Below are 57,671 nucleotides of genomic sequence, written 5' to 3' on the forward strand. Positions count from 1 at the left end.
CCATCTTCCTAGCCTTTACCGCTTACCCAGCAATGAAAAATTCGCCTCGGGATAGAATTCCTGCGGTCGACTGGATATTAGCGCTGGTTGGTAGCTTTTCAGCTTCGTATATCTATATTTTCTATACTCAACTCGCTGAACGTTCAGGCGCACCAACAACATTCGATATTGTTGCTGCTGTATTTGGTATGGTTCTACTGCTTGAAGCAACACGACGCGCTTTAGGTCCACCTCTTATGGTTGTGGCTGCAGTATTCCTACTTTACACCTTTGGCGGCCCTCACATGCCGGACGTTATCGCCCATAAAGGTGCAAGCCTGAACAAGGCAATGTCGCATCTGTGGCTAACAACTGAAGGTGTATTCGGTGTTGCTCTTGGCGTCTCTACGTCATTCGTATTCTTGTTTGTACTGTTTGGTGCAATGCTAGAACGCGCGGGCGCAGGTGCTTACTTCATCAAGGTTGCGTTCTCTTTACTTGGCCACATGAAAGGCGGCCCAGCGAAAGCAGCCGTTGTTGCATCTGGCTTATCCGGTCTTGTGTCTGGTTCATCTATCGCTAACGTGGTAACCACGGGTACTTTTACGATCCCTCTCATGAAAAGAGTCGGATTCTCAGGTGAAAAAGCCGGTGCTGTAGAAGTTGCCGCTTCAACCAATGGTCAATTAACTCCACCAATCATGGGTGCTGCTGCATTCTTGATGGTTGAATATGTGGGTATCTCGTATGTAGAAGTGATTAAAGCGGCGCTATTGCCTGCTCTTATCTCTTACATCGCCCTGATTTACATTGTTCACTTAGAAGCATGTAAAGCTGGTATGACTGGCCTACCTCGTCGCCACACACCAACTATCGTACAAAGCCTACTGTCTTTCACTGGTACCATTCTTGGGCTATGTGTCATAAGTGCTGCGGTTTACTACGGTGTCGGCTGGACGAAAGATGTCTTTGGCGATGCAGCAACCCCTATTGTTACCGTTGCTCTATTGATCTCTTATGTAGCCTTGGTTCGAGTTTCAGCAAAGTATGCCGCTGAAGGTGGCATGGACATTGATGCCGAGCTAACAGAAGTACCCGATCCAGGCCCAACTATTAAATCTGGCCTGCACTTCCTACTGCCTATCGTAGTTCTTGTTTGGTGCCTGACTGTAGAGCGATTCTCTCCAGGTCTGTCTGCATTCTGGGCAACGGTATTCATGATCTTCATTTTGATCACACAGCGTCCTTTGATGACTCTGATGAACAAATCGGACGATCTTGCAGAGCAAACTAAAGCCGGTTTCGTTGACTTACTAGAGAGCTTGGTTTCAGGCGCACGTAACATGATCGGTATCGGCGTAGCGACAGCGGCTGCAGGTACGGTTGTAGGCGTGGTGACTCTGACGGGGATCGGCTTGGTAATGACGGACTTCGTTGAGTTTATCTCAGGCGGTAGCATCATTCTTATGTTGCTATTCACTGCAGTAATCAGCTTGATCCTAGGTATGGGCTTACCAACAACGGCAAACTACATCGTTGTATCAACGTTGATGGCTCCGGTAATTGTTACCTTAGGCGCGGCGCATGGCTTGATCATTCCACTGATTGCGGTTCACTTGTTCGTGTTCTACTTCGGTATCTTAGCCGATGATACGCCTCCAGTTGGTTTAGCAGCCTTTGCGGCCGCCGCGATTGCAAAATCAGACCCGATCCGTACTGGTATTCAAGGCTTTACCTATGATATCCGGACCGCGATCTTGCCATTCATGTTCATCTTCAATACCCAACTACTGTTGATGGGCATTGATTCTTGGTGGCATCTATTCCTCACTATCTTCTCTTCTGTGACGGCGGTACTTATCTTTGCCGCTGCAACGCAAGGTTGGTGGTTCACCAAGAACAAATGGTGGGAAACGATCCTATTATTGGTTCTAACTTTCTCTTTCTTCCGCCCTGGCTTCTGGTGGGACATGATTTATCCAGAGAAAGTTCTTTCACCTGGAGTTGAGATCGCTCAAATCACAGAAGGTCTATCTGTGGGACAATCTCTTGAGTTAAGAGTGGGTGGCGAAAACTTAGAAGGTGACTATTCTGAGAAGACGGTTCGCCTTCCATTTGAAGATTCTGCGACAACAAGTGAAGACCGCATTGCTTCAATGGGCTTAATGCTGACGAAATCTGAAGGCAAGATGATTGTCGACATGGTTGAATTCGGTAGCCCAGCAGAAGCGGCTGGCATTGACTTTGATTGGGAAATTAAATCAGTTATCCAAGACGCAGAAAGACCAATGAAAGAGTGGGTATTCTTACCATCCCTACTCATTTTGATTGGCTTAGCGATGAACCAAAGAAGGCGTGCTCGTAAGGATGAGATTAGCGCGTAATGGATAGAGCCAAGTAGCGCTCAACTCTATTTGGCTTTATTACATGGAAAGGATAATCACAGCGCTTGGTCAATACTAAGCGCTGATAAAAAAGAGAAAAACACATGTATAAACAAATCCTTGTTCCTGTTGATCTTAACGACAAAGGCTTTTCTGACAAAGCTGTTGAATTAGCGGTATGGCACGCAAAGCACAGTAACGCTGAAATCCATATCTTGAACGTATTGCCGGGCATTCACATGTCGATGGTGGCGTCTTACTTCCCGAAAGATGCAGCAAACCAAATGAAGCTCGATGTGAAAAATCAGCTGAAAGAGTTTGCAGACAAGTACATCGACGATGAAGTGGTTTATAAGGTTCACGTTGCCGAAGGTAAAACCTACACAACGATTCTAGATTACGCAGAAAAGCTTGGGGCAGACCTGATTGTGATGCCTAGTCATAAGCGCTCGAAAATCGACAAAGTGGTACTGGGTTCAGTGGCGAGTAAAGTCGTACAGAATTCACCAATCAATGTATTGGTCATCAAACCTCAAGGCTAATCGCTTCTGGCTTCTGGCTTCTGGCTTCTGGCAAACTACAGACAAAACATCTAAAAAGGTTGGCTCAAAGCCAACCTTTTTTATGTCTGAAGCTGAGCGTATAACCGCTTACTGTGAATTAACTGACAAGATTCTGCGGCTTACCTGAAGCAAAGGCATCAATGTTATCGATTAAGATATCAGACAGCTTTTGAATTGAGCTATCACTGCCCCACGCTACATGTGGCGTTAATAGTAAATTTGGTAAATGACTATTAGCCAGTAATGGATTCGAGTTGTCAGCCGGTTCTTGTGTGAACACATCCATACCCGCGCCCGCAATCTCTTGATTTTTCAAAGCTTCAACTAAGGCTTGTTCATCCACGAGTCCACCGCGGCCAGCATTAACTAACACCGCATTTGGTTTCATCATTACTAGCTCTCGCTCTGAAATCAGGTCTCGAGTCGCTTCGGTCAACGGGCAATGTAAGCTGATCGCATCTGCTTGTTGTAACACAGTATCAAAAGGTAGATACCCTTCTCGACAAGAATCTGCCCCTTTACGCTCAGCAAAGATGACCTTCATACCAATCGCTTTAGCCAAAATCGCGGTTGCTTGCCCTAAACTACCACTGCCCATTAAACCTAATGTGCTGCCTGCTACATCTTGAATCGGATGAGTAAAGAAGCAGAATTGTTTGTCCTTTTGCCACTCGCCCGCCTCGATATCTTGATGGTAACTAACGAGATTACGCTTTAACGTAAACAGCATTGCAATCACATGCTCTGGCACCGATTGAGCCGCGTAGCCCTGTACGTTAGCCACCGCAATATTATTGCTCTTGCAATATTCGACATCGACATTGTTCACACCTGTCGCAGAAACTGCGATCAGCTTAAGTTGTTGTGCTAGAGCTAAATTATCAGCGTTGAGCACCACCTTATTGGTAATAACCACATCAGCGCCTTCAATTCGTTCAGACACTTGCTCCGGCGAAGTAAAATCATACTCAACCCACTGATGTTCAAAGTTGAGAGGTTTTAAATGGATTTGAGATGGGATGGTGGCTCTGTCGAGAAAGACCACTTTCAACTTCGGCATTGTACGTCCTTGCATTGGTATTGATTTAACCATTCTAAGCTTTTAGCTTACTGTAGTCTGGAAGCTCTGGCGCAATTTCAAAGTGCTGTTCGATTTGTGGTGAAGCTTGAGGATAAAAATCACATGGCACGAAAGCTTTGAAAAACTGATTATTAGCCGGATGATAAAAACTCAGTTCACACGCGTGCAGAGCTAACCTGTCACTATAGTTAAACGCATCTGGCGTTGCATAAAACTCGTCGCCAACGATTGGATTCCCTAGTTCCATGCAGTGAACACGTAACTGATGAGAGCGGCCAGTGATCGGCAGCAACTTCAACAATGCCGTTTGAGCCTCTGGTTGCTCCACCACATAGCGAGTCTGTGATGGCTTGCCATCCTCGAAGCACACCTTTTGTCTTGGTCGATTTGGCCAATCACAAATGAGCGGCAGATCAATCAAACCTTCTGCTTCTTCTACTGAACCCCATACTCGGGCGTAATAGAGTTTGTGTGTCAGTCGATATTGAAATTGCTTCTTCAAATGACGCTCAGCTTGTTTGTGTTTAGCGAGCAGCATCAACCCCGATGTCGACATGTCCAGTCGATGCACCACCTGAATCTCCGCAAATTCGACAACCAACCGACTCCACATACTGTCGTAATGCTCTGGCAATCTCCCCGGAACTGAAAGTAGGCCTGCAGGCTTGTTCACCACTAGAATATCGTCATCTTGATAAACAATATCAATCCACGGTTCACGCGGTGGTGTGTACTGTTCTAACGCCATTAAAGCCTCTTAATTACTAGTGAATAAATAATTTACGGTTGATTCGTTTATTAATAAATACAATTTTCAACATTTTTGTACATAAAAGTTGACGACCTTACAAAACATGGTATTGATAGGGTAACGGATAATAAGAAGTCAGCATCAAAGGAAAAATGATGGAAAGTACGGTTAAAACTACCAGCACAAAAACACCAACCTCAGCTCCCCTATCAAGTTTAATTAAGTCTCTTGGCCCAGGCATTATGATGGCCGCAGCAGCTGTAGGTGGCTCTCACTTAGTAGCCTCAACCAAGGCTGGTGCGATTTATGGTTGGCAGCTAGCCGCGCTTATTATCCTCGTAAACATATTTAAGTACCCGTTCTTCAAAGCTGGTATCCAATACACACTAGGAACGGGTCAAAGCTTGGTGGAAGGTTACTCTAACCTAGGCCGCCCATACCTTGTGATCTTTTCGATACTGAGTGCTATTTCCGCAGTCGTGAATACCGCAGCCTTGCTGTTATTCAGTGCGAGCCTACTCAGTTACTTTATTCCTTTCGATTTAGCCACCAGCACCTTGTGCATGATCGTTTTAGCGACCTGTTTGATCATTATTTTTGCGGGCCATTACCGCGCGCTCGACACTCTCTCTAAAGCGATCATGGCGATCCTGACCATCACAACCTTAGCTGCTGTTGCGATTGCTATTGGCTCTCCAGTCGAACCTGATGCCGCTTTTGTGCCACCATCACCTTGGTCATTGGCAGCTATCGGATTTATCGTGGTGACGATGGGTTGGATGCCTGCGCCTATCGAGATCTCAAGCATCACCTCTATGTGGCTAAAAAGCCAAAAAGAGAAACAAGACGTGACCGCTCAATCAGCACTGTTCGATTTCAATGTAGGCTACATTGGTACGGCATTGCTTGCATTGGTATTCGTTGCTTTAGGTGCTCTGGTACTTCACGGCTCGGGAGTTGAATTGTCTCGCTCTGGCGTTGGCTTCACTCATCAGTTGGTCGGTATTTACGCCTCGACAATTGGTGAATGGTCTCGTCCACTGATCGCAATCGTCGCCTTCTTCTGTATTTTTGGCAGTACCATTACCGTTATCGATGGCTACTCACGCGTACTTGCTGAATCACAGCGTCTACTGCTTAAAAAAGAGAGCAGCCCAAGAATGCTACAAGGGTGGATAATCATCGTATCTATCGCTGCGCTAGCAATCGTAATGTTCTTTAGTGCAGCCTTGATGCCAATGCTCGATTTCGCGATGATACTCGCCTTTATCACGACCCCATTCTTCGCATTACTGAATTTCATTTTGGTGAGCAAAGCAGAGCTACCTAAAGCGCTTGCGATTAGCACTAAGCTAAAATGGTTGTCTGTAGCAGGTCTGGTTTACCTATTTGGCTTCTTAGCTCTGTTCGTTTGGTGGAAATGGTTGATGTAATCAGCTCTCCAAATTATTAGCCAAACTGCTAACCGAACTCTGAACTAAACTGTTAACCAAGCTACAGATACAAATAAGGCCTTCGTGATGAAGGCCTTATTTCGTTAAAGCGTCAAGCTAGCGATATTCTAGTTCTGGCTTAGTTGTGAGAAACCACAATCAAGCGTAACGAATCCAGCTGAACTTGAGCTTTGCTGATGTAACCAGTCAGTTCATTGATTTGAGCTTCGATAACTTCTAGCTCTTCATCACGAATGTTAGGGTTCACCGCTTTAAGCGCTTGTAGACGTTCTAGCTCACCGTTCAAGTTGGTTTGCATATCTTTCTGGGCTTGCTGACGAACTTCTTCAACCTTCGGCAGTACATGCGTCTCACCGGCTTCGATTAGCTTGTGAATCTCACCTTGTACCGAGTTCACTAGCTTGCTCGCTAAATGACGGTTTACCGGGCTTAGTTGACGGTTAAAGCTATCGAATTCAACCTGAGCAGATAAATCGTTACCACGACCATCCATCATCAAGCGAATCGGCGTCTTAGGTAAGAACTGGCTGATACCGCTGCGCTTTGGCGCTTGTGCATCAACAAGGTAAACCAGCTCAAGCAGGATAGTACCAACAGGTAACGCTTTGTTTTTCAATAGCGATACCGCAGACGCACCCACACCTTCGCTCAATAGCAGATCAATACCGCCCTGAATCATTGGGTGTTCCCAGCTAATGAAGTTCATGTCTTCACGAGAAAGCGCTGTTTCTCGATCAAACGTGATGGTTGCACCTTCATAAGGTAGGCCTGGGTAGCTTGGAACCATCATGTGCTCAGATGGCGTTACAACTAGCGCATTTTCACCCTTATCGTCTTGGTTCAAACCAATGGTATCGAACAGGCTCAGTGCAAAAGACACTAGATTAGTATCACCGTCAGTCGACGCGATCTTTTCTGCAATCTCATGCGCTTTTTCGCCGCCATTTGAGTGCATTTCTAGTAGGCGATCTCGGCCTTTTTCTAGATCCGATTTCAGGCTTTGGTTTAGCTTCGCTGACTCTTCAATCACTTCATCAAGTTGTTCGGTGTTACCAGAAGCCAACATCTCAATAAGAACATCAGAGTACTTGTCGTAAACTGTGCGACCTGTAGGGCACGTCTCTGCAAATGCGTTCAAACCTTCATCGAACCAACGCGCTAGAATCGCTTGCGATGTGCCTTTTAGGTAAGGAACGTGAATGTCGATATCACGCAGCTGACCGATACGGTCCAAACGACCAATACGTTGCTCAAGCAAGTCTGGGTTGAATGGCAAATCGAACATCACTAACTGGTTAGCAAACTGGAAGTTACGACCTTCAGAGCCGATTTCGCTACAGATAAGAACCTGAGCGCCACCCTCTTCTTGAGCAAAGTAAGCCGCCGCTTTATCACGCTCTAAAATCGACATGCCTTCGTGGAATACAGTTGCACGCACACCTTCACGCTCGCGTAGTGCTTGCTCTAATTGAAGAGCAGTACTCGCACGAGAGGCGATCACTAGGATCTTTTCGCTGCGCTTATCTTGGATCTTTTCAATCAACCAGTTAACGCGTGAATCGAACTGCCACCAGCTTGAGTCTTCACCTTCAAACTCTTGGAAGATCTCTTCTGGGTACAGCATCTTCATCGCACGAGCTTCGGGAGCCATTTTGCCACCGATCATGCCTGATACACGCATAGAGGTTGTGTACTGCGTTGGAATATCCATCGGCAGTAGGTTTACATTACGCTTAGGGAAGCCTTTGATTGCAGCACGTGTGTTTCTGAAAAGAACACGACCTGTACCATGGCGATCCATAAGATTATCAATCAGCTCTTGGCGAGCTAACGCTTGCTCTTCTTCGCTGCTATCGCCCTCGATAACGCGGAATAGAGGCTCAACATCTTGTTCAGATAGAAGCTCAGTGATCTGATTCTTCGCGCTGTTTTCAAGCTTCACGCCAGAGAACAATGCCGTTACTGCATCAGCAACAGGGGCGTATTGGTCTTCTTCTTCCACGAATGCTTCGTAATCGTAGAAGCGATCAGGATCAAGCAGACGCAGACGTGCAAAGTGACTCTCACGACCCAGCTGTTCAGGGGTTGCTGTCAATAGCAGTACGCCAGAAGTATTTTCCGCTAATCCTTCAACCACTTGGTATTCTCGGCTCGGTTTGTCTTGGCTCCACTCAAGGTGGTGCGCTTCATCGACAACCAACAAATCCCACTCACCTTCAAGTGCTTGCTCGTAGCGCTTACGGCTCTTGCGTAGGAAATCCAAAGAACACAGAACGTATTGCTGTGTATCAAATGGGTTATCTGACTCCGCGAAGGCTTCAATACAACGCTCTTCATCAAAGATAGAGAAGTGCAGGTTGAAACGGCGCATCATCTCTACTAACCATTGGTGTTGCAGAGTTTCAGGTACCACAATCAGAATGCGTTCAGCACGGCCAGACAACACCTGTTGGTGAATGATCATGCCTGCTTCTATGGTTTTACCTAGACCCACTTCATCAGCCAGTAAAACGCGTGGTGCGTGACGACGACCTACTTCATGAGCAATGTACAACTGGTGAGGAATCAAACCAGCGCGCATACCACACAAGCCACGCATCGGGCTCTTATGTTGTTGGTATTGATTGCTTAACGCGCGGTAACGCAGCACAAAGTTATCCATACGGTCGATTTGACCTGCGTACAGCTTATCTTGCGGTTTGTTAAAGCGGATCTGGTTGCTTAAGAATATTTCACGCAGAGTCACCTCTGTCTCTTGAGTGTCTTCACGAGTGCCCAAATAAGTCAGTAGCCCTTTATCTTCGATAACTTCTTCGACAGATAGAGACCAACCTTCTTGGCATTCGATGACATCGCCAACATTAAACGTTACTCGGGTTACGGGAGCATCAGTGCGTGCATAGACACGATTCTCTTCTGATGCTGCAAACATTACTGTCACTGTTCGAGCATCCATTGCTACAACGGTACCTAAACCTAAATCGCTCTCCGTATCGCTTATCCAGCGTTGCCCCAAAGCAAATGTCATGAATCGACTACCTCAATCTTATAGTTGGAATTTGGTCATGTTAACTGCAGTTTTAAACAAGAGCGTTATCGCGCTTGAACTAAAAATATAGCTAAAGATGCCTAGTTTGCAGCCACTTTTTAAGTGCGCTCTTAATAATAAATATCTCGAGAAAATGGTGCAGAAAAAGGTCGCTAATCTTACTCGATGCTGTGATTTAGGTCACGCCTAAAGGAGATGATTTCATACTTTTTTTCTGTTTTCGCCAGTGCAATCAAACTGTCAAAAAATCATGGGTAATCTATAGGTAGCAGATTGCTGCTCTCAAACGAATACGCCATATTCATTCACAACGATATGGCGATATTTCTCTAGATGAAGTTTAGGTGAGTAGTTGACTATCACCGGAATGAGATACTAATCTTTATATGAGCTTTATCTACGTTCAATGAGTGCAAGACAAGCCGCATGTCGGCAAGGAGATGCTATGGGCGAGACCAACCGGAAGCTATTTGTTTTAGACACTAATATCCTACTTCACGAACCCTTCGCTATATTTTCTTTCCAAGAGCACGATGTCGTTATCCCCATGACCGTGCTAGAAGAACTCGACAGAATCAAAGACAGTAAAAGAGACGTTGCTCGAGATGCGAGAATTGCGATTCGAACGCTCGAAGACTTGTTCAGGGAAGCCACACCAGACCAAATATCGGAAGGCATTCCTTTTTCTAAAGACATAAACGCATCTGGCAGTATTTCAATACTCGCTGACTACGAACTTCAAGAAAGCATCAAAGCCTTCGCCGATGACAAGGCAGGCGATAACCGAATCCTCAACGCAGTTCTTTATCTTCAAAACAAACGCGCGCCACGCGAAGTGGTTCTTATCACTAAAGACATCAACATGCGCTTACGAGCCAAAGGCGCTGGGGTCCGCTTTGTTGAAGACTATCAAACCGACCAATTGATTGATGACATCCAATACCTCACTAAAGGCTTTCAACAACTCGAAGGCTCATTCTGGGATGGCGTCGATAACGTCGAGAGTAGAAGTTTAGGCGGAAAAACGCTGCACACCCTAGCGAGAGCACCTTTCGATCCAACCTTCCTCAACCAATACGTGATTGACGAAGAAAGTGACTTTGCTGGTCGTGTAGAAGAGATTGAGGCCGAACGCATTACGCTCAGAGATCTCAGTCGAGAAAGGTTAATGAACCGCAAGACATGGGACATTACACCTAAGAATGTCTATCAAGGGATGGCGATCGATGCACTGCTCGACCCTGATATTGATCTGGTGATTCTCACCGGCGCAGCAGGTAGTGGTAAAACACTGTTAGCCATGGCTGCCGCACTTGAACAAACCATAGAGCGCAAACAATTCGATAAGATCATCGTAACCCGAAACACGCCCGATATCGGTGAGTCGATTGGGTTCCTTCCCGGCACTGAGGAAGAAAAAATGCTGCCTTGGTTAGCAGCGGTGACCGATACACTGGAAGCTCTGCACAAGAACGATCACTGCACCGAAGGCTCGATGAAGTACATCTGTGACAAGGCCAATATCCAGTTCAAATCGATTAACTTCATGCGTGGTCGCTCAATCCAAAATGCCTTTGTCCTTTTGGATGAGTGTCAAAACCTCACCGCCTCACAAATCAAAACCATCATCACCCGTTGTGGTGAAGGCACCAAGATCGTCTGTTCAGGAAACCTAGCTCAGATAGATTCTTCCTACTTAACCCCTGTAACTTCAGGCTTAACCTACATGGTCGAGCGTTTTAAAGACTTCGAAGGCAGTGCCAATATTCACCTCAATGGTGTGGTACGAAGTCGACTGGCCGAGTTTGCTGAAGAGAACATGTAACGGTTCTGTTTAGTCAATCGAACTCCAGAAACTGAAAAGCCCAGAGACAGAAAGCCCAGAAACAGAAAAGCGCCTCACATTGGAGGCGCTTTTAACTTTAGCTTTAGCTTTAGCTTTAACTGCAACTGAAACTGAAACTGAAACTGTAATTTCAACTAGCTTGCTATAATAAATCTGCTGAAGTTGGTCTGAATTACTCAGTACCACCAACCGTTAACGAGTCTAGTTTCAATGTTGGTTGACCAACACCGACTGGTACGCTTTGGCCGGCTTTACCACACACACCAACACCACGGTCAAGGCTAAGGTCGTTACCCACCATAGACACTTGCTGCATCGCTTCGATACCCGAACCGATTAGCGTTGCACCTTTCACTGGGTGAGTGATCTTACCGTTTTCAATCATGTACGCTTCAGAAGCGGAGAACACAAACTTACCAGAAGTAATATCCACCTGACCGCCACCAAAGTTCGGCGCGTAGATGCCTCTTTCAACCGTCGAGATAATCTCTTCAGGAGTATGCTCACCTGGCAGCATGTAAGTGTTGGTCATGCGCGGCATAGGAAGGTGTGCATAAGACTCACGACGACCATTACCTGTAGGCGCTACACCCATTAGACGAGCATTAAGCTTATCTTGCATGTAACCTTTTAGGATGCCGTTTTCGATTAGCGTGTTGTACTGACCATTAACGCCTTCATCATCGACGTTCAATGAACCACGTAGATCCGTTAATGTACCGTCATCAACAATCGTACATAGGCTTGATGTGACTTGCTCGCCCACTTTGCCAGAAAATACTGAAGACTCTTTACGGTTGAAGTCACCTTCTAAACCGTGGCCTACCGCTTCATGTAGAAGAACGCCCGGCCAACCCGAACCAAGAACGACAGGCATTGCACCAGCAGGTGCAGCAACTGCTTCAAGGTTAACTAACGCTTGGCGGATTGCTTCATCAGCAAATTGATAAGCAACCTGAGAACCATTAGCATCACTTAAGAAGAAGTCGTAACCAAAACGACCACCGCCACCAGCGCTACCACGTTCACGACGATCGCCTTTCTGTGCCAGTACGCTGATAGATAAACGAACAAGCGGACGAATATCACCAGCGAAAGTACCATCAGTTGCCGCAACAAGCATCTGTTCATGTACACCACTTAGGCTCACCGATACTTCAGTTACCATAGGCTCTTTAGTACGAATGTAAGCATCAAGCGCTTTAAGTAATTCTGTCTTTTGCTGTTTTTCCCAGCTTGCTAGCGGGTTAACTGCATCATAGTAAGCTTGATTAGAGTTACGCTTGAAAGCTTGTACCTTACCGTTTTGGCCTTGCTTAGCGATACCGCGAGCCGCGATTGCACTCTGTTTAAGGCCATCCAATTGGATTTGGTCAGAGTAAGCAAAACCGGTTTTTTCACCAGATACCGCTCGTACACCAAGACCACAATCGATATTGAAAGAGCCGTCTTTAATAATGCTGTCTTCTAGCACTAAAGATTCGTGCCAGCTTGACTGAAAGTAGATATCAGCATAATCAATTTGGCGGGTAGCAATGCTCGCCAATGTATCTGCGATATTTTGCTCCGTCAGCCCTGTTGGGTTCAGTAGCGCTTCTTCAATTTGATTGATGCTCATAAATGGCTCTTATTTGTAATTAAAATTGATTGGTAAATCGAGAATGCTGCGCGATGGGCATATTTTGCCTGATTGATTCGCAACTGGATGTATCTATCTCAACCACCATACTTTTAGGATCTTGGTCTAGCTGTGCGACCACTCTTCCCCATGGATCAACCACCATTGAGTGTCCCCATGTTTCTCTTTGGCAAGGGTGTTTTCCGCCTTGCCCTACCGCGATAATCCACGATTGCGTTTCGATCGCGCGGCATCTTAATAATGCTTCCCAGTGAGCTTGCCCTGTTACTGCGGTAAAAGCTGCCGGTACCACTATGATTTGTGCACCTTGCTTGCGTAACTCTGAATACAAGTGCGGAAAGCGCACATCATAACAAATACTCAAACCTAAGCGACCAAAAGGCGTTTCCGTTGTTACCACTCGGTCACCGGGCGTGAAAATATCCGATTCTCGATAGCACTTATGTGCATCAGCAACATCCACATCAAACATGTGTAGCTTATCGTAATGGGCCACTAAGCAACCAAAATCATCAACCACCAAAGTTGTGGTAGTCACGCCTTTAGCTGTGCTTATCGGCATACTGCCAATAACAATCCAAATTCGGTAAAGCTTTGCTAACTCAGAGACTTTCTTTTGCAGTGGACCATCATTTAGAGGCTCAGCATACTGGTGATAGTCAGCTTTACTGCCAAAGACTAGCGCGTTTTCAGGGCACACAACCCACTTAGCCCCCAACTCTTTGCACTTTGCTACTTCTCGAGCAAGATAATCAAAGTTCAAGTCAGGGACTGGGCCTGATGTCATTTGAATCAACCCAACACAATCCATGTGTATCGCTCTCCATTCATTATGATTCAGAAATCAGCATTGCACCGTATGTTAGCCGACCAGTGTCTTTTAACTGACAAGTATATTTTAACTGACAAGTATCTTAAGGCTTATTCGGCTAATTTTCTGAGTTTTTCTGGTAGCTGGAATTCTCCAGAACTGCGAGAAAGTTCGCTCACTGTTGGTGAATCCAACGGCCCTTTCACCGAATAATTAACTTGGGTAAAGACTTCAACAACCGGTGAAATAACCGTAGTCACCGCTAACACGTATAGCGCCGTTTGAGGCGTTACCGCAAAGGCTGTTAATACTGGAATCCCTGAGGTGATATCTGGGGTAAAGTTCACTTCAGCATCGACCTGGCGCGTGTTGAGGTTGGCGATACCTTTTATTTTCATCTCACCGGCGACCGCGTCCATATTGAGATCATTGGTCAGGAAGATACCATTTTGAATCTCGCCTGTACCTGTGATGCTGTTGAATGCCATGCCATTATCAAATACGTCCGAGAAATCGAGCTGCATCTTCCGGATAATCGAATCTAGGCTAAATAGCCCCAGCAATCGAGCTGCCCCACTCACATCCGAGATTATACCTTTACCAAACTTGGTTTTTACGTTGCCGTCAAGGGTATCCATTTTGATCCCCCAAGGAGAACCATCCCAATTCAATTGACCTTCTAATTCAAAGGGCGCTTTTTGAATCCCGGAAGTAATACCGAAGCGTTCCATTAACTCGCTGTTGTTTTCACCTTCAATATCAAGAGTTAACGATGAGTGACTCTTATCGCCTTGCAACTCCCACCAGCCACTGATATCCGCTTTATTTCCGCCGCTTCGAACTTGGATCTTATTCCACTCAATTCGATCTTCCTTCCTCGTCATTTCAACATCGACCTTGCCAACCTTGTACCCTTGTAGCCAGAAGTCGTTCAGGGTCAGCGTCAAATTCGGCATCGCATCATGGATCTTTCTATCCAACTCAGAGATCAATGGTGCTTCTTGCGCCTTACGTTGTAGGAGTTGCTCTTGGTTTTCCTTGTCACTCCATTCAGGAACAAACAGATGCAGGCGATCCAATGAAACCGTCAAATCATAAGGAGGCAAGTAATTGATATCCCCTTCTAGCTCTTGACTAGAGACTTCCATTTGCCACGCCTTTTTGTTCTTTCGAGCGCTAAAGTCGACATCATTCCAAGAAATACCACCTAAAATCAGTTCCTTACTTTCGAAGGTGATGCGACTTGGGGCTGGGATAGTTGGCGTGTTCATCTGACTAAGGGCAGCATCCGATGGTTGCACAGGCTCCATGACCACTGACAGCCAGTCATCGGCATTGAACTTGTCAGTACGAATCAAGGCATGATGGCCGACCACGGGACTAATTTTGTAACCACCACGACCAAGCACTAAATTGGTCGCCGTTAACTCAGGAACATCACCAGTAATATCAATCTCAGCTTGGTATTTAGTGCTCGGCAATTGCAGACGCGCGGTAATCGATTCTTGATTACCAGAGGCTTGTAGCCTTGCCGAACCACTTTCTAATGACTTTTTGGCTAATGGGTATGGGTAATCACTCGCTAAGTATTTGAGGTCTGACTGTAAGTCGAGTTGGTAAGTAAAACCAATATCATTAAGTTGAATATCGATCTGGCTTTGCCATTGTGCATGACCCGACAAACGGCTTAACCACTGCTCTCCGACATAAGGCTTTAGAGGATTGACGTCCCAATCACCTAACACATCAAGATCCACTGCATAGCCAGGTCCATCATTAAGACCTTTAAAATCAACCGAGATGCCTTGATCAAGTAAATCGGCTGCAAGACCACTTGCTGTCACGACATCATTATCAAATTCAATACGACCAGTCGTGTTTTCTAGCACCATTGGTGGAGCTTCAATCTCTACATGGTTACCACTCAGATCGGCATATCCCCACGCTCTAGGTTCTTGTTCAGAATCAAACGGAATATTAAGCTGGAACTCAGAAGAGACATCACCACTCACTTTAAGCGCGGTTAACGCAGCACCTACAGAATCTACGAGTGGCGAAGCCGTCATGTAATCTCGAACTGCATTACCAGACGCCGTTGCCTTAGCTTCAATTTCGATATGACCGCCTTCCCCTAAATAAGGAATACGACCAGTAATTCGATCGGCCGTCACATCCATCAGTTGAGCTGAGCGAGAGTCTAAATACATCGCATCATCTTCAAACAACAGATCAAGTTGAAGGTCGGTTATCAAGGGCCACGCGGTATCGAAGCTGAACTTAGCATCTTCTAACCGAGCCCAAACTTGGAAAACACCATCATGATTGGTATACGGGTATTGAGCTAATTCACCATGCCACAGTAATTTAACAGTTTCGGCTTTGCCCGCTTGAATCGCCGTAGAAAGGTAATCGGTTAAGTCTTGGCCAAGTGCCAATGTCGGTAAATAGCGCCATGTTTCACCGACGTTGTAAGCGTCTGCTTCGCCATAAAAAGAAAGGTAAGGGCTAGCGTCATTTGGAAAGTCCAAGCGAAATGCGCCTAGTACTTGTAAATCCGGCGTGGCTGCGGTGATTTTATCCGACCAAAGCTTCCAACCGTTTTCATCCTGCTGCCAAACAATGTCAACCTGACCTTGTTTGATATTTAGAGGGGCTTGGAAAACATCGCCATAAGGAAATACATCATCAATAACATGTAAGCTGGCTTTCGCTTCAGATGCAGAACCAAAAACACGGCCTGACACTTGGCTAAAACCTGGAACTAACTCCCATTGCTCGATAGCCATATCAGAAAAACTCGCAGAATAACGCAAGCTTTCGATTCCTGAATCCATGGAGACGCGAATGTCAGAAACCAAACCGCCTGGAGCCAACGAGTTCATCATTTGCGTGGATTGTTCAGAATCTGGTAACAGCTTAATCAACGGAGTAATGGCTGCAATGTCCAACTCAGAAACGTTGAGCTGCCACGGGCCTTTATTCCACTTAAGTGCGACATCGAGTTCTGGCCACGGTGTATCATCGGTTCGCAAATTAAGTGAGTGACCATTTACTTGCCAGCCATTCTCCAACGGAGAAAGCTTAAACACACCCGATTCAATCATCAGATCGTGGTGGCCACCTTCGTTCCAAGTCAGTTCAGAAGGTAACACCTCAACGTAAGCACTAACCGGCTTGCTATTTCGCAGCGTTAGCCAACTATTCAAGCTCACCGTCCCCGTAGCAATACCGGATTCTTCCTGCATATAACGAGTTAACCAAGGCATTACTGAGATGCTATCCGCGCTGACATAAAACTCGCCCGTCATATCAGTTAAAGAACCACCATCAACAAAGTTAGCACTTACTGACAAAGAGTTGAGATTAGCGTCTTTAATACTTACCACACCCTCAGCAAGGTGATGTTTACCTGAGTTTTGCCATTTCAGAGTTTCGATATCAAGCTGACGTTCTTCACCAGAGATAGTGCGATATAGAAGAGAGGAATCTTTAGCAGTCACATCCACCAAAGTTTTTAGCAGTAAATTATCCAGCTCTTGTATCACTCGCTTGGAAGAGCCCGGTTCTTTAGGTTCGTCTTTGCCGTTTTGCCCAGCAAATAGATCAATGGAGCGGATATCTAGGTACATTTGATTCATGACTAAGTCAGCCACAACCGGACGCATCTGGACGACCGATTGAATCAAGTCAAACTCAACCTCAACACGCTCAACCGAGAAAGTCACATCTTCTGCATTGGGAAGGCTAGCTTTAACGCCTTGCAGAGCAATAGAGGGGTGAGTGTTACGCCAAAAACCACCCACGTCTTGAATAGAAAAATCAAAACCGGAATGTTGGTTTACCCAAAGCTCAATTTCAGATTGATACTTATTTAAATTGGGTAAGGCTACACGCAGTGTAGTGACAGCAATGGCTAGTGTTACTAAGAGAGTAACCACTAGCCATAGACATGTACGCAGAATCAGAGTAACGCTTGAACTCACAAAATATCCATTACATCATAACAACATCAAACTGCTCTTGTATGTACAGAGGTTCAGCCTGGATTTTAACTTGCTTACCAATAAAGACTTCAAGCTCAGCAAGCGCATGAGATTCATCACCTTCTAACGCCTCGGCAACGGCAGCCGCCGCATAAACAACAAACTTATCAGCGTCATACGCGCGATTCACTCGTGTGATCTCTCGAAGAATTTCATAACAAACGGTTTCAACTGTCTTCACGCTACCGCGACCTTCACAAGCAGGGCAGCTAGAACACAGAATATGCTCAATACTTTCACGAGTACGTTTACGAGTCATCTCAACTAAGCCAAGCTGTGTGAAGCCATTAATGTTGGTTTTCACTCGGTCTTTGTCTAATGCAGCCTCTAAAGAGGTGAGTACTCGCTTACGATGTTCCTCAGACATCATATCGATGAAGTCGATAATGATAATGCCGCCTAGGTTACGCAGACGCAGCTGGCGAGCAATCGCTTGAGTTGCTTCTACATTAGTATTGAAAATCGTCTCTTCTAGATTACGACGACCAACAAACGCACCAGTATTGATATCAACAGTGGTCATCGCTTCAGTTTGGTCGATAATCAGATACCCACCAGACTTTAATTCAACTTTACGATCCAATGAACGCTGAATTTCGTTCTCGGTATCGTACATATCAAAGATAGGTTTATCACCTTCATACAGCTCAAGCTTGTCTGTCAGCTCTGGTACGTATTCAGAGGTAAACTCTTTTAGGTTTTCATATTCTAGACGAGAATCGACCTGAATCTTGCTCAGCTCAGTACCGACAAAGTCACGTAAGATACGTTGGCTTAAGCACAACTCACCATACAAGCGAGTACGAGCTTTGTGCTTACCACGACGTTCTAACACCTTTAGCCATAATCGCTTCAAGAATGCGGCATCTTGCGCCAACTCATTTGAATCTGCGCCTTCTGCTGCCGTGCGGATGATGAAGCCACCGTGCTCGTCACAGTAACGAGACACGACTTTTTTTAGGCGGTTGCGTTCTGACTCACTATCAATTCTCTGAGAAACACCAACGTGGCTTGCGCCCGGCATGAATACCAGATAACGAGATGGTAAAGTAATATCCGTGGTTAAGCGGGCACCTTTGGTGCCAAGAGGATCTTTGACCACTTGAACGACAATATCTTGCCCTTGGCGAACAAGCTCTGAAATATCACGAACCTGAAATTGCTTCTTTTCATTCTCAGCAACACATTCAGTGTGTGGGACAATATCAGAGGCGTGCAAAAAAGCTGCTTTATCAAGGCCAATATCCACAAATGCCGCCTGCATTCCAGGCAAAACACGGCTTACACGTCCTTTGTAGATATTTCCTACGATCCCGCGTCGAGCATCTCGTTCGACATGGATCTCTTGAAGAGCTCCCCCTTCAATCATGGCCACACGAGTCTCACTCGGGGTCACGTTCAGCAACAATTCAGCACTCATGGTGCACCTCAGATTAGTAATTATAAGAATTCTTGCAGTAGCTGGTCCGTTTCAAATAAAGGTAAGCCGACAACGGCGTAATAACTACCTTCGATTCGGGTAACAAAGCGTCCGCCCAAACCTTGGATCCCATAGCTACCGGCTTTATCGCATGGCTCCCCTGTTTGCCAGTATTGTTCTATTTCTTTTTCACTGAGGGGTTTAAACCATACGTCGGTAATAATAATTTCTGTTTTTTGTTTGTCTTCCGATACCACAGAAACAGCCGTCATCACTTGGTGACGCTCATTCGCTAATTGAGTAAGCATACGCTTAGAGTCAGAAAAATCGGTCGGTTTCTCTAGCACTTGCCCTTGGCTGACCACAACGGTGTCAGAACCAAGAACGACATGCTGCTCTTCAGAAGCATTAACTTGTAGTAAAGAAAGTGCCGCCAATGCTTTATCTAAAGATAGACGCTTAACGTACTCTTCGGCGGTTTCTTGGGCGTGCTTACACTCTTCAACATCGGTAACGAATACAGAAAACTCATAACCAAGTTGAGATAGCAGCTCTTTGCGGCGTGGTGAACCGGATGCCAAAACTAAATGTTTCTTTCCCATCGTCATACTACCTCACATGCCAATGGCGACGCACGCGTCTCATTAATAAAAACATCCAAGGCCAAAGTATACAGTTTATCAATGCGCTCCATAGCGATAACGGATTGAAAACGACATCTTGGATCAAATATTCGCCAAAGAATATCAACACCTCAAACAACACCGTTAATGCAGCAATGATTATCGCTTGCTGCCATAGCGCCATATTTCGAATCACTAGGAAGTTCATCGCAATAATGTACATCACTATGGCCATCATCATGCCTCTAATACCGAGAGTCGAACCGATCAAAAGGTCCCACAATAAGCCAAGAACTAGAGCGCTGCCAACATTAACTCTATACGGTAACGCTAAAACCCAATAGCAGGTAACCAGTAATAACCAAGATGGCCGGAATAGGTCTAAACTGCCCGGCCAAGGGATCGTTTGTAGAATAAGTGCTATCAAAAATGAGCAGCCAATTACTACTTTGCTTCTTAAAACGCTATTGGCCATCTTCACCCTCTAACAATGCTTGTTCGATACTGGATTGTTCGGCTTGCATCTGTTTATTTTCATCAGGCCACACAAGCAACAAGTATCTGAGCTTATCAAACTCAACTACAGGTTCTGCTTTAATAACGGCGAACTCACGCTTCGGATCATAATCAACGGCAGTAACATAAGCGACTGGGTAACCCTCTGGATATACACCACCAAGCCCTGATGTCACCAGCAGATCTTCTTCTTGTATGTCAGTACTGGTTGGAATGTGCTCTAGCTGGATCTCATCAATCATGCCATTGCCAGAAGCAATCACACGGATATCGTTACGAATAACCTGAACAGGAATTGCGTTGTTTGCATCAGTCAGTAGCAAAACACGACTATTGTGAGCAGCAACGAAAGTGACTTGGCCAACAATGCCTTTTTCGTTAATCACAGGCTGACCTTCATACACCCCATCAATCTGACCTTTATCGATCACGACTTGATGTCGGTATGGTGAAGTATCCACCGCCATAACCTCTGTGACGACTTTCTTCTCATCACGGATAAACGGAGAGCCCAATAGCTTACGAAGGCGCTTGTTTTCCTCTTGATATTGCTCAAGTAGAATCAACTCGCTCTTCAGGCGTAAGACTTCTCGTTTAATATTGTGGTTGGATTCAATTAGCCCTTTACGAGTACTAAAACGGTCGTATACGCCATCAAACATGGTGCGAGGTAAATTAGCTGCATACTGAATTGGTGCAACCATGCTGTTCAATAGATAGCGGACATTTGAGAATGCATCTAAACGACTATCAGCCAGCATAAGGCTGGCTGATAATGTTACAGCAAAAAACAGGCGCAATTGTAGAGAGGGACCTCTACCAAAAATTGGCTTCATTCTATATTTGGTCCTAGAGCGACATTTGATCCTATAGACAAGGTCCTAGGCTCTTTACATAAAATTAGATAAGAAAAGAGCCTAACACTAGATACTATTCTTCGCTGAAAAGATCACCGCCGTGCATGTCGATCATCTCTAGAGCTTTACCACCGCCTAGAGCAACACACGTTAATGGCTCTTCCGCCACGACAACAGGGATACCCGTTTCTTCAGTTAGCAGACGATCAAGGTCTTTAAGCAGTGCACCACCACCAGTCAGTACCATACCGTTTTCTGAGATATCAGAAGCAAGCTCTGGCGGACACTGTTCAAGTGCAACCATGACTGCAGATACGATGCCAGATAAAGGCTCTTGAAGCGCTTCAAGGATTTCATTTGAGTTCAGGCTAAAGCTACGAGGAACACCTTCAGCAAGGTTACGACCACGTACTTCAATCTCATCGACTTCATCGCCTGGGTAAGCAGAACCGATTTCGTGTTTGATCTTCTCAGCTGTTGCTTCACCGATCAAGCTGCCGTAGTTACGACGAACGTAGTTGATGATAGCTTCATCAAAACGGTCACCACCGATACGTACAGAAGACGAGTAAACCACGCCGTTTAGTGAGATAACCGCAACTTCAGTCGTACCACCACCGATATCAACAACCATTGAACCTGTTGGCTCAGATACACGTAGGCCTGCACCAATCGCAGCAGCCATTGGCTCATCGATTAGGTAAACTTCACGAGCACCAGCACCCAGTGCTGATTCACGGATTGCACGGCGCTCAACTTGCGTTGAACCACAAGGAACACAAACCAATACGCGAGGGCTTGGTTTAAGCACACTGTTATCATGCACTTGCTTAATGAAGTGCTGAAGCATTTTTTCCGTTACGTAAAAATCAGCAATTACGCCGTCTTTCATTGGACGGATTGCTGAGATATTACCAGGCGTACGGCCAAGCATTTGCTTAGCCGCGTGACCAACCGCAGCGACACTCTTTGCAGAACCCGCACGATCTTGGCGGATTGCTACAACTGAAGGCTCATCAAGAACAATGCCTTGGCCTTTTACATATATAAGGGTATTGGCAGTACCTAAATCAATCGATAGGTCGTTTGAAAACATGCCACGAAGTTTTTTAAACATATTCTTCGCTCATCCTGCAAGAATTAGAAGACAAAAATTGCACTAAATGTACCAATGCCTTGCTGTCACGGCAAGGCATTGAAGTATAAACATGGACTGAAACCCACAATTTCTTACAGATTCCTAACTTAACAGCCAAAAAATCATATTATTACTGACCTATTAAGCCATTTTCACCTCGGTAGATCACACGATCGTTCCCACGATGGATGCCAAAGGTGACGACTGTTGATGGATCTTCTTCACCATCAACCTCTGCTCGATTCGCATCTTGCCAACGATAACGAAGCCAAGGAGCCGCATTTCCACCGCTATTCAGCTCCAACCAAACTTGTGTTTGCTGCCTAACCGCTGGGTCTGCTGGCACTTGACCAACTCGTATAGAGTTAGATGTACCATTAACTACACCACCGCCCCCAGTGAATGTCACATCAGCAGCAGTGGAGCCTGTTTCAACCCAAATATCACGGTTAGCACTTTCAATATTTACACCCGTTAAATTCGTTGAGTTATCACCATCATGAGTGACAAAACTCGCTCCCGTCCAGTGCTCTATGCGGAGCGGTATATTCATGCCATTACCCGTAACGGCACCGACACTATCCATTACTGCTCGGCCAAAGCGAATAGTAGGCTGAACCGTTAGTAACCGAGGAGAACCATTATAGTGATAGCTAATAGGATCGACGTTGCTCCCCACAGCATCAATTGAAATCGTCGAGTCTGTACCTCCCGCAGTATTGAACGGTCCATCCTCATAACCATCTGCTGATGCTGCTTTTGCCCAACACAACTCGCTAGCACAGTTGGTAGAAGGCGAATTTTCATCTAGCGTAAATGTGCCTATACTCTTGCCCAAGATGGAAGCCCAAGACTTAGCCGGAGTCCCCGAATAAAAACGATTTACAAAAGCAGGATTGGCTTCATACAAAGCAAAGCTCGCTGTCATAGTTGAATCAAAATATCCATAGTTTTTCACCGCTTGAGCTTGTTGGTTTAATGCTTCCACATCAAAGGTAACACCTTCAAAAGGCTGATTCATGTATGCATAAGATTGATTACCAGGGTAGTCCCACACGGCACTGTTCACCACTTGGAAATATTTAGGATAAAAACGACCAATGGTTGCTTTATAGCCCGGTACCATCATTCCGTTCAAATAGTTCGGTTTTTCCGTCCAGAGTTTGATGCTACCAACTTCAGACCAAGCCAAGCTCTTATAGGCGTAGCCATTCGACCACATATCAACGGGGATCGGTTGTGGTGACGACTCATCACCACTTAGCTTTCCACTAATATTTAGCACACCATTATGACCATTACTTGGAGTTTCAAGCTCATAATTGACATACACGATCTCATCATCAAAGCCCGAAACAGGAAGGTTCCGACATAAATCCCCCGAGAACGAACTGTCAATAAGACCGTCATTATTACGATCAGCATTTGCATCCCAAGCAATCGCACTAACCGCTAAGGAGGCAGTATCACCTGCGGCGATAAATGAAACGCCTCCGGTTGAACTACCGGAAGGGAATGGACCATTTGGTACACCTGAGTTATCTTGGCAACTCACCAAAGCAAATGGCCTAACATACATGTCAGTAGAACTCTGCAAGCCTTTCCAATTGGGAATAGGTTGATTCGTGGGTTGCCAGTCAGCATCTGCCAAATGAAGCTTTATATGACCAGCAGACCAATACAGAGAAGTCAACTTTGCAACACCGTTTTGAAAGGCAATATTGTTCACTTTTGTTCCATTTAAAGGTGAACTGCCTACCTTGATGCTATACGAGTTAAGAAATAACTGATTATTCCAGCCACTATTGCCTTGAGTTATCTGCTCATAGGAAGCATAAAGCGATTTAGTTCCATCATAATCTGATATTTTCTGACACGCCCTTGGGTTAGCTGATCCTGATGCTACCGCTGTAACTTCAGTCTCAAATGGTCGGAACGAAACCTGACCTTTCCCTACATCAACCCTTTGTTTATCTTCAATTTTAAATCCATAAGGTACAAACTGATAAGGTCCACCAGCTGCACTGATGTTACTTTGTCCTCGAATCGAAGCGGAGATTGAAACTGGAGATAGACCAATACTTGACAGTGATTTGGTGTAAGTCGCCGTCTGCCCTGCTACGAAATTGTGACTCAAGGATGTAGAGCAGCTTCCATCTGAATTTAACCAACACGCATCACCCGAACTGTTGTTTGGAATAGTCACATCAAGTGTCCCTGTATAATTATTGACAGGTTGCTTGGTTATTTTATCGACCAGTTTGAAGGTAATAGGAATTCCCGCACAGGCTAACCCTGAGCTAGAGCCTGGAGTAATAACCAGTTCAGGCTCAGAAAAACATTGGCTTTCCCCGGTAATTTGAGATGTTCCACTCATATGAAGGTCACGAGTAGTAACTGCCCCATAAACATGAGAGCCGTTAGACAGTCGAACCTCCCCCTCACTGTAAATCAAGGCTTTGATTTGTGATTGACTGGATAAATCCATTTTACAACCATACGCAGGGCACGCTTGGCCGGATGAACCTTTAGTTGGGTCATAACCAACGATCACAAGATTATCCGCATTACCTGAATTATTAATCCTTGAACTATTCGATAAATTTAAATATCTGGTATGAATTGTCACTTTCCCTTGAATATTCAAGGAAGAGTGGGTGTTAATATTCAAAGAATTAAAATAGTAGTCGCCAGCAGTCAGTGTCACGGTAGACTGACCAATTGATAAACTTTTTTGAGATAAAGGTGTTAGCGTTTTTGTTGTATTCCAGATATCACTACCTGAATTTGTTATCAGGAAATCATCGAGTTTAGATTGTACGATTTGCTTGGTAGGATCGTTAGTACAGGATATTCCATCACATTTCACAACATTGCCAAACTGAGCAGTTCCAAAACCCACTTTTCTTTGACCAGCTTCCAATAACGCATTGGTTATTTTAGATTGGTTCCACATTTCAATACTACTACCAGAAGCGTTCTTCCAACCTTGAGCTGCAGAGGGGAAAGCCGAGCACAAATTTTTCGAAAATTTAGGCAGATAATTCACTTGAAAAGCAAAATATCCGATTTTTTCGTCTGTATGACTCCTCCATCCCTTTGAGTCTTCCAAAGACAAATCTTCATCAACCACAAATCCTACTTGATAATCATCATCGTCACTGCCATTGCGTTTCACGCTACAAAGCCTCAACCACCCCCCTTGCCCTCCTCTACGAGTGAGCTTACTCGCTACAATTCCTGGTAATGATTTATATTCATTGTCAAGATCGTGCATGTCATTACAAGACTTACGAAGCGGTGTTGAAGATCCACTGTCATCATCAAGGGATATTCGGCCAAATTCATATTTAAGGTCATTAGTTGTGCCTTCATGTTCATCTGAAACTAAAAACGCTATTTTTTCAGACTGAGAGGGACTGTTATTTGTATCCACGCGAGTCAGTTCTAAAAAGAATTTGGCTCTCGTTTGATTTACGTCATCAACACCTACGGTTAACCAGCGGTTTGTCGGGCTATTAACCTGAGCAAACACAGCGGGATCATCATCCTGTATTCGGTGCGAGCTAAATCTTGAATAAGGGACTGACTCCCACTTAGGATCACTTTTCTTTCCATGCGCTTGATATGCTTTGGTGTCGAGGTAACCCGCTATCGCCTTATGCCCATCACTAAATGTTATGGTGCCTGGTTCAACAACAAGATAACTAATCGAAGACATTGGTTTTGAAGCAAGGTTGTAATTCCAGTGTTGAGGAGCTACTTCTTGGTGGAATGTCGCTCGCGTTGAACTGATGCTTTTTATTGAAAGTGTTGCCGGCGCATCGTTATCAGGGTTGACAGGATCAATAGTCGGCATCAAAAAGACCAACGGAGTGGTTCTATAAGTTTGATTAAATGTAATGGTACAGTCGCTCAATTTACAGTCGGCAGAATCTAATCGACCGAACTCAAAGCGAGCATCGTCAAATTTGGTTACCGGGGGAGCCGGCAGCGCTCCGCAAGTGCCACTACTGATACAATACTTGTTTGCGTTAAACTGATTTCCGACCACTTTTAAGTAAATATTAGGACGATTCTTGGTTGCCCCTACAGTATTGGACATCCAAAAATTATGTACTGTACGCTTTAACACTCCATCAACGTAATACTTCAATTTACCTTTAATATTATTACTATTGTTATTTTCAGGAACAAATTGAACGCGATAGGTTTTTTCTACTCCTCGATAACCAGTCTCATAGATAACTTTACTGTAATTCGAAAACCTTGAATCGTCCGTCCACACAGGATAGTAACTTCTGCGACCATTTGAGCTGATAAATTCCATTTTCGCACGGTTTGTGCCATCAGATTTCAATTTAAATACAAAACAAAAACCATTCCGAGAGTTTACTTGAGCACCATCTTGTAAACATTGAGAGGCGAGTGCATTAGATTGAAATACAGAAACAAGCAAAATAGCAAATACCAAAGAAAAAAGATTTACCAGTTTCATTATCTATTCCTCACCCACACATCTTGACTACGCTGCATTACATTTACATCCGTTCCGCACATTGCGACTGCTCTTACTGTATATAACTGAGAATTATCGACAAGTTGACCACCGGTTGGTGAGCACGTTATTTGAACATCTGCACATGTAATTGTCGTTGCGAAGTTCATAGTGGATGCGTCCAAGTTTGTACACTCTGCAGCCACATCAAATGGAACCGTTGTGTTGGCTCTAGGTGGATATATCTGCATTAAGGCTCGCTCTATTGCCGAATGAGCTAAAAGCGCGGCTTGAGTACCAATCACATCTTTTGTATGCGCGTCATGATTAGACCACTCTATGCGATTTAAGGTTGTCGCCAGAAAACCCATCACCACCAAGACAAAGATGACGACAATATACAGGCTTCCGACTTGTCTTTTTTTAAGGAACATTGATCACCTGTATGTCTTGTTGGAAGTTGGTCATTTCATCCCCGACTTGGTTTCTAAATTCAAATTCAAGATGGACGACACCATTACGCTGAACATTTGCAGGTTGATAGTCTAAATCTCCAGTCACTCCCGTATCCGAAATTGGGATTAGCGCACCATTACCTTCTCTTCTCCATACTCGGCCATTCACAATACAATAGCTTACGCGGCCATTAGGATTATAAATATAGTGCCGATTTGAAACTGAATTGCCCACAAGGTTTACAGACTCATTAGCAAGCAAGAAAGTATTATTCGTAGCAGTTACAGTCGCTAAGGGGAAAATATTATTGGTCGGCGCCGCCTCTGTAGGGTTTATCACTAAAGAGAGTCGGGCTAGAACAGCAGCCGTCAGTGCATTATCAGCCGTGACAAATTGAATATCATCGCCCGATATCGCGTAAATTCCGGAAGTCACTATAGGAAAAAAAGAGATACAGCTTGCTCCAGGGACAGCAGCGTTTTGATTGAACATATTCGGTACAGCATGACGCACTTCACGGGTGATTTTTTCTATCACAAACTTTGCTTGAGTTTGTAAACGCTGCCTATCTACGGTGTCCGCATAACCACGTGCACCTAACTCAACAAACCCTGCAATACCTACTACTAAAATACTACCAACAATCATGGTGATAATCATTTCAATAAGAGTGAAACCTTGCCTTCTCATTAGTAATTACCTCGATAGGCATCCAACACGATAGGGGGCTGATTTAAGGCTAAAATAGTTAGGTTGATTCGTTTTAGTTGATCGACAATTTGATACGTCACATCAACCTCTAAGCGGTAGTTGCTGTAGGTTGTTGCGCCATTCTCGCCCAATAATAGATTAAGGTCTTGGCACCCGTTAGTTGCACCAGGCTCCCAACACCCATCATAGTCATCGACATCATTGTATTGAGCAATATCGGCCTCTTCTGGGCCAAAATTAGCCTCAGTAGTGCAATTAACACCGGCAGCTGCCCCTTCACCGCACCTAAGCTCCCCGCCATCAAAGTCACTATTCTCATCGAACCCTCGAGCAAGAATCATAGACATCACACTCTGCCCTAACGCGGCTGAACGGGTTTGATAGTGGGGATCGCCAGAACGGTCAATTTGAGGAGTCAAAAAGTTAATGATGGTCATCATCGCGAGCCCCATAACCACAATCACTATCACACTTTCAATTAGTGTGAAACCACGCTGTTTCGCAGATAACTTATGAGCGGTGTTCATGAACATACCCCAGCTTCGACATAACCTTGCGCGTTAATTCCTACACGGCAGGTATTCACGTTTGAAGTAATTGTAATTGCCACACCGGTGGCGATGTTAACTTCAACCCCGGCAGGTGTTTCACCCGTTATAGGGTTGCCTAATAAATCAAAGTTAACTAGAGATAGAGTAATGGCAGGGGTGGTATTTGATGCAGCCGTTAAGGTGACACCATTGAGCATAACCCAATCACTACGAGCTTGGCTTCGCGCGGTACAACTCACTTCTGAGCCGACACAATTCCCAACGATAGCGAGAATGAAATTACTCTCTCCAACGACCGCCCCTAGATCAACATTGGATTGCATGCGATTGACTTGAACTTGGCGAATAACAGAAACCACTTGCTCTTGAGCGGCAAAAGCAGAAAAACTGTCCCTTCCGGAAAGACGGCTAGCAGCATAGGCAGAGACAATCGCTATCAACAAGATCACAATGATCAACTCGATTAAAGTAAAGCCTTGTTGCTGAGAACCGCGGTTTCTGTATGTTTTATAGAATTGATTCACCGAAATCCAATCCGCTAAATATTTGATAGTTTGAAGATTAAGTGTAACTCAGGGAAAGGAAGTTGTCTTTGTCGCTTACCTGAATTTCAGATAGAAAAAAGACCAGCAATGCTGGCCTAGAAAAGAAAGCATCAATTTATGGCGCAGCTGGCATTCCACAAGCTGTACCAGCTGTACCAGCTTGCAACACAACAGTTGCAGGGGTATCCGCACCCGTAGCAGCAGTATAACGAACACACTGCTCTGTAAAGCCTCTAAAACCTAAGTCGATCCATAAGTTAGTTTGATCTGTAGCAGTCTTTTCCGCTTGTAGGACAACGAATTCACCAGATAAGTCTAAGGCTTGAACGATTCCTCCAAGGTTAGCGGTGTCATTGTTAACTGCCGTTGGGTAACCAAAATGATGAGCGATATTGTCAATTACCGTTCCAGGCGTGTTTGCATCAGTCCAGGCTGTATAAGTCGTACCTTCAATACCACCGATAGCAGCACGCCCATAAGTTATTCCCATTGCGCCCGCAACTGCACCACGCAGCCCTTCTAAAGAAGCGGTACGAGCATCATCTTGTAAGTTTAAAAAACGAGGTGCTGCAGTAACTGCAAGAATACCTAGAATAACAATTACCACCACTAGTTCTATTAGGGTGAAACCGCTTTGTTTTTTCATAGTCTTTTCTCTCTATGTATATTTAAACGCAGGTTTACTGCAGTGTTACGGTCACACGACCAGTTCTAATCTCGTAAACGAATTGATGCTGAGTACCGCCTTCCAATTGAATGTAAGTGCAGTAGTCATTACTATTATCCGCTTGCGCTGAATATTTGTAATTCGAACCATTAGCCACATTGGTTAATGTTCCAACTTTAGGAGGGTTCTGAAGTAGATTTTCCATTAAATCGACACACGAAGCATCAGTCACATCATTAGACGGAGCTGAAGCTGAATTTGTGTTTATAGACCATGGGTAGCCGTCTCTAAAATTAGTGCTTCCATTGCTACTCGTTGATCTGGTTAGCCAAAAATCAACACCATCGTAATTTACAGTATTGTATGTTTCAACACCAATTCTTTCTGATGGACGAGCTTCCGCTTCCCATTGCGCTCTTGCTGAAAGTACGCCTGTCGCAAAACCACCCGCGACACCTTCAATACTGGCTTTCTTAGCTTCGTCTGTCACATCCAAGAAACGGGGTAAAGCTGCAACAGCTAATAAACCCACAACAACAATCACTATGACTAACTCGACTAGGGAGAAACCCTTTTGATTTTTAAGCACTTTCTACCTACTCATCTAATTGCTAATGCGCATTATACATTTGACCATGCATAAAACCATAAAAACAGCGTCAATACGTTCACAAGGCCAATATATTGACTTTGACACTAAATCTTTCTTTTTTAAGTAATATATCTATCTGATACTTGTCACTATAATGATAACGACAATGAAAGTGTATGTTATCACTTTTGTCTTCAATACTTGGAGATCTGAGACCTAAAATACTCCCCTGAGGATATAATTGCTCCAACCAATAACCGCAATTTCGAGTCGAGTCTTGAATTGGCATAACCCATCCCGTTCTGCTATAAGTCTTAGGCGGTTTCGAATCATTTTTTTGCTCAACACCGGATAACAAATACTGCTGTTTGAACAAATTAGCTTGCTCAAGAATTCGCTTACTTGCAACAATCAATGCCGTATTCGTTGCTTCTTCTTCTACTGCTTTCCATACAGAAAGCAGTCCCATAACGAGAAAAAGAATAACCGCAACCCAAATAACAAAACGTGAGCGCTGTAGGCTATTCAGCATCCTCTAACCTTTGATTGCATCCAGCATTCCCCACATTGGTAAGAAAATACCCAGAGCTAAAATCAGCACCATTCCCGCAACGATGGTCAACAGAATAGGTTCAATTCTAGCGGTTAACGTTTTTAGATCGTAATCAACCTCTCGGTCGTAAAAATCCGCAACTTCGAGCAGCAATTCATCAATACGACCCGTTTCTTCACCCACAGAAATCATTTGTATCACGAGTGGTGTAAAAATTTCGCTGTTAATCGCGGTAGAAGAAACGGTACTTCCCGCTTCTATTGCCGATTTCATGCCTTGAACACGAAGTTCTAAAAAACGATTGTCCAGAGCTTCAGCCGATAGCGATAACGATTGGTTAAGTGGTACGCCAGCTTTTAGCATCAAAGCAAAAGTACGTGAGAAGCGCGACAATAGAGCTCGATTGACCACTCCACCAATCACTGGCATTTTTAAGCGCAGCCGATCCCACTTTTCCCACCCTTTATCTGTCTTAACCCATGCTTTAAAAGCAAAAATAAGACCAAAGATTAACCCAAGCATTAACCCCCAGTAATTAACAAAAAACTCAGACATCCCCATTAAAATACGGGTTGGAAGCGGCAAGTCGACCCCAAAACGCGCGAACATGCTCGAAAACTGAGGAATCACGAATATATTCAAGACAAACATAGCGATTGTAATAAAAGTAATAACGAACGTTGGGTAACGCATTGCCGTTTTAATTCGCTTTCGAGTTTCAACCTCTTGTTCGTAGTATCCAGCCAGTTGTAACAATGCCTGATCTAAACGACCGGTATTTTCACCAACACTGATCATCGATACAAACAATGGACTGAAGGCCTTAGGGTGCATTTGCATCGACGCCGCTAATCCACGACCGTTTGTAAGCTCAGCGACCACTTCTTCAAGTGCTACTTTCAGTTGCTTATTTTCACAATGCTGAGTTAACCCTTTCATCGATCTTAATAGCGGAACGCCCGCCTTAGTTAAGCTATACAACTGTCGGCAAAACAAAACCAACACCTCTAAAGGCACATTCGGGGAGAACAGACTGGATACATCCATATCCAAGATTGAACCGCCACTTTTTCCAAGTTGAATCGAAGTTGGAATGATCCCTTTACTCATCAAGCTGTCAGCAGCAAGATCTTCGTTATTCGCATCCAATTGGCCAGTCACTTGACTGCCATCAGAACTGCGACCTACATAACGATAAGTTGGCATATCACTCTACCCCTACAGATAAATTGGATCAGTGGCACCAGAAGCATCGCCTTCGCCAAGGTTCATTACCTCATCGAAGCTCACAACACCCTGCATGGCCAATTCCATCGCAGAAGCTAACAGCGGTTTGTAGTTTTCAGACTGCCTTGCTGTTTGAGCAAAACCAACGGCATCATTGGCTCTAAGCGCATCCATCATAGGTTGATCGAGCTCCAACATTTCAAACACACCAACACGACCGCTGTAGCCTGTCAAATTACAATTTTGACAACCACGCCCTTTCATAAATGGCGTACCTAGCTGGTTTGGGAAACGAACACTCAACCATTGCTTACGCGCTTCATCCAGCTCATCATCAACCTTGCAATCAGTACATACCTTACGGACTAACCGCTGCGCGACCACGGCTCGAACAGCACTTGCTACCAGATAACCCGGAGCCCCCATGTCCATCATACGCAGTGCACTGTCTACTGCATCGTTGGTATGCAGAGTACTTAACACTAAGTGACCAGTAAGTGCCGCTCTCAAACCAATTTCAACGGTTTCGTGATCTCGCATCTCACCAATAAGAATGATATCCGGGTCCTGACGTAGGAAGGTTCTCAAAATTGTTGAGAAATTGAGGTTAATCTTAGGGTTTACCTGAACCTGATTCACACGAGGAAGACGGTATTCTACAGGGTCTTCAGCGGTAATGATCTTTTTACCCGGTTCGTTTAATTCACTTAACGCACCGTATAGAGTAGTTGTTTTACCTGAGCCCGTAGGCCCGGTAACGAGGATCATGCCATGCGGGCGGCGTAATTGATGACGAAGACGAACGAGCAAATCACTTGGAATGCCTGACAACTCCAATTTACGTAGGCCCGCAGATTGATTAAGCAAACGCATAACCACTGACTCACCGTGCTGTACTGGCATAGTCGACATACGAATATCGACCGATTGACCTTTAACGCGAATATTAAAGCGACCATCTTGAGGTAATCGTTTCTCTGAAATGTCGAGGTTAGCCATCAGCTTCAAACGCAAAACCAGTGCAGAAGCAATATTCACTTCATTCAACAACGTTTCATGCAGAACACCATCAATACGCTGACGCAAACGTAATACGTTTGAATCTGGTTCAATATGAATATCAGACGCACCAACTTGAATAGCATCTTCAAACAGCGAGTTTACTAGCTTAACGACCGTAACTTCGTCGCTGTCTTCTTCAGCGATATCAAAATCAAAGGCTTCATTAACTTTATGCTCAGCATGAAGCTGCTCAGCAAATGAGGCAATCTCTTTGGTTCTTCGGTAATAACGGTCGAAACCATCAACTAATTGTCTCTCTTGTGCGACGACAAATTCGAGTGCGTAGCCGCCTAGTTGACTCAGCAAAGATTCTTGGGCAAACAGATCGGCAGGATCACTCATTGCAACACGTAATGTGTCACCTTGACGCCCAATGACCAAAGCACGAAGGCGGCGAGCATGAACCTCAGGTAAAAGCTGCACAGCTTCGACGTCAACATTAGCTCGGCTAATATCAATAAGAGGAATAGCAAGCTGTTGCGACAAGAAACTGAGCATTTGCTGCTCTGATAAAAAGCCAAGCTCGATCAGTGCATCACCAAGCTTGCGGCCTGTCCTTTTTTGAGCGGCCAGAGCTTGTTCAACTTGATCTTCAGTAATGATGCCCTCTTCTACGAGCAAATCACCGAGCCTTTTTCTTAATCTAATTTGCATCGCCACTCTCCTCTAAAGCATTGAGTATTTTTAAACGATCACGTACAAAGCCTTGCGACTGAGATGAGATCCCAACTCTAACCAACGCTCCTTGGTATGATTGCTTTGCAGCCGTGAAATCAAGTTGACGCTCTTGTTGAATCGCTAAACCTAACCACCAGCGAGCATTCTCTGAATCGACCTCAGTCAATTTTTGGTAGCTCTCTAGCGCAATATCTTCTTGCTGAGACTTTTGACTTAATGCAGCGCGCATTGCTAAGTAGTCTTGAGTTGGACTAGGTGGTAAGTGTATTAATGGGCTCAAAGCAGCTTCCGCTTGATTGGCTTTCACAAGTAGCTTCGATAAACCTAGGCGCAGTTTTTCACTGTTGATATTAAGTTTGATGCCCGACTGAAATAACTCATAGGCTTTTCGCGTGTCACCTTTCCCAAAATAGAGGATAGCGAGTTTCTGGCGCACGTCTTCATTTCGAGGAGTATAACGCAAAGCTTCAGTGTAACCTTTCAAAGCACCTGTAAGATCATTGGCATCCAGTGCTTTTTGAGCTCGCCCTTGTGCATTCACTGATAACTGCTCAGGCGTCAATTCCACCTGCTCAATCAACATTCCACTGTTTTCTGAATCGCCAGACGTTTCAGGCTGATTAGATACTGGTGCGCGATCTTTTTTAGCCACGCTAGCAACAAGCATTGGCTTTGCTACTTTTGCTTTCGGTGTGCCTTGAGATTTAGAGTTTACTTGAGGCTTTGTAGCTAAAGGAGTTGATACTATGACTGAATCAGATTTAGCTTGAGCACTTTTTAGTATTGCCGTGTTGTAAGCCGAAAGGTTCGCTGAATCTAGCGTCACTAACTTCTTAGTCGGCGAGGACACTGGTTGAGTAACGGCCGCTTCAGAACTACCCTCTAAATTGCCTTCAGAACTATCAATAACAGAAACTTGTATATCTCGAGTTGATATTGAGTTATCGACAGTTGGGCCTTGAGATATAGCCCAGCCTCCCATGGCCAAGCTAAGCGTAAAACCTGCGACTACCCAAACCAATGGAGAACGCGTTTTAACCTTAGGTACCACCGCAGCTTCAATTGAAGTCGCTGATTTTTTTTTTGCCAATTCAGACAAGGCGCTGTTAATGACGCTCATAATTAATTCCAACCCCACAGTATTGGCGTTTTAAATTTAGGCTTACATACATCGTATGTTTCATGCATAGCTGAAAACAGGTGCTGATTATCGACACTTCTCTTATCTTCACTAAACGAAAGCAAAAGAGCTTTATGACACAGTTGATTTATCAATCTTGGAATGCCTAACGACGAGCGACAAATGGCTTTTTTTTGATTCAAGCTGAACAACTCGGTGTTACCACCTGATTTAACGATCCGATTATCAATATAAGCTACCGTTTCATCGAGAGTAAGCGGTCTCAGTGTCGAACTGAATGTGATTCTTTGACGAAATTGCCTTAGATGATAAGCCTCTAATCGAGCATCCAATTCAGGCTGACCTAATAAAACAATCTGCAGCAGTTTTTTATCTTCAGTTTCAAGGTTACCGAACAACCTTAATGTTTCGAGAGCTTCATCCGACAACGCCTGAGCCTCATCGAGAATCGCCACAACTCTTAAACCTGAGTTATGTAACTCAATGAGTTTATGTTGAATGTTATCAACTAAGGTGGCTTCGTTATCGATAGTCAAACCCAGTTCTTTAGCCACGGCTTGGCGTAAATCCGCGCCGGAGAGCACCGGATTTGGCAAGTAAATAAGGGCGGCACTATCGTTGAGCTGATTGACCAACATCCGGCACACCATGGTTTTCCCAGTGCCTACCTCTCCGGTCACTTTTATCACGCCCTCACCCATTTCTAACGCCGATATTACCGTTTGAATTGCTTCAAAGTGAGGCACTAAACCATAAAAGAAATCGGTATTCGGCGTTAAGGTAAACGGTAACTGTTCAAAACCAAAGTGAGCTTGATACATAAGATGATCCAGCTTAGTCAATGACGACCAATCTACATTGAGACGATGAGCAATTATTCTTCATCAGGGAACCATTGCTGAAGAAGGTCACGAGAACGCTCCAACTCAGTTTGCCAAGTGTTCACACCGACAATCGTTGGTTTCAATAGAATCACTAACTCTGTTTTTTGAGTCAACTGACTGGTATTGCGGAATAAATGACCTAACGCTGGAATATCACCAAGAAATGGAACTTTTGAGGTCATGTCACTGGTATTTGATTTCATCAATCCACCAATAACAACAACATCACCATCCTGTGCTCGAATCACTGAGTCCGACTCACGAATCGAACTTTTTGCCAAAGGCAGCTTCACAACGCCGGTTGTTGAGCCTAGGTTGAGCTCTTTCACTTCCTCTTCCACCTCAATAACGGCAGGGTGAACATGTAAAAACACATTACCTTTATCATCGATCTGCGGCGTCACATCCAACGAAATACCAGAGAAGAATGGGGTTAACTCAACTTCAGGGGCAACATTCGCGTTATCGCCACTACCTACCGAGCTTGATAACTCTGTCACGTAGTATTCATCAGTACCCACTTTAATCACTGCTTTCTGATTATTAGCCGCTGTCACTCTTGGGCTAGATAACACATTCAAGTCACCCTGTGTGTCCATGAAACTCAAGACGGCTTCAAAACTACCACCAGAGACAACCAGATTAGATTGACCACCTAAAGCAGCGCCGATCGGGTCCATGCCTGGCAATGTACCCGGGATAATTGTACCAGCCGCATTTTTAACGATAGAACCCATACCGAGCGTGTAGTTCGTACCGTTCGACGAAAACATCTTGGTCCAGTTAATGCCTTGTTGATAGCCATCACTCAACGTCACTTCCATGATTTTGGCTTCCAAGATAACTTGGCGCTGCAGGCGTTTCTGAGAAATACCAAGAAACTCACGAACCTCTCGGATTTCATCTGGGTAAGCACGTACCGTAATCACACTCGCTTGTGGGGTAACCACAACGCTTTGTCCATCACCAGAACCAATTAAGTGGGAGACTGCCGCTTCAAGCTGCGGCCAAAAATCACTTTCAGAGATCGTTTCAATCTCCGTACCACCGTTAGATGTGGAGCTAGACGAATTAGAGTTCGATGAGTTTGAATTCGAGTTAGACGAATTAGAATTAGAATTAGATGAGTTCGAGTTAGAATCTGAAGTAGAAATTGTTCCAGTAGTAATCGTCGTTAAAGAACGACCAGAGCGCTTTACTTGCAAGTAATCGACAGGAATCGTCACCGTACGCAAACCAGCCGGATAAATTTGAATCACCTTGCCACGTTTTTCAATATCGTAACCATACATATCCTGAGCAACAGCCAGTACTTCATCTAACGTCACGTCTGTTAGATTTAGAGTGAGTTGTCCAGCAACGCTTGGATGAATCGCGGCACTGTACTCTGTACCTTTTACTAGACTTGCAAAAAAGGTTCTCGCTTCAACGTCTTTTGCCTGAATACGAAAGCGCTTAACCGTTTCCATATTCGAAGACATAGAGTCCGAACTTAGCTGAGGCATAAGGTCATCTTGTACCGACGAAGGTAAGTTATGAAGTGCTTTGCTATTCGCTTCATTAATAGATTCGTTTAAAGACTCTTTTATCTCAACAGGGTCTCTATGCCCCATCGAACAGCCGACTAAAGATGACACTAGAATTGCTACTACAAGTTTACGCATGTCTTCACTCTAACCTTAATTATTCTTAACATCTAAAGAGAACATCTCTAATTTCCACTGCTTAGAGCTCCTCTGCAGAGTGACGTACTCTGGATCTATGTTCTTAACTCGGTACCCTCTGATCGTTTCTCCTTGTTCGAGAATCTGACCATTCATAATCGCATAACAAGGTGTATCGCCCTTGCAAACAATGCTCTCTAGGGACGGTAAACGATATTGAACTGACGCCTTTTTAGCTGACGCTGATTTCTGCTGGGGTGAAAGCCAACCTAATGGCGCAGTTGGATCTTGTTCTGCCCATACCACGGAGTTACCAAACAGCAAAGATAACACTAGAGCTCTAACCACCGATAAACTCCTGTCTGGTACCTAGGGTGTAAACCTCGAACACAAGTCGAGCTTTGGGATATTCTTCTACTGAATACTCAAACGTGCGCCAATAATAGCTCACAGGAAGTGACTCAAGTGCTTGAAGATAAATTGAAATATCGAAGTAACTACCCGTCAACTCCATTCTAACAGGATGGAGAAAGTAATTTGAATTATCACTGTTCTCTTGATTGTTCGAAATAGCTGCTGGTTGTAACGATTCTAAAGATTCAAGCTTCAGTCCATTACCTGCATTCAGAACGCTCTCTAATAACTGCGCCATTTGAGAAGGTGTAACCAACCTATCAACGATTTCAGCGAGCTCAAATGATAGCTCTTGGCTCTCAACCAATAGTTTTTTTAACTCAAGATCAATTTCTTTATCTGGGTCTTTGTTCAACTTGGCTTGTAGAACAAGTAATTCACCTTGCTGTTTCTGATTTGACTGCGTAAGGCTCATCGACTTCACATTCTTTTCTTGTACATCAAGATAGGCCGGTTCAATCAATAAGGTAAATAAAAGCATGGATAAGCCCACTAGACCACACACGAAAAGTAGCCATTTCTCTCTCAGGCTTAATGCAAGAAACTTATCGCTAAGTTGATTCCACAGTTGCATTATTCACCCTCCCTATGAGTACTTAACTCAAACGTCACCACATCTTGCTCATTACGACCTATCTTTATCTTTTCAAAGGTACGTCCGACTAAATTAAGTTCATTCTTAAATTGACCAACCCAATTTGGAACTACACTTGCATCACGGGCAAAACCATTAAGCTCTAAGATATCGTGAGTCATGTATATGTGAGAAAGCGAGATGTCATTTCGGCCTAATTGAGCGAAGGAGTTCATGACGCCAGAATACCCGACTTGCTGAGATTCATCGAATTGACTGACCGCCTTCAACGCCTCTTTATTAGCTTGTATCTCACTAGTGAGACGAGCAACTGCAGCTACCTTGTTTGGAGACGGTTTATGTTGAATTAACTGACTGTTTAATTGGTTAACTTGCTTGTTAAGTTGATTTGAGTCTTGTTGTAGGGCTATTAGTTCTTTATCTAGATTAGAAACTTGATACTGCATCGCGAAGTAACCACCAAGCAGCAAAACACAAACTCCCCCCCAACTTGCAACAACATTGGTCAGCGTAAAATATTCTTTCTTAGGCTTGAGATGCTCAGGGTAAAGGTTGACGGTAAAAGTCTCTTTTTCAGCAGAGAGTTTAACCAACAATTTCTCTGCATTTTCACGTTCACCTTCAATAAGCAAAGAAACAGTCGAACTCAATGTGCTATTTAACACACTCTGTAATTCAGCTTCATCTTCCTCATCACAGCATATTTTTAACTGATGAAGTTGGGTGCCTTTAATTTGAGAAGAAAGGTAATCAATCGATCGTTGGAGTTCTAAAGCTAGACCATCCAACTGTAATGCACTTGATGCGGCACCAGTTAAGGGGGGGACAACACTGCGGATTGTTCTTTGGAAGCAAACCGTGTTTTCAACAAATGCACCAAGCTTAAAATGTGAGTTGGGGCTGCGTTGTAAAAGAATGAAATTAGAGAGCTCACCAGCACTGTAGCCCCAAACTTCATCTTCGGGAGCAATACCTTTCAGATCAACTTGTGCTGAATTAGTAATGCTTACAAGTTTGTCCAATAGCTTTTTAGGCAAAACATACACTTGTAGCTTATTCGAGGTCGGTAGCGCTACCGCACTCGCTGTAATATCAGTCACCCTTTCAGAGATCAGATCTTTCAATAGAAAAGGCAATGCAACCGACCATTCACTCTGTGGAATGTCCGGTTTATCAATTTGATAAGTTTGGTAGTAGTTCGCACAGACAATTAGCTGAAGGCTATCACTAGTAAGTGACTCACTGCTCAACAATTTTTTCAGCGCACTTTCCCAGTCACCGTTAACCACAGGAAAACTGGTGATTTGAGGTTCTGACTCAGCCGATGAAATATAAACGGTATCATTGCCCAAAAGGACAACTTGAGAACTACCGTTATTATTCGTTGGCTTTATTTTGTCTAAAATCGCTTTAAAATTCATGCTTAACTATTACTCTTACGCCATCGATTTCTTCGACCGACTTTTACAACGGATTCAGCTTTCACTGTCTTCTCCCCTTGAGTAGGCAAGGGAATTATTTGTTGTTCTTCGTCGAAATATCTCCCTTGATAACCGTTAATGCCTAACTCTATCAAGGTATTCTTTTCTTGCTTTGTCTCAACTCCGACCGCGATCACTTCAGTTGGAGAATCACCGCATGCGCCAATCAGACTTCGAACAAACAGTTGGTTTTCATGCCTTTGATCGATTTTCTTTACCAAACTTCGATGAAGCTTAATATAGTTAACCTTCAAATCCTTTATATAATGAGTGCTAACAATGGTTCGCCCAGCTTGGCCAACCACCATTTTACACCCTAACCCTTTCAACATCTTCGCCACTGGTCGCATATAATCAAGGTGAGTAATTAGATGGCCTTCTGAAAACTCAAAAGCAAGCTGAGAACGATGCTGAGCAGACAGCTGTAACAACTCACTTCTGAACCATTTAAAATGTGATTTATTTGCAAACGGAGTGACACTCAAGTTCACAGAATAATTGACAGGCTGCGTTGATACCTTCAGCGACTTAAACAAAACCTTCAAAACCGATTGATCCATTTGAGCTTGATAACCGACTTGTTCTACCGCAGACATAAAGCGAGATGATTTCAATAAACCTTTGTCTGGATCTTGAATTCTAATAAATATTTCTTTATGCAATTCATTAGCTTGACCTGAATCCGGCATAAGATAACACCGCTGAGCAAAGATTACTAAATTTTCAGGTAGCAGGGCTTTATCAAGTAATGTTCTCCAGCGAACACTGCCTCTGTCTATCTCACTTTTATTTTCTTTTGGGTAACGGCTCCAGTTATTAATGCGCTCTAACTGAGCGCTCTTTAACGCGGTTTCCGTTTCATCCATAATTTGGCTATGGCGTTCACCTTCGGTATACATGGTCACGCCAATATGGCACCAGTTATCTGATTCCAAAGGCTCCGGCGGAGTCAATTTATCTAATTGCCTTAAACATTGAGCAGCCAACGTCGCAATATCCTTTGTTCCTTGATGCGGAATAAACACGGCAAAGTCTGCTTCGTAATAGCGAGAAAAAATGACATCGGGGTAACGCTGAACAATATTCGACAATACTTCACCAACTTCAATAATAAATCCGTCGGTGATCTGCTTGTCATTGGCATCTCGAACTTGCTCCCACTCGTCGATACGTATCAGTAAAACGCCTCCACGAGCGCCACTTTCATGCAGTGCCGATTCAAGTTTGTTATCAAATAGTACTCGGTTGGCTGTACCAGTGAGCTTATCTAGAAAAGTATGGGTGCGAATAAAGGTATCAAAGCGACTTCGTTCTTGGCGTGCATCTTTCAACTCTTCAATCAGTACATCAAGCGCTTCACTTGCCGTATATGGCCATTCTCGCTCGTCCCCTTTTGAATGAGCCTCTACCTGCCCAGCAAGGATCATTCTCCCTCGCTCTTCCAAAATCTCTGATCCCATTAACTGTTCTTTTAACCAACGAACACCACGAGCCAAACAGAAAAGGATCAATGCCACCGCCAAAGTAATCGACCACATAGCTTCAATCGAATAGTTGTAACCAATATAAGGAGGGAGTGCTTTAAATTCGATTTGATAGCCTTCATTTCGGTCTAAAATGAAGCTTCTTTCATAGAGACGGTTTGGATCAATTTGTGGGGAGGTATCTTTAAATCGGTAAACGATACCGGTCTTGTTTGAAAGCTTCATCTCAACGATATTGCTTGCCTGCAACATCTTAGGCATCCAACGTTGCATTGAATACGCAGCATCTGGATCTTCCATCTCTTTATCTACGACGTCGACAATACCAACCAAATAATGGTCTAAATATTCCTGTCCAATACGCTTAAAGGAAAGTGTGCCACCAATAAAAAGGATGAACATCGCACTGATCACTATCACGGTGACAAATGCGACCAATCGAGTGCTCAATTTTAGTGTCGGGGTATATCTCATGAATAACGAAATCCTTTTCAACTCACATTATACCGTATTGCTACTTATACTATAAATTGACGTTGTAAATAAAGCGTTAAGAATTGTAGGTAACAAAAAGCCGCGATGAACGCGGCTTCTTCCAATTTAATACTGTTCTTATAATATATTAAAAACAGAGTTTAAAATGGGATGTCATCATCAAAATCCATCGGCGGCTCATTATATTGAGGTTGAGCCTGCTGAGGAGCTTGTTGAGGTGCTTTTGGCTGCTGTTGAGCAGGCGCACTGTATTGTTGTTGCTGCTGTTGTGGCTGCTGTGGTTGACCCCAACTACCTTGCTGTTGGTTGTTACCCATACCACCTTGGGCAGGAGCACCGCCTTGAGCACGACCGCCAAGCATTTGCATTACACCATTGAAGCCTTGAACAACGACTTCTGTTGTGTAGCGATCTTGACCGCTTTGATCTTGCCATTTACGCGTTTGAAGTTGACCTTCAATGTAAACTTGAGAACCTTTACGTAGGTACTCACCAGCAACTTCCGCCAGCTTGCCAAACAGAGCAACACGGTGCCACTCTGTTTTTTCGCGCTGTTCGCCAGTTGCTTTGTCACGCCATGACTCTGACGTTGCAATGGTAATGTTCGCTACTGCGCCGCCATTTGGCATGTAACGAATTTCAGGGTCATTACCTAGGTTACCCACTAATATAACTTTGTTAACTCCACGGCTAGCCATGATTTGCTCCGTCTAAATTCATAGTCTCAGAAAATTTTAGCGCACAAGAATAGCATGCTTTTCTGCAGTGATAAATCGCATTCCTATTCTCTCCTCACGACAAAGATTAAAAACGTAACAAATCATGATATTCAGAGCGATGTTGCTTTTTCCTCCACTTACAAACCACTCATTTACTTTGAGAGTTGATATTCAACGCAAGTCACATAAAAGGTGCTAGAGAAGTAAAAATGTGCATGACAACGTGAAATCTCATTAAATATAAACAGGACGTTTCAATGAGAAAATCTCGATACGCTCGCACTTTACACTTTCTGTGCATCGACCCAAACGAAACCTATCTACACGTAAAAGAAATCGAAAAACACTTATCCATTATTCTCTACAAAATGACACCAAGTGAATTGATGCTAGTTGATAGAAAGCAGAGCAATCGTATCCTGCTTGTTGATTACAAAGAGGTTACACAGCTACTGGCTATTTGTCCTAACTTACCCGTGATGTGGAAGAATCATGAGATAATCTTATTCAATGTGCCTCAGCAACTTCCTACCTCTGAACTGCTAACCTACGGGGTATTAAAAGGACTCTTTTACAACACAGATCAAAAGGACAAGATTGCTCGTGGTCTTCAAGAAGTGATCGATGGTGACAACTGGCTACCAAGGAAGGTGACTAATCAGCTTCTGTTTTATTATCGTAATATGGTCAATACCAATACGACCCCAACCAATGTTGATTTAACTATTCGTGAAATCCAAGTCATTCGCTGCCTTCAATCAGGATCATCCAATACCCAAATAGCCGATGACCTGTTCATTAGTGAATTTACGGTCAAGTCTCATCTCTATCAAATATTTCGTAAATTAGCGGTAAAGAATAGAGTTCAAGCTATTGCATGGGCAAACCAAAACTTGCTTGCATAACCGCTCCGCCTCTAATCTGACAATAATTTTGAGGGAAGCTCGAGTAATCATAGGTATTGTTGCTGAATTTTCGACATAACATATGCTAGAGTTGCCCTCAGAAATATCAACAAATCAGTTGAATCAATAATTATTACAGATAAAGGGTCTTATCATGATCAAAAAGTGCCTTTTCCCGGCAGCTGGCTACGGTACACGCTTCCTACCAGCAACGAAGTCAATGCCTAAAGAGATGATGCCTGTTGTGAACAAACCTCTGATTGAATACGGCGTTGAAGAAGCCATCGAAGCGGGTATGGATGGTATGTGCATTGTTACTGGCCGTGGTAAGCACTCATTGATGGATCACTTTGATAAGAACTACGAACTTGAACACCAAATTAGCGGTACCAATAAAGAAGATTTGCTGATTAACATCCGCGAGACCATTGAAGCGGCAAACTTCACTTACATTCGTCAACGTGAAATGAAAGGCCTAGGTCATGCGATCTTGACGGGGCGCGAGCTTGTGGGTGATGAACCATTCGCAGTTGTACTTGCCGATGACCTTTGTGTTAATGAGCAGCAAGGCGTACTGGCTCAGATGGTTGCGCTATACAAACAGTTTCGCTGTTCAATTGTTGCAGTACAAGAAGTTCCAGAAAAAGAGACTCACAAGTACGGCGTAATATCTGGTGATATGATCAAAGATGACCTGTTCCGTGTTGACGATATGGTTGAGAAGCCAGAGCCAGGCACTGCACCAAGTAATTTAGCGATCATTGGCCGTTACATTCTGACTCCAGACATTTTTGAACTGATCGAACAGACAGAACCAGGTAAAGGCGGCGAGATCCAAATCACTGATGCATTGCTGAAACAAGCAAAAGCAGGCTGTGTATTGGCTTACAAATTTAAAGGCCAACGTTTTGACTGCGGTAGCGTTGAAGGCTATATCGAAGCAACGAACTACTGCTTTGAAAACCTATACAAGAAAGACCAAAAGCAAATCGAATTAGGCAAGCACTCGACAAAGAAAGAAGCATAACGACAGGTTAATAACCAACGTTTAAATTGGTAGAAAGGGTGGCTCTTTGAGTCACCCTTTTTTGTTTACTGTTTTTTTATCCAGTAAAACTTTGCACAAATCTCACTCTATGTAATACTTTAGCCACTTAAAATTACATGGTCTGTTGAGATGGATAAAATAGAAATTAGAGGCGCTCGTACGCATAACCTCAAAGACATTAACCTAACCATACCTCGTGATAAGCTGACGGTTATCACCGGGTTATCAGGTTCAGGAAAGTCGTCACTTGCGTTTGATACCCTCTACGCAGAAGGTCAACGTCGTTATGTTGAGTCTTTGTCGGCATACGCTCGTCAATTTCTATCTCTCATGGAAAAGCCTGATGTCGACCACATCGAAGGTTTATCTCCAGCCATCTCCATCGAACAGAAATCAACTTCTCACAATCCTCGTTCAACTGTTGGCACCATCACTGAAGTCTATGATTACCTAAGACTACTTTATGCTCGTGTCGGTGAACCGCGCTGTCCTGATCACAATACCCCTCTTGCAGCACAAACCATCAGTCAAATGGTCGATAAAGTCTTAGAACTGCCTGCTGGTTCAAAGATGATGCTGCTGGCTCCGATAGTCAAAGAACGTAAAGGTGAGCACGTTAAAACGCTTGAGAATCTAGCGGCTCAAGGCTTTATCCGTGCCCGTATTGATGGCGAGACCTGTGATTTGTCCGATCCACCCACATTGGAACTGCACAAGAAGCACACCATTGAAGTTGTCGTTGATCGCTTTAAGGTTCGCCCAGATCTTCAACAGCGTTTAGCTGAATCGTTTGAGACGACATTAGAGCTCTCTGGTGGCATCGCCGTAGTCGGTTGGATGGATGATAAAGAACAAGAAGAGATCGTATTCTCTGCAAACTTCGCTTGTCCAAAGTGTGGTTACAGCATGCAAGAACTTGAGCCTCGCCTGTTCTCATTCAATAACCCGGCAGGTGCTTGTGGTACGTGTGATGGACTTGGGGTTCAACAGTATTTTGACCCAAGCAGAGTGATTTTAGATGAGAACCTAAGTATTGCGGAAGGTGCGATTAAAGGCTGGGATCAGAAGAATTATTACTATTTCCAGATGCTGACATCGCTATCAGACCATTATGGTTTTGACCTTTATGCGCCATTTAATTCTCTACCAAAGAAAACCCAAGAGATCATCCTCAAGGGCTCTGGTAGAACTGAAGTTGAATTCAAATACATCAATGACCGTGGTGATATCCGAGTAAAACGCCACCCCTTTGAAGGCATTTTAAATACGTTAGAACGCCGTTACCGCGACACTGAATCTAGCGCGGTGCGTGAAGACCTTGCCAAGTACATATCAACGAAATCATGTTCTAGCTGTGATGGTACACGCTTAAGATTAGAAGCTCGAAATGTCTTTATTGGCGATACCACACTGCCAGAAATCGTTCAGCTCAGCATTGCTGATGCACTAGAGTTTTTCCAAAACTTGTCGCTCAGCGGCCAGCGTGGACAAATTGCTGATAAAGTGATGAAAGAGATCAATGATCGTCTGCATTTTTTGGTGAACGTTGGTTTGAATTACCTGAACCTATCACGCAGTGCAGAAACACTGTCTGGTGGTGAAGCGCAAAGAATTCGTCTAGCAAGTCAAATTGGGGCCGGTTTAGTTGGCGTTATGTATGTGCTGGATGAACCATCGATTGGCCTCCACCAGCGTGATAATGAACGTCTACTGCAAACTCTGGTTCACCTAAGAGACTTAGGAAATACCGTACTTGTTGTTGAGCATGACGAAGATGCGATTCGTTGCGCTGACCATGTTATCGATATAGGCCCAGGCGCAGGTGTTCATGGTGGCCACGTAGTCGCCGAAGGTACCATGCAAGACATCATCGAAAATCCGAACTCTTTAACTGGGCAATACCTCAGCGGCGCCAAAGAAATTGCGGTCCCCAAACAAAGAACGCCTATCGATAAGAAAAAGGTCGTCGAGATCGTTGGCGCGACTGGGAACAACCTAAAGAATGTCACTGCGACAATCCCTGTAGGCTTGTTCAGCTGTATTACCGGTGTATCGGGATCCGGTAAATCAACACTCATCAATGACACCTTCTTTAAAGTTGCTCACACTCAATTGAACGGTGCAACAACTGCAGTTCCGGCGCAGCACAAAAAGATTAAAGGCTTAGAGCATTTCGACAAAGTAATCGATATTGATCAAAGCCCTATCGGTCGAACCCCAAGATCGAATCCTGCAACCTACACTGGTATTTTCACTCCAATTCGAGAGTTATTTGCAGGTACACAAGAATCACGATCTCGTGGCTACAAGCCAGGTCGATTCAGTTTTAACGTTCGTGGTGGTCGTTGTGAAGCGTGCCAGGGAGACGGTGTCATCAAAGTAGAGATGCATTTCTTGCCAGATGTGTATGTACCGTGTGATGTGTGTAAAGGTAAGCGTTATAACCGTGAGACTCTAGAGGTCCGCTACAAGGGTAAAACCATTGATGAAGTTTTAGAGATGACTGTTGAAGATGCTCGAGAATACTTCAACCCTGTTCCTGTTATTGCTCGTAAGCTGCAAACCTTAATGGATGTTGGCCTTTCCTACATTCGCCTCGGACAAGCAGCGACAACCTTATCTGGTGGTGAAGCCCAACGAGTTAAATTGGCACGTGAGCTATCGAAACGAGATACAGGTAAAACCTTATACATTCTCGACGAGCCAACAACAGGGCTTCACTTCCACGATATTCAACAGCTATTAACGGTATTACATAGATTACGTGATCACGGCAATACGGTTGTCGTGATTGAGCATAACTTAGATGTCGTTAAAACGGCTGATTGGATCTTAGATTTAGGCCCAGAAGGCGGCCAAGGTGGTGGTGAGATTGTTGCAGAAGGTACACCTGAAGATGTGGCTTTAGTCGAAGGTTCGCATACGGCTCGCTTCCTTAAACCTATGTTAAATTTGAAGTAGGTGTAAAATAGCGCCCTGTGAGCAGACAGAAAAATGTTAAAGTAACAGAGCTTGTTTCAGAAGGAACAAGCTCTGTTTTTATAAGGTTAGGGATTTATGGCAACATTACATACTAGCGGTACCAAGCTAGAAAGTCAGAGAACTCAGCTTCCGCTTAACAAGGCATTCCTTGCCTCTTTAGCTGTTGTATTCTTATTAGCCATGCATTTTTTCATGCCCAATCCTGGAGGCTCCGGCCTCGCTTTATCCTTTAATCCAACCACTTGGTTAGCTCTTAGCTTTACGTTGGCGATTGGCTTCTACCAGCTTGCCACTAACCGAGCACTCAAATATTCAAAGTTAACCGTTGGCTTACTAATAAGCTGCGTGATACTGACGCTGCCCATTATTTACAGCAACGCCTCTCCTCAAGCCGCATCAGGCCGACTACTGGGATTGTGGGCGGGCTTTACATTATTCGTCGTGCTGCAACAATTTAAGTTCAGCAATAAGCACAAGCAGCGCATATTGTGGTTCATTGTGCTTGCTGTTGTCATACAGGCACTATTTGGCTATGTGCAATATTTCCTATTAGAACCTGGTAACCTATTTGGCTACAACACTGCGGCCAATAGACCTTATGGGATATTCCAACAATCGAATGTTATGGCAAGCTTTCTTGCTACAGGTTTTATGCTGTCAGCTTATCTCTTAGCAAGGCAGCCTGCTAAATATAACCATAAGATCAGCGAATCACTCCTACTGTATTTAACACCAGCCTTAACCGTACCTCTGCTGATCATCATCGCATCACGTACCGGATGGTTGGCTGCCGTCATTGGGTTTGTATGCATTCTGCCTTATCTATACAAGTTCTCGACCAAGAAACGCTTCTACGGGTGGTGTGCATCAATGCTCGTCGGTATCGTGGTCGCTTTTTCGGTTATCAGCCTTAGTGCAACTGATAGCCTCGCAAGTAAAAGGACGAACTTAGAAAGTCCACGAGCTTATACCTTTCCACAAGCGCTCGATATGATGATCGAAAAACCATTTACCGGTTATGGCTACGGAAAGTTCGAATCCGAATACACGCTATACACAGCCCGCCAACATCAACTTAACTCAAATTATCATCCCGGCCTTCCTGCAATGGATCACCCACACAATGAGTTCCTGTTTTGGGGGGTTGAAGGCGGAATAGTACCAATCATCGGGATCTTGATTGCTGCAGTGTTGGTGATGTCACGCATAGCAAGCTCAGCGAAAGGAACACGTCTAGCACTACTTGCGCTATTCATACCGATACTCTTACATTCTCAGCTTGAGTATCCTTTTTACCACTCGGCGATTCACTGGATAACCTTTATCATTTTGATTTACTGGGTCGATCAACGGACTTCTCGCCACTATCAGCAGCCGTTTAGTATTGTCAGTAAAACCCTATTCAGAGTGTCGAGCTTAGTCGTTCCTATCTTGGTGAGTTTTTACATGCTGAGTGCCTTACACACCAATTATGTACTCACTAAATTTGAAATGTCTAAGCCGAAAAACCCGGACATTCTTAAGCAGGTAACGAACCCCGTAGTCTGGAAAGATCGCTATGATTGGGACGTATACAGTACCTATCTAAATATCGGCCTCTACAAAGCCGATCCTAGCCTGATCCAACCTTATATAGATTGGTCGTTAGAGATCATAAAGAGTAAGCCAAGGCCTACTTTCTACAGTAACCTGATTCTCGCGTATCAAGGATTAGGTGATCACAGCAAGGCAGAACAAATTCGCAGTGAAGCGAGCTTCTTGTTCCCAAATCGAGACTTTTCAAAGGTTCAGTATAAGAAAGTATCACAAGAAGAAGATAACCTGTCGTCTACTGAGTGATGTTTAGCTCTCGGAACTAAAGCACCATTTCTGACCTTTCGGTTAGGCACAAAAAAGCGCACGATCTCTCGTGCGCTTTTCTTTTAAACTTCAATTTATTACCATTATGTTAAAACATCTTGCAACGCTTTTAAGCACAAAGCGACATTCTCTTTTCGAGCACCGTAACCCATTAGGCCGATACGCCACGCCTTACCAGCCAAAGAGCCAAGCCCAGCACCGATTTCAAGGTTATATTCTTCTAACAGCTGCGTTCTTATTTTGGCTTCATCAATCCCTTCAGGGAAGTAAAGCGCATTCAATTGAGGTAAGCGACTCTCTTCATCAACCACAAATTCCAACCCCAAAGCTTCTACGCCTGCTTTAAGTTTTTGGTGCATCGCATAGTGACGTGACCAAGCATTGTCTAGGCCTTCATTTTTCAATAAAACCAACGACTCATGCAGAGCATATAGGCTGTTCACAGGCGCAGTATGGTGATAGCTACGCTTACCTTCTCCACTCCAATAACCTAATACCAAGCTCTGATCCAAGAACCAGCTTTGTACGGGAGCTTGACGTGCTTTCATTTTATCAACAGCACGTTGAGAGAACGTCACTGGAGATAAACCAGGTACACAAGACAGACACTTCTGACTGCCAGAGTAAACGGCATCAAGCTGCCATTCATCAACTAACAATGGCACACCACCTAATGATGTCACCGCATCCACAATCGACAACGCATCAAACTGACGAGCTGTTGCTGAAATAGCTTGAGCATCCGATAATGCTCCTGTAGACGTCTCGGCATGCACAAATGCGACAGCAACAGCATCAGGGTTTTCTGCCAATGCTTTTTCTACCTTTTTAACGGAAACGGGTTTGCCCCACTCATCATCGACAAGGATCGCTTCACCACCACAACGCACAACATTCTCTCGCATACGTTCACCGAAAACACCATTGCGACAAACAATCACCTTGTCGCCAGGTTCAATCAAGTTAACAAAACAGGTTTCCATGCCCGCACTGCCTGGAGCAGAAACGGCAATCGTAAATTCGTTTTCCGTCTGAAAAGCGTATTTGAGAAGCTGTTTAAGCTCATCCATCATCGCAATAAATAGCGGGTCTAGGTGACCAATGGTTGGACGGCTTAAAGCCTGTAAAACTTGAGGGGAAATGTCTGAAGGCCCCGGCCCCATTAACGTTCGGTGTGGCGGATAAAAGCTATCAATAGCAGTAGTGAGTGTTAAATTAGACATATACATACCTTACGTTAATGTTGTGAACAATCCACCCTAAAGCAAATTGATTACCTCAGCAATTAGCCATAAGTATTGAGGTCAAACCAGTGTCACATAATTGTTAAAATTATTTTTCAATTATCTCACGTTACGGATTGACATTATTTGCGCAAACACGTTCAATGAAATGGCTATCTAGCAGAAGAGGAGCACTGCCCAGGCAGGTGTTTTGTGGAACCGCATTTCCAATACAAAACATTCATGGGGAGCAGTGCCGAGATAATAAAAGGATGCAGGACCTTTATTATCGGTTGAGCGGGCTGAATCCCGGCAACTGTCGCCATTTCTATATGGTGAGGAGCTTCTGAGGTTACTATTCTAATAATTCCTCTCTTTTTGCTCTAAATACTCTCTTCGAAAAACATCGGACGTTGGATTACCCAACAGTAATTTTATTTTAGGAAATCGTGGGAGATATATCGTGAGTGCATCTAATGTAGCTGGTTCTTTTAATGTCGCTAAGTTTGGTGGAACAAGTGTTGCCAACTTTGAAGCAATGAGCCGTTGTGCTGCTATTATTGAAAACAACTCAAATACGAAACTGGTCGTGAGTAGCGCATGCTCTGGCGTCACTAATCTGCTTGTTGAACTCGCGAATGGTGTTCAAGATAAAACTCGTCGCCAAGAACTAGTCACACAGTTAACCGACATTCATAATACGATTCTTGCTCAGTTAGCCGATCCGAGCAGTATCGAGAAAGAGGTTCATAGCATTCTCGATGATATTGCGAGTGCAGCCGAAGCAGCATCATTCCAAGTAAGCACAAAGCTTACTGACCACCTTGTCGCATGTGGCGAACTGATGTCGACACATATCCTCGCTCAAATCATTCGCGAACGTGGCACACCAGCGGTTCGTTTTGACATCAGAGAAGTGATGTGCACCAATGATGACTTCGGTAAAGCAGAACCACAACTGGAAGATATTGCAGCCCTTGCACAGCAGAAACTGATTCCACTTTGCGAAAAACAAGTTGTCGTTACCCAAGGTTTTATCGGTGCCGATAGAGAGGGTAACACCACAACGTTAGGTCGTGGCGGCAGTGATTACTCAGCGGCACTGATTGCAGAATCGGTACAAGCGATTGGTTTAGAAATTTGGACTGATGTTCCAGGCATCTACACCACAGATCCACGCATCGCACCGAAAGCATCTCCTATCCCAGAGATCAGCTTCAGTGAAGCATCTGAGATGGCAAATTTTGGCGCGAAGATATTACACCCTTCGACTCTAGTTCCTGCACTACGCCATCAAATCCCGGTTTTTGTCGGCTCATCAAAAGCACCAGAGCTCGGTGGAACATGGATTCGTCAACAGGTTGAAAGCTCTCCTCTATTCAGAGCGCTGGCCCTGCGCTGCAACCAAACCATGGTTACACTGCGTAGCGCTAACATGTTCCATGCTTACGGCTTCCTAGCAAAAGTATTCGAGATCCTGGCTAAACATAAGATCTCGGTCGATCTTATCACTACCTCAGAGATCAGTGTCTCACTTACTCTCGATCAAACAGATACATCGGGTGGTGCTCCTCAGCTACCAGAAGCCGCTCGAATTGAGCTTGAAAAGCTGTGTTCTGTGGATATTGAACATGACCTATGTCTTGTTGCTCTTATTGGCAACAACATGAGTGAAAGCAAAGGCTATGCGAAGCAGGTGTTCGGCACGCTTGAAGACTTCAACCTACGTATGATTTGTTACGGAGCGAGCCCACACAACCTATGCTTCTTGCTTGATGAATCTGTCTCAAAGTTAGCGATTCAAAAGCTACATCAAGAGCTGTTTGAATAAAACGACGGTTGCTCGATTAGTTTAAAATCACCAAACGACAGATACAAAAAGGGTTGCTCTTAAGCAACCCTTTTATTTTTACGAATCAAAGACCGTCGTAGATTCAAACTAGTTAATGTTTGGACCTAACCACTTCTCAGCTTCCAACATACCCCAACCTTTACGGTCGGCATAGCTATCCACTTGATCCTGTTGAATCTGTGCAATAGCAAAGTATCGGGCATCAGGATGTGAGAAATACATACCAGACACTGAGGCACCTGGCCACATTGCGTAACTCGTGGTTAGTGACATGTCGATTGCTTTTTCAACGTCCATTAACTCCCACAACGTGCCTTTCTCTGTATGCTCTGGGCAAGCAGGGTAACCTGGGGCTGGACGAATACCTTGGTACTTCTCGCGAATCAAGTCGTCGTTAGACAAATCTTCATCTGGCGAGTAGCCCCAAATGTCCTTTCTCACTTCTTTATGCAAGTATTCAGCGAACGCTTCAGCCAATCGGTCTGCAACCGCCTGAATCATGATCGCATTATAGTCGTCGCCTTTCGCTTTGTAATCATCAGCTAGCTCTCGCTCACCAATACCACCGGTCACTGCAAAACCACCAATCCAATCCGCTTTACCGCTGTCTTTTGGCGCAATGTAATCTGACAAACAGTAGTTAAATCCTTTTGGCTTTTCGGTTTGCTGACGAAGGTTGTGCAGAACCTTTAATACTTCAGTACGCGATTCATCGGTATACACTTCAATATCATCGCCAACACTGTTAGCAGGGAACATGGCACACATACCGCGAGCTTCAAGCAATTTCTCTCTCTCTACACGGTCGAGTAAATCGTTAGCATCCTTGAAGAGGCGCTTCGCTTCATCACCTACCTCTTCATGATTAAGAATTGCTGGATACTTTCCGACCAATGACCATGTCATAAAGAATGGAGTCCAATCGATATACTGGCGCAAAGTCGCTACATCAAAATCATTGAAAATATGTACTCCCGGCTTAGCAGGTGCAGGGGGAGTGTACGCATTCCAATCGATAGCAACTTTATTAGCTCTAGCTCTTTCAAGCGTGACAGGCTTAGTTCGAGGCTTCTTACGATTGTGTTGATCGCGAACGCGATCGTAATCAATATCCAATTTCTCGACAAATGCAGGTTTCAGCTCGTTAGATAGCAATGAAGTACACACACCCACTGCCCGTGAAGCATTGTTTACGTAGACCACAGGCTCAGAGTAATTCTGTTCAATCTTAACAGCAGTATGCGCTTTAGATGTGGTTGCTCCGCCAATCAGAAGAGGCAGTTTAAACCCTTGTCTCTCCATCTCTTTAGCCACATGAACCATCTCATCCAATGAAGGAGTGATTAAACCCGAAAGACCAATGATATCGACGTTTTCTTCTTTGGCTACCTTAAGGATTTTTTCACATGAAACCATCACGCCCAGATCGATAATTTCGTAGTTATTACACTGCAAGACAACGCCCACAATGTTTTTACCAATATCGTGAACATCGCCTTTTACGGTCGCCAGTAAAATTTTTCCGTTAGTTGCACCAACGTCTTTGGTTGCATTAATAAATGGCTCTAGATGGGCTACCGCTTGCTTCATAACACGGGCAGATTTCACCACTTGAGGAAGGAACATCTTACCTTCACCAAAGAGGTCACCAACTACGTTCATGCCATCCATTAATGGACCTTCAATCACCTCGATAGGACGAGAGGCATTAACACGAGCTTCCTCGGTATCTTCAACGATGAAATCAGTAATGCCTTTCACCAAAGAGTGCTCTAAGCGCTTTTCTACTGGCCAGGTGCGCCACTCTAAAGCCGATTTATCTTCCACTTTGCCGACTGCACGCTCTAGATATTCAGTCGCGATATCGAGCAAGCGCTCAGTAGAATCATCTCGGCGGTTTAGAACCACATCTTCAACGGCTTCACGTAAATCCTCAGGCACATTATCGTAAATCTCTAATTGCCCAGCATTCACGATGCCCATATCCATACCGTTTTTAAAACAGTGATATAGGAATACTGCGTGGATTGCCTCACGAACGTAGTTATTACCGCGGAAAGAGAACGAAACATTCGACACACCACCCGAGATCATCGCATGAGGAAGATCGCGTTTGATGTCCCCTACCGCTTCAATGAAATCGACCGCATAGTTGTTATGCTCATCAATACCAGTAGCCACAGCGAAAATGTTCGGGTCAAAAATAATATCTTCTGGCGGGAAACCAACTTCATCAACAAGAATATTGTAGGCATTAGTACAGATCTCGACTTTGCGCTCTCGAGTATCAGCCTGCCCTAGTTCATCGAATGCCATCACAATGACTGCTGCACCATAACGACGAACTAATTTAGCTTGCTCGACAAACTTCTCTTTCCCTTCCTTCAATGAGATCGAGTTAACGATACCTTTACCCTGAATACATTTCAGACCTGCTTCGATAACTTCCCATTTTGAAGAGTCGACCATGACTGGTACTTTCGAGATCTCTGGCTCAGACGCACATAGATTAAGGAATTTAACCATACACGCCTCAGCGTCTAGCATCCCTTCATCCATGTTGATATCGATAATCTGAGCACCGTTCTCAACTTGCTCTCGAGCAACACTCAAAGCTTCGTCGTAGAGCTCTTCTTTAATCAATCGCTTAAACCGAGCAGAACCGGTAACGTTAGTACGCTCACCCACATTCACGAATAGCGATTCTTTAGCTATCGTCAGTGGTTCTAGGCCAGAAAGGCGACAAGAAACGGGCAAATCAGGTAATTGACGTGGCGTTACGCCTTCAACGGCCTCAGCCATGTGACGTATATGTTCTGGCGTCGTACCACAACAACCACCAATTAGGTTCAAGAAGCCACTCTCGGCCCATTCCTTAACGTGTTCAGCCATATCTTCAGGAGAAAGGTCATACTCACCGAACGCATTAGGTAAACCCGCGTTAGGGTGGGCGGAAACGTTACATTCTGAGATACGAGACATCTCACCAACGTACTCTCGCAATTCGTCAGGACCTAATGCACAGTTCAATCCAAATGAGATAGGTTTAACATGACGAAGGGCGTTATAGAAGGCTTCTGTTGTCTGCCCTGAAAGCGTACGACCTGAAGCGTCAGTAATGGTACCGGAGATCATCACAGGAAGCGTGATGCCTACCTCTTCAAAAACAGATTCAACCGCAAAAGAACATGCTTTTGCATTTAACGTGTCGAAGATAGTCTCGATAAGAATAAGATCTGAGCCGCCTTTGATAAGTGCTCGTGTCGATTCGGAGTAAGCTTCAACAAGCTCATCAAAGCTAACATTACGATAGCCCGGATCATTAACGTCTGGGGAGATAGAACACGTTCGGTTAGTTGGACCTAACACACCCGCTACGAAACGGGGTTTGTCTGGGGTCTTTGCCGTCCATTCGTCTGCCGCTTCACGAGCTAATTTTGCAGCTGTAAAGTTAATTTCTTCGCTAAGGCTTTCCATATCGTAGTCAGCCATAGCAATGGTTGTAGCATTAAAGGTATTGGTCTCGAGGATATCAGCACCGGCTTCTAAATACTCCATATGGATATCTTTGATAAGCTTAGGCTGAGAAAGTACCAAAAGGTCATTGTTACCTTTTAAGTCACTATGCCAATCAGCAAATCGCTCACCACGATAGTCTTGCTCTTCCAATTTATAATCCTGAATCATGGTGCCCATGCCACCATCAATCAGTAAAATTCGTTGCTTCAACAGAGCGTCAATCTTTTGCCTTACATTACTTCCCACGATACAACCTCATTCCTTTAATTATCTCTCCATCCTACCACACATTCAAGAGGAGTCTAGACGTCTAAAACATGAAGTAAATGACCAAGTCATGACAAAAAAATGTTTGCTATTTGAGCATGAGAGAACGAGAATTAATATTCATATTTTGTTACATATTGAGTTCCCAATGTCGGTCTATTACACCTTATGCTTCTTGTCCGCTGCTGCCATGCTTATTGCTTTCGTTAATACCAAAATTGGTAAAATGCAGACAACCATCGCCATCACAGCTGGCTCAATGATGCTATCTCTCTTGATTATCATTGCGGGACAAAACAATTGGTTCCAATTGGCTGACATCGCCTCAGAAACCGTTGCCAGTATCAACTTTGAAGATTTCCTTCTGAAAGGAATTCTGGGGTTCTTACTCTTTGCAGGTGGTTTGGGGATTAAATTACCTAATCTAAAAGATCAAAAATGGGAAATAACGATACTCGCTCTTGGCGCTACACTATTTTCGACATTCTTTATTGGCTTTGTACTTTATGGATTCTGTCAACTTATCGGTATTCAATTTGACCTAATTTATTGCTTACTGTTTGGTTCTCTAATCTCTCCAACCGATCCAATCGCTGTATTAGCAATAGTGAAGAAGCTCGATGCTCCCAGACGAATCTCTACTCAAATCGAGGGAGAATCTCTATTCAACGATGGTTTTGGCCTAGTCATCTTCGTTACCTTATTTACTATCGCATTCGGTACAGAAGCGCCAACAGTCAGCAGTGTTACTATGCTTTTTGTCCAAGAAGCGATCGGCGGAATTGTCTACGGTTTTGCTTTAGGCCTCGTATTCCACTACTTGATTAGCAACACAGATGACCACTCAATGGAGTTACTATTAACCATCGGTATCCCAACTGCTGGTTATGCCTTTGCTGAAGTTCTACATGTATCGGGACCATTGGCAATGGTGGTATCAGGTATCATGATTGGTAATTGGACACGCTTTATTGGATTCTCGAAAGAGAGTGAGGATCACCTAGACCATTTCTGGGAATTAATCGATGAGTTCTTAAATGGCGTACTATTCTTATTGATCGGTATGTCGATGTTGTTATTCAAATTCCACCAAGAAGACTGGATCTTAATGGCGTTCGCAGTACCTCTAGTATTGAGTGCACGCTACCTAAGCGTTTTCTTGTCTTATATTGGGTTTAAACGCTTTAGAACTTACAACCCTTGGTCAATCAAGATCCTGACTTGGGGCGGCTTGCGTGGAGGTCTAGCTCTAGCCATGGCACTTTCAATCCCTTCAGGCATATGGGTAATTGAAGACAAGGCAATAGATGTTAAAGAGATAATCCTCGTTATGACGTACGCCGTTGTTGTGTTCTCAATCTTAGTTCAAGGATCAACAATCACTCCAATGATAGAAAAAGCGAAACAAGCTGAGAAAGAAATGAACTAAAATTAATTAAAGCAA

At 44.2% G+C, this 57,671-nt stretch carries 41 protein-coding genes and 1 riboswitch (1 of these 42 only partly in view); of the genes, 10 read left to right on the forward strand and 31 right to left on the reverse strand.

Annotated features, from left to right (window positions below; all coding sequences use genetic code 11):
* Positions 1-2,363, forward strand: the 3' portion of a protein-coding gene (locus K08M4_RS13040) for a TRAP transporter permease (protein ID WP_017078820.1). Its footprint begins 217 nt before the window's first position; the window shows 2,363 of its 2,580 coding nt (coding positions 218-2,580); the start codon falls outside the window, past its left edge; the stop codon is at positions 2,361-2,363.
* A gap of 104 nt (positions 2,364-2,467) precedes the next feature.
* Positions 2,468-2,905 (forward strand): universal stress protein, encoded by a 438-nt coding sequence (locus K08M4_RS13045; protein ID WP_004735912.1) that lies wholly within the window; start codon positions 2,468-2,470, stop codon positions 2,903-2,905.
* A 118-nt stretch (positions 2,906-3,023) separates the two neighbouring features.
* Here the strand turns inward: K08M4_RS13045 and K08M4_RS13050 are convergent, their stop codons facing one another.
* Positions 3,024-3,986: a D-2-hydroxyacid dehydrogenase gene (locus tag K08M4_RS13050; protein ID WP_086050136.1), complete on the reverse strand. Its 963-nt coding sequence runs from the start codon at positions 3,984-3,986 to the stop codon at positions 3,024-3,026.
* A gap of 34 nt (positions 3,987-4,020) precedes the next feature.
* A complete protein-coding gene (gene rluA / locus K08M4_RS13055) occupies positions 4,021-4,755 on the reverse strand; it encodes a bifunctional tRNA pseudouridine(32) synthase/23S rRNA pseudouridine(746) synthase RluA (RefSeq protein ID WP_086050137.1) in 735 nt (244 codons plus the stop codon).
* Positions 4,756-4,913: 158 nt separating this feature from the next.
* On the opposite strand from rluA, the gene K08M4_RS13060 reads away from it, so the two are divergent.
* Complete coding sequence (locus tag K08M4_RS13060; RefSeq protein ID WP_086050138.1) at positions 4,914-6,191, forward strand: NRAMP family divalent metal transporter; 1,278 nt, start codon at positions 4,914-4,916, stop codon at positions 6,189-6,191.
* A gap of 139 nt (positions 6,192-6,330) precedes the next feature.
* Here the strand turns inward: K08M4_RS13060 and rapA are convergent, their stop codons facing one another.
* Positions 6,331-9,240, reverse strand: coding sequence for an RNA polymerase-associated protein RapA (rapA, locus tag K08M4_RS13065; protein WP_017086997.1), 2,910 nt, complete (start codon positions 9,238-9,240; stop codon positions 6,331-6,333).
* A gap of 466 nt (positions 9,241-9,706) precedes the next feature.
* Between rapA and K08M4_RS13070 the strand changes: the two genes are divergently transcribed.
* Positions 9,707-11,086, forward strand: coding sequence for a PhoH family protein (locus tag K08M4_RS13070; protein ID WP_004735919.1), 1,380 nt, complete (start codon positions 9,707-9,709; stop codon positions 11,084-11,086).
* A gap of 193 nt (positions 11,087-11,279) precedes the next feature.
* Here K08M4_RS13070 and tldD read toward each other — a convergent pair whose 3' ends face one another.
* From tldD to K08M4_RS13200, 26 genes are all read right to left on the reverse strand, one after another.
* Positions 11,280-12,725, reverse strand: a complete 1,446-nt coding sequence (gene tldD / locus K08M4_RS13075; RefSeq protein WP_004735920.1) for a metalloprotease TldD — start codon at positions 12,723-12,725, stop codon at positions 11,280-11,282.
* A gap of 19 nt (positions 12,726-12,744) precedes the next feature.
* Entirely contained in the window at positions 12,745-13,557 is an 813-nt protein-coding gene (locus tag K08M4_RS13080; RefSeq protein ID WP_086050139.1) for a carbon-nitrogen hydrolase family protein, read from the reverse strand.
* Positions 13,558-13,667: 110 nt separating this feature from the next.
* The gene (locus tag K08M4_RS13085) at positions 13,668-17,540 is read right to left on the reverse strand and encodes a YhdP family protein (RefSeq protein WP_086050140.1); all 3,873 of its coding nucleotides are present in this window, start codon (positions 17,538-17,540) and stop codon (positions 13,668-13,670) included.
* Positions 17,541-17,550: 10 nt separating this feature from the next.
* The gene (gene rng, locus K08M4_RS13090; RefSeq protein ID WP_086050141.1) at positions 17,551-19,020 is read right to left on the reverse strand and encodes a ribonuclease G; all 1,470 of its coding nucleotides are present in this window, start codon (positions 19,018-19,020) and stop codon (positions 17,551-17,553) included.
* A 20-nt stretch (positions 19,021-19,040) separates the two neighbouring features.
* A complete protein-coding gene (locus tag K08M4_RS13095) occupies positions 19,041-19,622 on the reverse strand; it encodes a Maf family protein (protein WP_086050437.1) in 582 nt (193 codons plus the stop codon).
* A gap of 7 nt (positions 19,623-19,629) precedes the next feature.
* On the reverse strand, positions 19,630-20,118 hold the full coding sequence (gene mreD / locus K08M4_RS13100) for a rod shape-determining protein MreD (RefSeq protein ID WP_009847848.1): 489 nt from the start codon (positions 20,116-20,118) through the stop codon (positions 19,630-19,632).
* A complete protein-coding gene (gene mreC, locus K08M4_RS13105) occupies positions 20,108-20,995 on the reverse strand; it encodes a rod shape-determining protein MreC (RefSeq protein ID WP_086050142.1) in 888 nt (295 codons plus the stop codon). Before mreC ends, mreD begins: the two co-directional genes overlap by 11 nt.
* 94 nt (positions 20,996-21,089) lie before the next feature.
* Positions 21,090-22,133, reverse strand: coding sequence for a rod shape-determining protein (locus K08M4_RS13110; RefSeq protein ID WP_009847850.1), 1,044 nt, complete (start codon positions 22,131-22,133; stop codon positions 21,090-21,092).
* Positions 22,134-22,284: 151 nt separating this feature from the next.
* A complete protein-coding gene (locus K08M4_RS13115) occupies positions 22,285-26,652 on the reverse strand; it encodes a DUF6701 domain-containing protein (protein ID WP_232460212.1) in 4,368 nt (1,455 codons plus the stop codon).
* Positions 26,652-27,086, reverse strand: a complete 435-nt coding sequence (locus tag K08M4_RS13120) for an MSHA biogenesis protein MshP (protein WP_086050143.1) — start codon at positions 27,084-27,086, stop codon at positions 26,652-26,654. Before K08M4_RS13120 ends, K08M4_RS13115 begins: the two co-directional genes overlap by 1 nt.
* Positions 27,076-27,798 (reverse strand): PilW family protein, encoded by a 723-nt coding sequence (locus tag K08M4_RS13125; RefSeq protein ID WP_086050144.1) that lies wholly within the window; start codon positions 27,796-27,798, stop codon positions 27,076-27,078. Before K08M4_RS13125 ends, K08M4_RS13120 begins: the two co-directional genes overlap by 11 nt.
* Positions 27,798-28,352 (reverse strand): type IV pilus modification PilV family protein, encoded by a 555-nt coding sequence (locus K08M4_RS13130; RefSeq protein ID WP_086050145.1) that lies wholly within the window; start codon positions 28,350-28,352, stop codon positions 27,798-27,800. Before K08M4_RS13130 ends, K08M4_RS13125 begins: the two co-directional genes overlap by 1 nt.
* Positions 28,343-28,894, reverse strand: a complete 552-nt coding sequence (locus tag K08M4_RS13135) for a prepilin-type N-terminal cleavage/methylation domain-containing protein (protein WP_086050146.1) — start codon at positions 28,892-28,894, stop codon at positions 28,343-28,345. The genes K08M4_RS13130 and K08M4_RS13135 overlap by 10 nt, the downstream gene beginning before the upstream one ends.
* 136 nt (positions 28,895-29,030) lie before the next feature.
* A complete protein-coding gene (locus K08M4_RS13140) occupies positions 29,031-29,561 on the reverse strand; it encodes a prepilin-type N-terminal cleavage/methylation domain-containing protein (protein WP_086050147.1) in 531 nt (176 codons plus the stop codon).
* Positions 29,562-29,595: 34 nt separating this feature from the next.
* Entirely contained in the window at positions 29,596-30,171 is a 576-nt protein-coding gene (locus K08M4_RS13145; protein ID WP_009847857.1) for a prepilin-type N-terminal cleavage/methylation domain-containing protein, read from the reverse strand.
* Between the two features lie 79 nt (positions 30,172-30,250).
* Positions 30,251-30,706, reverse strand: coding sequence for an MSHA biogenesis protein MshF (locus K08M4_RS13150; protein ID WP_086050148.1), 456 nt, complete (start codon positions 30,704-30,706; stop codon positions 30,251-30,253).
* Between the two features lie 3 nt (positions 30,707-30,709).
* The gene (locus tag K08M4_RS13155) at positions 30,710-31,933 is read right to left on the reverse strand and encodes a type II secretion system F family protein (RefSeq protein ID WP_086050149.1); all 1,224 of its coding nucleotides are present in this window, start codon (positions 31,931-31,933) and stop codon (positions 30,710-30,712) included.
* A 12-nt stretch (positions 31,934-31,945) separates the two neighbouring features.
* The gene (mshE, locus tag K08M4_RS13160; RefSeq protein ID WP_086050150.1) at positions 31,946-33,670 is read right to left on the reverse strand and encodes an MSHA fimbrial ATPase MshE; all 1,725 of its coding nucleotides are present in this window, start codon (positions 33,668-33,670) and stop codon (positions 31,946-31,948) included.
* The gene (locus tag K08M4_RS13165; RefSeq protein ID WP_086050151.1) at positions 33,660-34,814 is read right to left on the reverse strand and encodes a tetratricopeptide repeat protein; all 1,155 of its coding nucleotides are present in this window, start codon (positions 34,812-34,814) and stop codon (positions 33,660-33,662) included. The genes mshE and K08M4_RS13165 overlap by 11 nt, the downstream gene beginning before the upstream one ends.
* Positions 34,815-34,816: 2 nt before the next feature.
* Complete coding sequence (locus K08M4_RS13170) at positions 34,817-35,656, reverse strand: ExeA family protein (protein WP_086050152.1); 840 nt, start codon at positions 35,654-35,656, stop codon at positions 34,817-34,819.
* 53 nt (positions 35,657-35,709) lie between these two features.
* On the reverse strand, positions 35,710-37,383 hold the full coding sequence (gene mshL, locus K08M4_RS13175; RefSeq protein WP_086050153.1) for a pilus (MSHA type) biogenesis protein MshL: 1,674 nt from the start codon (positions 37,381-37,383) through the stop codon (positions 35,710-35,712).
* 15 nt (positions 37,384-37,398) lie between these two features.
* A complete protein-coding gene (locus K08M4_RS13180; protein WP_086050154.1) occupies positions 37,399-37,731 on the reverse strand; it encodes an MSHA biogenesis protein MshK in 333 nt (110 codons plus the stop codon).
* Positions 37,724-38,371 carry a type IV pilus inner membrane component PilO gene (locus tag K08M4_RS13185; RefSeq protein ID WP_086050155.1) on the reverse strand — a complete coding sequence of 216 codons (648 nt, stop codon included), beginning with the start codon at positions 38,369-38,371 and terminating at the stop codon, positions 37,724-37,726. Before K08M4_RS13185 ends, K08M4_RS13180 begins: the two co-directional genes overlap by 8 nt.
* Positions 38,371-39,813, reverse strand: a complete 1,443-nt coding sequence (locus K08M4_RS13190; protein ID WP_086050156.1) for an MSHA biogenesis protein MshI — start codon at positions 39,811-39,813, stop codon at positions 38,371-38,373. Before K08M4_RS13190 ends, K08M4_RS13185 begins: the two co-directional genes overlap by 1 nt.
* 2 nt (positions 39,814-39,815) lie before the next feature.
* On the reverse strand, positions 39,816-41,831 hold the full coding sequence (gene csrD / locus K08M4_RS13195) for an RNase E specificity factor CsrD (RefSeq protein ID WP_086050157.1): 2,016 nt from the start codon (positions 41,829-41,831) through the stop codon (positions 39,816-39,818).
* A gap of 161 nt (positions 41,832-41,992) precedes the next feature.
* Positions 41,993-42,550: a single-stranded DNA-binding protein gene (locus K08M4_RS13200; protein ID WP_009847868.1), complete on the reverse strand. Its 558-nt coding sequence runs from the start codon at positions 42,548-42,550 to the stop codon at positions 41,993-41,995.
* Positions 42,551-42,828: 278 nt separating this feature from the next.
* Here K08M4_RS13200 and K08M4_RS13205 point away from each other — a divergent pair, with 278 nt between their 5' ends.
* The 4 genes from K08M4_RS13205 (at position 42,829) to K08M4_RS13220 (ending at position 49,345) form a co-directional block, all read left to right on the forward strand.
* Positions 42,829-43,476: a LuxR C-terminal-related transcriptional regulator gene (locus K08M4_RS13205; protein WP_086050158.1), complete on the forward strand. Its 648-nt coding sequence runs from the start codon at positions 42,829-42,831 to the stop codon at positions 43,474-43,476.
* A gap of 154 nt (positions 43,477-43,630) precedes the next feature.
* The gene (gene galU, locus K08M4_RS13210) at positions 43,631-44,503 is read left to right on the forward strand and encodes a UTP--glucose-1-phosphate uridylyltransferase GalU (protein WP_086050159.1); all 873 of its coding nucleotides are present in this window, start codon (positions 43,631-43,633) and stop codon (positions 44,501-44,503) included.
* Between the two features lie 150 nt (positions 44,504-44,653).
* The gene (uvrA, locus tag K08M4_RS13215; RefSeq protein WP_086050160.1) at positions 44,654-47,485 is read left to right on the forward strand and encodes an excinuclease ABC subunit UvrA; all 2,832 of its coding nucleotides are present in this window, start codon (positions 44,654-44,656) and stop codon (positions 47,483-47,485) included.
* A 96-nt stretch (positions 47,486-47,581) separates the two neighbouring features.
* The gene (locus tag K08M4_RS13220) at positions 47,582-49,345 is read left to right on the forward strand and encodes a PglL family O-oligosaccharyltransferase (RefSeq protein WP_086050161.1); all 1,764 of its coding nucleotides are present in this window, start codon (positions 47,582-47,584) and stop codon (positions 49,343-49,345) included.
* A gap of 104 nt (positions 49,346-49,449) precedes the next feature.
* Here K08M4_RS13220 and K08M4_RS13225 read toward each other — a convergent pair whose 3' ends face one another.
* Positions 49,450-50,589, reverse strand: a complete 1,140-nt coding sequence (locus K08M4_RS13225) for a pyridoxal-phosphate-dependent aminotransferase family protein (RefSeq protein ID WP_086050162.1) — start codon at positions 50,587-50,589, stop codon at positions 49,450-49,452.
* 176 nt (positions 50,590-50,765) lie between these two features.
* Positions 50,766-50,943, forward strand: a riboswitch (Lysine riboswitch).
* Between the two features lie 109 nt (positions 50,944-51,052).
* Here K08M4_RS13225 and lysC point away from each other — a divergent pair.
* Positions 51,053-52,420 (forward strand): lysine-sensitive aspartokinase 3, encoded by a 1,368-nt coding sequence (gene lysC, locus K08M4_RS13230; protein ID WP_086050163.1) that lies wholly within the window; start codon positions 51,053-51,055, stop codon positions 52,418-52,420.
* A gap of 108 nt (positions 52,421-52,528) precedes the next feature.
* On the opposite strand, the gene metH is transcribed toward lysC, so the two are convergent.
* Positions 52,529-56,206 carry a methionine synthase gene (gene metH, locus K08M4_RS13235; protein ID WP_086050164.1) on the reverse strand — a complete coding sequence of 1,226 codons (3,678 nt, stop codon included), beginning with the start codon at positions 56,204-56,206 and terminating at the stop codon, positions 52,529-52,531.
* 169 nt (positions 56,207-56,375) lie between these two features.
* Between metH and K08M4_RS13240 the strand changes: the two genes are divergently transcribed.
* Complete coding sequence (locus tag K08M4_RS13240; protein ID WP_086050165.1) at positions 56,376-57,656, forward strand: cation:proton antiporter; 1,281 nt, start codon at positions 56,376-56,378, stop codon at positions 57,654-57,656.
* Positions 57,657-57,671 lie beyond the last annotated feature (15 nt).

Origin of the sequence: Vibrio syngnathi (assembly GCF_002119525.1) — a bacterium.
Classification (GTDB): domain Bacteria; phylum Pseudomonadota; class Gammaproteobacteria; order Enterobacterales; family Vibrionaceae; genus Vibrio; species Vibrio syngnathi.

What these genes read in the sequence shown, in the direction of transcription:
- K08M4_RS13045 (WP_004735912.1), top strand. Translation starts at nt 2,468, where the DNA reads ATGTATAAACAAATCCTTGTTCCTGTTGATCTTAACGACAAAGGCTTT.
- K08M4_RS13050 (WP_086050136.1), bottom strand. Translation starts at nt 3,986, where the DNA reads ATGCCGAAGTTGAAAGTGGTCTTTCTCGACAGAGCCACCATCCCATCT.
- rluA (WP_086050137.1), bottom strand. Translation starts at nt 4,755, where the DNA reads ATGGCGTTAGAACAGTACACACCACCGCGTGAACCGTGGATTGATATT.
- K08M4_RS13060 (WP_086050138.1), top strand. Translation starts at nt 4,914, where the DNA reads ATGGAAAGTACGGTTAAAACTACCAGCACAAAAACACCAACCTCAGCT.
- rapA (WP_017086997.1), bottom strand. Translation starts at nt 9,240, where the DNA reads ATGACATTTGCTTTGGGGCAACGCTGGATAAGCGATACGGAGAGCGAT.
- K08M4_RS13070 (WP_004735919.1), top strand. Translation starts at nt 9,707, where the DNA reads ATGGGCGAGACCAACCGGAAGCTATTTGTTTTAGACACTAATATCCTA.
- tldD (WP_004735920.1), bottom strand. Translation starts at nt 12,725, where the DNA reads ATGAGCATCAATCAAATTGAAGAAGCGCTACTGAACCCAACAGGGCTG.
- K08M4_RS13080 (WP_086050139.1), bottom strand. Translation starts at nt 13,557, where the DNA reads ATGGATTGTGTTGGGTTGATTCAAATGACATCAGGCCCAGTCCCTGAC.
- rng (WP_086050141.1), bottom strand. Translation starts at nt 19,020, where the DNA reads ATGAGTGCTGAATTGTTGCTGAACGTGACCCCGAGTGAGACTCGTGTG.
- K08M4_RS13095 (WP_086050437.1), bottom strand. Translation starts at nt 19,622, where the DNA reads ATGGGAAAGAAACATTTAGTTTTGGCATCCGGTTCACCACGCCGCAAA.
- mreD (WP_009847848.1), bottom strand. Translation starts at nt 20,118, where the DNA reads ATGGCCAATAGCGTTTTAAGAAGCAAAGTAGTAATTGGCTGCTCATTT.
- mreC (WP_086050142.1), bottom strand. Translation starts at nt 20,995, where the DNA reads ATGAAGCCAATTTTTGGTAGAGGTCCCTCTCTACAATTGCGCCTGTTT.
- K08M4_RS13110 (WP_009847850.1), bottom strand. Translation starts at nt 22,133, where the DNA reads ATGTTTAAAAAACTTCGTGGCATGTTTTCAAACGACCTATCGATTGAT.
- K08M4_RS13115 (WP_232460212.1), bottom strand. Translation starts at nt 26,652, where the DNA reads ATGAAACTGGTAAATCTTTTTTCTTTGGTATTTGCTATTTTGCTTGTT.
- K08M4_RS13120 (WP_086050143.1), bottom strand. Translation starts at nt 27,086, where the DNA reads ATGTTCCTTAAAAAAAGACAAGTCGGAAGCCTGTATATTGTCGTCATC.
- K08M4_RS13125 (WP_086050144.1), bottom strand. Translation starts at nt 27,798, where the DNA reads ATGAGAAGGCAAGGTTTCACTCTTATTGAAATGATTATCACCATGATT.
- K08M4_RS13130 (WP_086050145.1), bottom strand. Translation starts at nt 28,352, where the DNA reads ATGTTCATGAACACCGCTCATAAGTTATCTGCGAAACAGCGTGGTTTC.
- K08M4_RS13140 (WP_086050147.1), bottom strand. Translation starts at nt 29,561, where the DNA reads ATGAAAAAACAAAGCGGTTTCACCCTAATAGAACTAGTGGTGGTAATT.
- K08M4_RS13150 (WP_086050148.1), bottom strand. Translation starts at nt 30,706, where the DNA reads ATGCTGAATAGCCTACAGCGCTCACGTTTTGTTATTTGGGTTGCGGTT.
- K08M4_RS13155 (WP_086050149.1), bottom strand. Translation starts at nt 31,933, where the DNA reads ATGCCAACTTATCGTTATGTAGGTCGCAGTTCTGATGGCAGTCAAGTG.
- mshE (WP_086050150.1), bottom strand. Translation starts at nt 33,670, where the DNA reads ATGCAAATTAGATTAAGAAAAAGGCTCGGTGATTTGCTCGTAGAAGAG.
- K08M4_RS13165 (WP_086050151.1), bottom strand. Translation starts at nt 34,814, where the DNA reads ATGAGCGTCATTAACAGCGCCTTGTCTGAATTGGCAAAAAAAAAATCA.
- K08M4_RS13170 (WP_086050152.1), bottom strand. Translation starts at nt 35,656, where the DNA reads ATGTATCAAGCTCACTTTGGTTTTGAACAGTTACCGTTTACCTTAACG.
- mshL (WP_086050153.1), bottom strand. Translation starts at nt 37,383, where the DNA reads ATGCGTAAACTTGTAGTAGCAATTCTAGTGTCATCTTTAGTCGGCTGT.
- K08M4_RS13185 (WP_086050155.1), bottom strand. Translation starts at nt 38,371, where the DNA reads ATGCAACTGTGGAATCAACTTAGCGATAAGTTTCTTGCATTAAGCCTG.
- K08M4_RS13190 (WP_086050156.1), bottom strand. Translation starts at nt 39,813, where the DNA reads ATGAATTTTAAAGCGATTTTAGACAAAATAAAGCCAACGAATAATAAC.
- csrD (WP_086050157.1), bottom strand. Translation starts at nt 41,831, where the DNA reads ATGAGATATACCCCGACACTAAAATTGAGCACTCGATTGGTCGCATTT.
- K08M4_RS13200 (WP_009847868.1), bottom strand. Translation starts at nt 42,550, where the DNA reads ATGGCTAGCCGTGGAGTTAACAAAGTTATATTAGTGGGTAACCTAGGT.
- K08M4_RS13205 (WP_086050158.1), top strand. Translation starts at nt 42,829, where the DNA reads ATGAGAAAATCTCGATACGCTCGCACTTTACACTTTCTGTGCATCGAC.
- galU (WP_086050159.1), top strand. Translation starts at nt 43,631, where the DNA reads ATGATCAAAAAGTGCCTTTTCCCGGCAGCTGGCTACGGTACACGCTTC.
- uvrA (WP_086050160.1), top strand. Translation starts at nt 44,654, where the DNA reads ATGGATAAAATAGAAATTAGAGGCGCTCGTACGCATAACCTCAAAGAC.
- K08M4_RS13220 (WP_086050161.1), top strand. Translation starts at nt 47,582, where the DNA reads ATGGCAACATTACATACTAGCGGTACCAAGCTAGAAAGTCAGAGAACT.
- K08M4_RS13225 (WP_086050162.1), bottom strand. Translation starts at nt 50,589, where the DNA reads ATGTCTAATTTAACACTCACTACTGCTATTGATAGCTTTTATCCGCCA.
- K08M4_RS13240 (WP_086050165.1), top strand. Translation starts at nt 56,376, where the DNA reads ATGTCGGTCTATTACACCTTATGCTTCTTGTCCGCTGCTGCCATGCTT.